Origin of the sequence: Pseudomonas sp. B3(2017), from assembly GCF_002113595.1 — a bacterium.
Classification (GTDB): Bacteria; Pseudomonadota; Gammaproteobacteria; order Pseudomonadales; family Pseudomonadaceae; genus Aquipseudomonas; species Aquipseudomonas ekonensis.
Genome location: NZ_NEIU01000003.1, coordinates 1 through 55268, shown reverse-complemented (window position 1 = coordinate 55268; position 55268 = coordinate 1). Strand labels below are relative to the sequence as shown.

Sequence of the window (55268 nt, the reverse complement as noted above, 5' to 3'; positions counted from 1 at the left end):
GCGTCAGCCAGGGCAAGACCGAATAAGGATCCTGCGATGTTGCTCAGTTATCTGCGGCTGGTGTTGTTTGCGGCGGGCCTGTTGGTCGGTGTCCAGGTGCCGGGGTTCATCAACGACTACGCCAAACGGGTCGAGGCCCACCTGATCGAGGCGCAGACCGGCCTGCGCGGCTTCCAGGGCACCGCCGAGCAGTTCTTCAAGGGTGACCTGCAGGCGCTGGTCGCCCACTACCGCGCCAGCGAAGACCCGGTGTTCCGCAGCGACGCCGACAGCCTGAGCACCTTGCTCAACCGCCAGCTCGCGCTGGACAAGCAGTACCAGGCGATGCAGGGGCCGTGGTACATCCGCTTCCTGCAAGTGGTGCTGGCCGCCGATCCGGACATCCGCAAGGAAACCTGGAACGGCTACAGCTACCAGATCCTGTTGACCCCGGAGGCGATGGTCTGGGGCATGGGCGGGGCGATGCTGCTGTCGTTCGGCCTGGAATGCCTGTTCCGCCTGATCGACTGGGTGGTGCTGGGCGGCAAGCGCCTGCGCCAGAGCCGGCCGATCGAGGAACGCGACCTGCGCGGCCTCTGACCTGACTGCCCCACGCCCAGCGTGGGGCAGTCATTTCGACAGGACGATGTAACCCTCGCCCACCTTGCGCGCATACGCCTCCAGCACCTGCTGGCACAGGGTCACGATGTCCTCGACCCATTCCACCCCGATCCGCCACGACACCACCACCTGCAGGTCCTGCGGCCGCTGCGCGATGTCGAGCAGGGTCAGTTCTCCCCGCGCCAGTTCCTCGGCCACCAGCACCGGCGGCAGGGCGCCGATGCCGAAGCCGTCGCGCAGCAGGCGGGTGATCGCCGACACCGAGTTCACGCAGTTCAGCCGTGGCGCCGGCACGCCCTCGGCCTGCATCAGCGCGAGGATGTCCTGGTGGGGGCGGGAGTTCTTCGAGTAGGTGATGATCCGCTCCTGCGCCAGGTCCGCCAGGCCCGTGTAGTCGCGGTTGTAGATCGATTGGCTGGCGACGATCCAGCCGACCGGATGGCTGGCCAGCGCCAGGCTGCGCACGCTTTCCTGGCGCACCAGGTCGGTCTGCAGGATCAGGTCGAGAAAACCCTTTTGCAGCTGATCGCAGAGGTTCAGCGACGTATCCGCCACCAGCTCGATTTCCACCCGGGGGTACAGGTCGGTCATCTGCGCCACCAACGGGCTGAGCCAGGTGTGGATCACCGTGTCCATCACGCCGATGCGCACCCGGCCGACCTTGCTGGAGCGGGTTTCGATCGACTGCTTCAGCGCCTGCATCGTGTCGAGCATCCGCTCGGCGTATTCCAGCACCTTCAGGCCTTCGGGCGTCAGGCTGACGCCCCGGGAGTCGCGCACGAACAGTTTCACCCCGAGTTCGCCTTCGAGCACCGCGATGCGGCTGGAAATCGAGGCCTGGGTGGTGAACAGCTTGTCGGCGGTCAGGCGAAAGCTCTTCAGGCGGGCGACCCAGACAAAGGTCTCGAGAAACTTCAGGTTCATGGGATCAAATTTTTCTTATGGCTAGGGCGGGTTTTTATTCGTTGGACGCAGCAGGGCGGTGCGCCCAAGAATCGGCGCATGCGGTTCCCACGATAGGCGTCGTCGGGACTACGAACAAGACCAATAAAAGCCTGCGGAGACTTGCCATGAGTGCGCCCGACACCCTCGATCACCCCAAGACGGCGGCCCGCCCCGGCCCCTTCGACTGGTACCGCAACATCAACAAGCAAGAGCGTCGCACCTTCTGGAGCTGCAAGATCGGCTACGGCCTCGACGGCATGGACACCCAGATGCTCAGCTTCGTGGTGCCGACCCTGATCGCGATGTGGGGCATCACCACGGGCCAGGCCGGGCTGATCCACACCAGTACCCTGATCGCGTCGGCCATCGGCGGGTGGGTGGCCGGGATCCTCTCCGACCGCATCGGCCGCGTGCGCACCCTCCAGCTGACGGTGCTGTGGTTCGCGTTCTTCACCTTCCTCTGCGGCTTCGCCCAGAACTACGAGCAACTGCTGATCGCCCGCACCTTGATGGGCTTCGGCTTCGGCGGCGAATGGACCGCCGGCGCCGTGCTGATCGGCGAAGTGATCCGCGCCAAGGACCGCGGCAAGGCGGTGGGCATGGTGCAGTCGGGCTGGGCCTTGGGCTGGGGGCTGACCGCGATCCTGTATGCGCTGCTGTACTCGGTGCTGCCGGCCGAAGACGCCTGGCGGGCGCTGTTCATCCTCGGCATCGTGCCGGCGGTGTTCGTGGTGTTCGTCCGCCGCCTGGTGAAGGATCCGGAGATCTACCGCGAAGCCAAGGCCGCGCAAACCCCGCAGAACCCGTCCAGGTTTTATGAGATCTTCGCACCCGGCATGCTCTTCACCACGCTGCGCGCCTCGCTGCTGACCACCGGTGCGCTCGGCGGCTACTACGCGATCACCTCTTGGCTGCTGACCTTCCTGAAGAACGAGCGCGGCCTGAGCGTGCTCGGCACCGGTGGATACCTGGCGATGGTGATCGTCGGTTCCTATGCCGGCTATGTGATCAGCGCCTATCTGACCGACCTGCTGGGGCGCAAGAAGAACTTCATCCTGTTTGCGGTGGGTTCGTTCACCATCGTGCTGCTCTACACGCAGATGCCGGTCAGCAATGGCGTGATGCTGTGGCTGGGCTTTCCGTTGGGCTTCTTCGCCTCGGGGATCTTCAGCGGCATGGGCGCATTCCTCACCGAGCTGTTCCCGACCCGCATCCGCGGCTCCGGCCAGGGCTTCTGCTACAACGTCGGCCGGGCGCTGGCGGCGCTGTTTCCTTTGCTGATCGGCCTGCTCAGCCAGAAGGTGCCGCTGAGCCTGGGCATCGGCGCCTTCGCGGCGGTGTCCTATGGCGTGGTGATTCTCGCGGCGCTGAGCCTGCCGGAAACCCGCGGCAAGCAACTGGACGCACAGTAACTGATAACCTGCGGGGCGCTGCCTGACGGCAAGCGTCCCACGGCAGAAAAAGATCAAAGCTACAGGAGTGTTCACCGTGAACCGCCTGCTATTGAATTGCGACATCGGCGAGAGTTTCGGCAGCTGGACCATGGGGCTGGACGCCGAAGTGATGCCCTTCATCGACTGCGCCAACATCGCCTGCGGTTTCCACGCCGGCGATCCGGGCATCATGCGCAAGACCGTGAGCCTGGCCCTGAGCCACGGGGTGAAGGTCGGCGCGCACCCGGCCTATCAGGACCTGGTGGGGTTCGGCCGGCGTTCCATGGCCTACAGCGCCCAGGAACTGCAAGACATCCTGCATTACCAGATCGGCGCCCTCGACGGCATCTGCCGCGCCCAGGGCGGGCGGGTGAGCTACGTCAAACCCCATGGCGCGATGTACAACGACATGATGGCCAACCCGGCCCAGCTGCGGGCGGTGATCCAGGCCGTGGCGGCGTACGACCGTGCGCTGCCGCTGATGCTGATGGCCACCCGTGACAACTCGGCGGCGCAGCAGTTGGGTGACGAGTACGGCGTGACGCTCTGGTTCGAAGCCTTCGCCGACCGCGCCTACGACAACGCCGGGCGGCTGGTGTCGCGCCAGTTGCCCGGCGCGGTGCATCACGATCCTGAAACGGTGGTGCGGCAGGCGCTGACCATCGCCCGCGGCGAGTTCCTCGTCGCCAGCGACGGCTCGGATCTGCTCCTGCACGCCGACACCCTGTGCGTGCACGGCGACAACGCCGCTTCCGTGGCCGCCGTGCAGCGCATCCGCCAGGCCTTGGACGAGCAGGGCGCGTCATGAACCCACGGGTGGAAGTGGTGGCGCTGGATTGCCTGATGGTGCGCCTGTTCGATGAGATCGCCGAGGCCAACATGCCGTGGATGCTGGCCGCCGGCGAGCGGTTGCGCGCAGTGTTCGGTGATTGCCTGATTGATCTGGTGCCGTCCTACACGACGCTGATGGTGCATTACGACCTGACGGCCCTGAACCCGGCCCAGGCGCGGGAGCGGATCGCCGAAGCCCTGACCGGGCTGTCGCCGAACACGGGTTCCGCGGGCCGCTGCCATGTGCTGCCGGTCTGGTACGACCTGAGCGTCGGGCCGGAGCTGAGCTTGCTGTCCCGGCGCAGCGGGTTGACGGTGCAGGAGGTGATCCGCCGCCACAGCGCACGGGAATATCAGGTGTTCGCCCTCGGTTTCGCCCCGGGCTTCGCCTTCATGGGGCTGGTGGAAGAGGCGCTGGCGGCGCCGCGGCTGGACACCCCGCGCAAGAAGGTCGCCGCCGGCAGCGTCGGTATCGCCGAGCGCCAGACCGCAGCGTATCCGGCGGTGTCCCCCGGCGGCTGGAACCTGATCGGCCGCACCCCGGCCAGGCTGTTCGACCGCGACCGAGACGGCTACAGCCTGATGCAGCCCGGCGACACCGTGCGGTTCGAGGCGGTGAGCCATGCCGAGTTCATCCGCCTCGGCGGTGACGACACGCCACTGGAGGCCCTGGCATGAGCCGATTGTTGATCGAAGCAAGCACACCGCTGTGCCAGTTGCAGGATGCGGGGCGGTTCGGCGTGCGCCATCTGGGCGTGACCCAGGGCGGCGCGGCGGACTGGCGCTCGATGGCCTGGGCCAACTGGCTGCTGGGCAACGGGCTTGACCGGCCGGTGATCGAGATCACCCTCGGCGGCTTTGCCGTGGTGGCGCAGCACGACTGCGTGCTGGCGCTGGCCGGGGCCGACCTCGGCGCCCGTATCGACGGCGAGCCGCTGCTGCCTTGGCGCAGCTTCACCTTGCGTCGGGGGCAGACGCTGCAGTTCACCCAGCCGCTGAGCGGCGCCCGCGCCTATCTGGCGGCGCCCGGCGGTTTTGCGGCGGCGCAGGTGCTGGGCAGTTGCTCGACGGTGGTGCGCGAAGAACTGGGCGGCCTCGAGGGCAGGGGATTGCCGTTGGCCAAAGGCGCGTTGCTGGACTGTGACGATGCGACTTTGCCGGTGCGTGAAGTGCCGCTTGAGCATCGGCCGGACCTGGCCCTGAAGGCACCGCTGGACCTGGTGCTGGGCGCGCAGATCGGCGAATTCAGCGGGCAGAGCCTGTTCGATGCGTTCAACCGTGCCTGGACGCTCGACAGCCGGGCCGACCGCATGGGCATCCGCCTGCTGGGCACGCCGTTGCAGTACCAGGGCCGGCCGATGATTTCCGAAGGCATTCCCTTGGGCGCGGTGCAGGTGCCGCCGGACGGCCAGCCGATCGTGCTGCTCAATGACCGGCAGACCATCGGCGGTTACCCGCGCCTGGGCGCGTTGACGCCGTTGGCGCTGGCGCGCCTGGCGCAATGCCTGCCGGGGGCGCAGGTACGGTTGCGGCCGGTGGTGCAGGACACCGCGCACCGTGAGCAGGTCGAGTATCTGCGGCGCTTCGTCGAACGCTGAGGGCTTTGTCGGCAGGTGCCGTTGGCGGGCAACTGTCGCGGCGTCATCACCGACGCCATCGCCAGCAGGCTGGCTCCCACAGGTTTCGTGGCGTAAGCAAGGTTTGTGGACGGCCGGGATCACTGTGGGAGCGGCGGTGCGACGATTCGACGTGCCCGCGAAGAGGACGGGACATCCGGCACCGGGGTGTCAGACCGGGCGCCATCGCCAGCCTGCTGGCGATTGCGCCCGTCCGGGCGACGAAGTCATTTGGACAGGAAGCGCATCCCTTCTTCCAGCCCGCGCAACGTCAGCGGATACATCTGATCCTCGATCAGGTCGCGCACGATGTTGGTCGAGGAGGTGTAGCCCCAGGTGTCTTTTGGATAAGGGTTGATCCAGATGAGCTTCTTGTACTTCTCCATGAAGCGCTGCATCCACACGTAGCCCGGCTCTTCGTTCCAGTGCTCGACGCTGCCGCCGGCCTGGGTGATCTCGTAGGGCGCCATGGCGGCGTCGCCGATGAAGATCACCTTGTAGTCGGCGCCGTACTTGTGCAGCAGGTCCATGGTCGAAGTGCGCTCGGAGGTGCGGCGCATGTTGTTCTTCCACACCGACTCATAGATGAAGTTGTGGAAGTAGAAGTACTCCAGGTGCTTGAACTCGGTCTTGCAGGCCGAGAACAGTTCCTCGCAGATCTTCACATGGGCGTCCATCGAGCCGCCGATGTCGAACAGCAGCAACAGCTTGACCGTGTTGCGCCGCTCCGGACGCATCTGGATGTTCAGCAGGCCGGCGTCGCGGGCGGTGTGGTCGATGGTGCCGTCGATGTCCAGCTCTTCCGCCGCGCCCTGGCGGGCGAACTTGCGCAGGCGGCGCAGGGCGACCTTGATGTTGCGGGTGCCCAGCTCCACGGAGTCGTCGAGGTTCTTGTACTCGCGCTGATCCCAGACCTTCACGGCCTTGCCCTGACGCTTGCCGGCGTCGCCGACCCGGATGCCCTCGGGGTTGAAGCCGCCGGAGCCGAACGGGCTGGTGCCGCCTGTGCCGATCCACTTGTTGCCGCCGGCGTGGCGTTCCTTCTGTTCTTCCAGGCGTTTCTTGAACTCTTCGATCAGCTTGTCCAGGCCCCCGAGGGACTGGATCTGCGCGCGCTCCTCGTCGGTCAGCGAGCGTTCGAATTCCTTGCGCAGCCAGTCTTCGGGAATCAGCGCCTGGAGGTGGTCGTCGAGCTTCTCCAGGCCGTTGAAGTAGGCGCCGAACGCGCGGTCGAACTTGTCGAAATGGCGCTCGTCCTTCACCAGGATCGCCCGGGACAGGAAGTAGAACTCGTCCATGTCGGCGAAGGTCACGCGCTGCTTCAGCGCGTTGATCAGGTCCAGCAGCTCGCGCACCGACACCGGCACCTTGGCTGCGCGCATTTCGTTGAACAGGTTGAGCAGCATGGCGTCAGCCTCTTAGCGGGTGCCGCGACGGCTCATGAAAGCCAGTCGCTCAAGCAGTTGCACGTCCTGCTCGTTCTTGACCAGGGCGCCGGCCAGCGGCGGGATGGCCTTGGTCGGATCGCGCTCGCGCAGCACCGCTTCGCCGATGTTGTCGGCCATCAGCAGCTTGAGCCAGTCGACCAGTTCGGAGGTCGAGGGCTTCTTCTTCAGGCCCGGCACCTTGCGTACGTCGAAGAACACGTCCAGCGCTTCGCTGACCAGGTCCTTCTTGATGTCCGGGTAGTGCACGTCGACGATCTTCTGCAGGGTGGTGCGGTCGGGGAAGGCGATGTAGTGGAAGAAGCAGCGGCGCAGGAAGGCGTCCGGCAGCTCTTTCTCGTTGTTGGAGGTAATGATGATGATCGGGCGCTTCTTGGCCTTGATGGTCTCGTCGATCTCGTAGACGTAGAACTCCATCTTGTCGAGTTCCTGCAACAGGTCGTTGGGGAACTCGATGTCGGCCTTGTCGATCTCGTCGATCAGCAGGATCACCCGCTCCTCGGACTCGAAGGCTTCCCACAGCTTGCCTTTCTTCAGGTAGTTGCGCACGTCGTGCACCTTGTCCACGCCCAGCTGCGAGTCGCGCAGGCGGCTGACCGCGTCGTACTCGTACAGGCCCTGGTGGGCCTTGGTGGTGGACTTGATGTGCCAGGTGATCAGCTTGGCGCCGAACGACTCGGCCAGTTGCTCGGCGAGCATGGTCTTGCCGGTGCCCGGTTCGCCCTTGACCAGCAGCGGCCGCTCCAGGGTGATGGCGGCGTTGACCGCCAGCTTCAGGTCATCGGTGGCGACGTAGGCCTGGGTGCCTTCGAACTTCATCTGCAAATCCTCGAACGGTGACGCCGGCCTGAACGGGCAGGGCGGGACGAAAAAACGGATGGCCCGACTATAACGCGCAGCCCGGCCGACTGTGAACGCAGACGGCGTATTCAGTCTCTGAATGGAGCGTCACATGTTGACTCGGTTTCGGCCGATGGATGGCATCGGCGACGGTTGCTTGGCCGGTCTGCCTTTGTGGCGAGGGAGCTTGCTCCCGCTGGGCTGCGCAGCGGCCCCGTCAGTCGCCCGCATCGGGTTTCGGCCGTTCATACCGGGCATTGAACGCCTGGATGAAACCGTTGCGCAGGATCTGCAGAAACGCCTCGAACGCGCTGATGTCCTGGCGGTGGACGCTGCCGTTGAGTTCGACGCGGGTGGCGAACTGATTCTTGCCCTGGTTTTTCAGCACGGTTTCGGTGCCGCCCACCAGCGCTTCCCAGATCGAGCGGAACAGGCCCTTGTTCTTGTCTTCCACGTCCTGCTGCCAATTGAACACATCGACATCGCGCAGCAGCGGCTTGATGTAGCCGCTGAGCCGGGCCTTCTCGGCCCGGGCCTCGATCACCACGTCGCCGTGGCCGGCGTTGAAGTCGAACTTGCCGTAGGCCGAGGCGAAGTCGTTCAGGCGCCTGAGTTCGATGTCCCGGGCGCGAAGGCGGAACTCGAAGTCTTCGAAGTTGCTCAACGGATCGAACGTGGCCAGGGTTTCCAGCGGTGCGTGGCCCAGCAGCAGGGCCTTGCCGTCCAGGCGGGCGTCGCGCTTGCCTTGGGTGTCCGCCACGTTGGTCAGGTTGCGCACGATGGCCTGGACGTGGGTGGCGCTCATGTCGACCGGTGGCTTGGAGTTGAAATTGCGAAAGCGGATGCGTCCGTCGTCGATCTGCACTTCGTCGAGGGTGATCGGCAGCAGCTTGCCCAGTTGGGCGCGCCAGTCGGTGCCCTGGCCGGTCTGGGAATTCTGCTTGTTGGCCCCGCCATCGACGAAGTTCACTTCGGGTTTGACGAATTTGACCCGTGCCACCACCGCATGGTCGTGCCACAGCGAACGCCAGCTGACCGACAGGTCGATCAGCGGCGCGTCGACGAACGGCACCGGCACCTTGCCCGTGACCTTGACGATCTTCAGGCCATTGATCTTGTAGGCGCCGCGCCACAGGGCGAGGTCGACGTCGGTGATCCGGCCGCGGTAGTCGCCCATGTCCGCCAGTTTGTCGTTCAGGTAGTCGCGCACCAGCCAAGGCAGGGCGACGTGCAGGGCGACCAGCAGCGCCACGACGGTGGCGAACGTCCACAGGGGCCAGCGGTAGCGACGTTTCATGACGGCATTTTCCGCAGGGTTTAAAGCGATTGACTGCTGCCCGCCGCAGTCGTTCGACCGGGTCGGGACGGGCTGGACTGGCCGCCGCAACAGGCTTACCTTGGACGGCTGAATCCAACGCTGTCGTAAGGACCCAGCCATGAGCCGCATTTTCGCTGACAACGCCCATTCCATCGGCAACACGCCGCTGGTGCAGATCAACCGGATCGCCCCGCGCGGCGTGACCATCCTGGCCAAGATCGAAGGTCGCAACCCGGGCTACTCGGTCAAGTGCCGGATCGGCGCGAACATGATCTGGGACGCCGAAAGCAGCGGCCGCCTCAAGCCGGGCATGACCATCATCGAGCCGACTTCGGGCAATACGGGCATCGGCTTGGCGTTCGTGGCGGCGGCCCGCGGCTACAAGCTGATGCTGACCATGCCGGCCTCGATGAGCATCGAGCGACGCAAGGTGCTCAAGGCCCTGGGCGCGGAGCTGGTGCTCACCGAGCCGGCCAAGGGCATGAAAGGCGCCATCGAGAAAGCCACCGAAATCGCCGCCAGCGATGCCGGCCGATATTTCATGCCGGCCCAGTTCGACAACCCGGCCAACCCTGCGATCCACGAGAAGACCACCGGTCCGGAAATCTGGAACGACACCGACGGCGCCATCGACGTGCTGGTGGCGGGAGTGGGCACCGGCGGAACCATCACCGGTGTCTCGCGGTATATCAAGAACACCCAGGGCAAACCGATCCTGTCGGTGGCGGTGGAACCGGTGGCGTCCCCGGTCATCACCCAGGCGCTGGCCGGTGAAGAGATCAAGCCCAGCCCCCACAAGATCCAGGGCATCGGCGCCGGTTTCGTGCCCAAGAACCTGGACCTGACGATGGTCGACCGGGTCGAGCAGGTCACCGATGAAGAGTCCAAGGCCATGGCCCTGCGGCTGATGCAGGAAGAGGGCATCTTGTGCGGGATTTCCTGCGGTGCAGCGATGGCGGTGGCGGTGCGGTTGGCCGAGACCCCGGAAATGCAGGGCAAGACCCTCGTCGTGGTGCTGCCGGACTCCGGTGAGCGTTACCTGTCGAGCATGTTGTTCAGCGATCTGTTCACCGATCAGGAGAACCAGCAGTAAGGGCAAGGATTGACTCACGTCAGCCGGGGTTCAGGACACGTGTGTTAAGAAGTGCTTTGTTGCGCAACCCTTAACACTGAATCTTGGCCCGGCGGGTTTTTCCCGGCGCCGGGAGTGTTTATCATGGCCGGCCGCCATGTCGGGCAGATGACATTGCGCAGCGTTGTCTTTTTTCAAGGAGTTGTTGATGACTTTTCCATTGGCCGCCAAGGTGTCGGTGCTGTTGCTGTTCGTGGGCAGCATTCTCTTCGTGCATCTGCGCGGCAAGGCGCGCCTGCCGGTGCTGCGTCAGTTCGTCAACCACTCGGCGCTGTTCGCCCCGTACAACACGCTGATGTACCTGTTCTCGGGCGTGCCGTCCCGGCCGTACCTGGACCGCAGCAAGTTCCCTGAGCTGGACGTGCTGCGCGACAACTGGGAAACCATCCGCGACGAGGCCATGCACCTGTTCGACGAGGGCTACATCCGCGCCGCCGAAAAGAACAACGACGCCGGTTTCGGCTCGTTCTTCAAGAAGGGCTGGAAGCGTTTCTACCTCAAGTGGTACGACAAGCCGCTGCCGTCCGCCGAGGCCCTGTGCCCCAAGACCGTGGCGCTGGTCAGTGCGATCCCCAACGTCAAGGGCGCGATGTTCGCGCTGTTGCCGGGCGGCAGCCACTTGAACCCGCACCGCGATCCGTTCGCCGGCTCCCTGCGCTACCACCTCGGCCTGTCGACGCCCAATTCCGACGATTGCCGGATCTTCGTCGACGGCCAGGTCTACGCCTGGCGCGACGGTGAGGACGTGATGTTCGACGAGACCTACGTGCACTGGGTCAAGAACGAAACCGACAAGACCCGCGTCATCCTGTTCTGCGACATCGAGCGTCCGCTGAGCAACCGCCTGATGACCCGTATCAACCGCTTCATCAGCGCCTGGCTGGGCCGGGCCACGGCCCCCCAGAACCTGGACGACGAACGCGTCGGCGGCATCAACCAGGCCTACGCCTGGAGCAAAAGCTTCAGCGACAGGTTCAGCAGCGCGGTCAAGCAATGGAAACGCCGCCACCCCAAGGCCTACCGCGTGATGCGGCCGGTGCTGGCGGTGGTGGTGCTGACGTTGCTGGGGTATTGGCTGTTTGGGTGATACCCGGCCGCAAACGAAAAAGCCGCTCCCGATGAGCGGCTTTTTCATGCCCGTGAATCCGGGGCGACGTGCGCGGCGTTCGATCGTCGCGCCCAATCGTTGCATTCTGTGTCACCGGCTGGTTATAGTCGGCCCTCGTGAGCTTCAGGCTCACCCCTCCAATCTGCAAAGAAGATCAGTCCAGATGCCTGCATCCCCAGTCAACGCGGTAGTCGATCCGGCGGTCAACGCTGGCGTCGTGCCGTGCGGGAACCGGCAGCCTGTGCAGATCAGTCATTACCCTCCACCACCTGTCAGTGGCACGCCGGTGCGCGCAGTCGCACCGCCACCGGGCGTCGGGGTTTCGGGCTGATCGGCGTTTTCCGCCGTCCCCCGTGCCCGCCCGGAAAAACCTACTGAATTTCAGCTTCGGCTGAGTTGGCTATTTGCCTGACTACAGGTGGCATGCATGTTTGTCCTTTCGAAAAAATCCGCGCTCGCGGCGGCGTCCACGAGCCTGTTCGTCCTGCTGTGGAGCAGCGGGGCGATCTTCTCCAAATGGGGCCTGGCCCACGCGTCGCCCTTTGCCTTTCTCCTGCTGCGTTTTGTGATCGCCCTGTGCGGGCTGGTGCTGCTGGTGCCGTTGCTCAAGCTGAAGCTGCCTGCCGGCGGCAGGCCGATGCTGTATGCGCTGGCCACCGGCGTGGTGTTGCTGGGAGCCTATCAGATCTTCTATCTGCTGGCCCTGGACCGCAAAGTCACGCCGGGGGTGATGGCGACCGTCATGGGCGTGCAGCCGATCCTGACGGTGGCGATCATGGAGCGTCAGCGTTCGGCTTCGCGGCTGTTCGGCCTGGCGCTGGGGCTGGCGGGGCTGGTGATGGTGGTCTACCAGGGCATCGGCCTGGCCGGGATGTCATGGGCCGGCATGCTGTTCGGCCTGCTGGCGTTGGCGAGCATGACGTTCGGCTCGATCATGCAGAAGCGCATCACCGACAACCCGCTCGGCACGCTGCCGGTGCAGTACCTGGCCGGATTGCTGCTGTGCGGGGTGTTCGTGCCGTTCCAGCCGTTCCATTTCGAGCGCACGGCGGGGTTCATCGTGCCGGTGCTGTGGATGGGGCTGGTGGTGTCGGTGCTGGCGACACTGTTGCTGTACCGGCTGATCGCCCGGGGCAATCTGGTTAACGTCACCAGCCTGTTCTATCTGGTGCCGGCGGTCACGGCGGTGATGGATTATCTGATCTTCGGCAATCGCCTGGCGATGCTGAGCGTGCTGGGGATGGCGTTGATCATCGTCGGCCTGGTGTTCGTGTTCCGTAAGGCCTGACGGCGGTCATCGCCGGCGGGTCGGCATTCACAGGAATGCCTTGTGGGAGCCGACCTGGCGGCGATGTCGTCGGTGCCGGCCTCATCGCTTGCAGGCAAGCTCCTACAGGGTTTTGCGGCCTGCCTGCCGGCGATGACTGTTTCAGTGACGCTGCCGGCCTAGCGTGCCGGCGCTTCGGCAGGTTTGGCCACCGCCGGCTTCAGCACCAGCCACAACGCCAGCGCAATCAACACCCCGCCATACAGATGCGCCAACGACAGCGGCTCATCCAGGAACAACGCCCCCCACAGCACGCCGAACGGCGGAATCATGAAGGTCACGGTCATCGACTTGACCGGGCCGATCGAACTCAGCAAACGGAAATAGAGAATGTAGGCGAAGGCGGTGCACGCCAAGCCCAGGCCCAGCAGCGACAGCCACACGTTCCAGCCGCCCCAGCTCGCCGGCGGTTGGGTGAGGGCGCTGTAGCCGAACAGCGGCAGCAGGAACAGCGTGGCGCCGAGCATGCTGCCCAGTGCCGACAGGCGGCTGTCGAGCCCGCCGGCTTGGTCCAGCCAGCGCCGCGCCAGGAACCCGGCAAAGCCGTAGCAGGTGGTGGCCAGCAGGCAGGCGAGGGCGCCCATCAGCAGCGGCAGGTCGAACGCTACCGGGCCTGCGCGGGTGAGCACGCCGACGCCGAGCAGGCCGAGAAACACGCCGCCGAGCTTGGCCGCCGTGAGTCTTTCGCTGAAGAACAGCCCGCCGATCAGCACGCCCATCAGCGGCGTGGTGGCGTTGAAGATCGCCGAGTACCCGGCCGGCAGCACCTGGGCGGCCACCGAGTACAGCGTGGCCGGGATCCCGGAGTTGATCAGGCCCAGCAGCATCACGGTCTTCAGCTTTCCCTTGAAGTCCCAGCTGATGCGCATCAGACCGAGGATCACCAGCAGCCCGACGGCGGCGATCGAGACCCGGAAGAACGCCGTGGGAACCGTGCCGATCACCGGCGCGATGATGCGCATGAACAGAAAGCTGGCGCCCCAGATGGCCGCCAGCGACAGTAACCGGAAAATATCGACGGGGCTCACGGGGCACCTCCTGCTGCAAAGGGACGAGAGTGTTGCCGACGGCCCCGGCGATGGCAACCGCTGTTCGGGCATTTAATTCCTGTCGGCGGCGCGCAGGGCGGACCGTCCGCGGATTTGGCGCAAATTGCGCTTCTCCTGCGCAGGCTTCCGTGGCTAAGCTCAGGCTTTGGAGCACAGATCCTTAATTCCCGCAGAGGTCTCATCTATGCCGCAGCAATGGCCCGCCACCGATATCGCCCGCCTGATCCTCGATGGCTTCGACGATTACCGCGAGCATTTCCGCCGGATCACCGACGGTGCGCGGGAGCGCTTCGAACAGGCGCGCTGGCAGGAGACGCAGACCGCCTCGGCCGCGCGGATCAACCTGTACGAAGAGAAGGTGGGCGAGACCGTGGCGCGCCTGCGCGAGCACTTTCAGGAACCGGTGTTGATGGACGTCAGTTGCTGGCCGCTGGTCAAGAGCGCCTACATCGGCATCATCGACCTGCGCTTCGACGATGAGCTGTCCGAGACCTGGTACAACTCGATCTTCTGCGGGCTGTTCAGCCATGACCTGATCAGCGACGGCTGCATGTTCATCCACACCACCCGGCCGAGCCTGCGCCGTGCCCGGGCCGCGCAGACGCGCATCTACCGGCCCGAGGGGCAACTGTCGGGCATGCTCGCCAGCATCTTCGCCGACTACCGCTTCAGCGAAGACTACGCCGACCTGCCCCGGGACCTGCAGCGCCTCGAAGCGCAACTGCGGGACAACCTGCCGGACTGGGTGTGCAAGGATCCGGAGCTGAGCGTCGAGCTGTTCTCCTCGGTGCTGTACCGCAACAAGGGCGCGTACCTGGTGGGGCGCCTCTACACCAACGACGACCAGTGGCCGCTGGTGATTCCGTTGCTGCACCGCGAAGGGCGGGGGATCCAGATCGACGCGCTGATCACCGATGAGGCGGAAGTGTCGATCATCTTTTCCTTCACCCGTTCGTACTTCATGGTCGATGTGGCGGTGCCGGCGGAATTCATCGGCTTTCTGCGGCGCATCCTGCCGGGCAAGCACATCGCCGAGCTGTACACCTCCATCGGTTTCTACAAGCACGGCAAGTCGGAGTTCTACCGCGCGCTGATCAACCACCTGGCCAACACCGACGACCGCTTCATCATGGCGCCGGGGGTGCGCGGCATGGTCATGAGCGTGTTCACCCTGCCGGGCTTCAATACGGTGTTCAAGATCATCAAGGACCGTTTCTCGCCGTCGAAGAACGTCGATCGCGCCACGGTGATCGAAAAGTACCGGCTGGTGAAAAGCGTCGACCGCGTGGGGCGCATGGCCGATACCCAGGAGTTCGCCGATTTCCGTTTCCCCGTGAGCAAGTTCGACCCGGCGTGCCTTGAGGAACTGCTGGAGGTCGCGCCCTCGACCGTGTCGCTCGAAGGCGAGACCGTGCTGATCCGCCACTGCTGGACCGAGCGCCGGATGACCCCGCTCAACCTCTACCTGGACAACGCCAACGAAGCCCAGGTGCGCGAGGCGCTGGAGGACTACGGCCTGGCGATCAAGCAACTGGCGGCGGCCAACATCTTTCCCGGCGACATGCTGCTGAAGAACTTCGGCGTCACCCGCCATGGCCGGGTGGTGTTCTACGACTACGACGAGATCTGCTTCCTCACCGAGGCCAACTTCCGCCATATCCCGCCGCCGCGCACCCCGGAGGACGAAATGGCCTCCGAGCCGTGGTACTCGATCGGGCCGCTGGACGTGTTCCCCGAGGAATTCCCGCCGTTCCTGTTCGCCGACGCCGGCCAGCGCAAGCTGTTCGACCAGTTGCACGGCGAGCTGTACAACGCCGACTACTGGAAGGGACTGCAGGAAGCGATCCGGGCGGGGAAGGTGATCGATGTGTTCCCGTACCGGCGCAAGGGGCTGGACAACGAGTGAAGGTTGCCGACGCCATCGCGGGCCTGCTCCCACAGGAACTGCACTGCTCCTGAACTGCGGTGCCTGGACTGACGCCATCGCCAGCAGGCTGGCTCCCACAGGTTTTGTCCGCGAAATGGACGCACGCCGCTTTGCGTTGTGCGCCCCTGCCATCATTTATGTCGCCAAATCTGCGACAATCGCCCCCTTGCGCCACCAGACCACCGAATTGCGTACCCGATGACCGACGAATCGCCCTCCATCGACAAACTGCTGAAGAACCTCGACCACGCCATGCTCGCCGACCGCCACCGGTTGCGCCGGCAGTTGCTTGAGCAGCGCAAGAAACCCGACCAAGCCAAGCTGGCCCAGTGGGTCGCGCGCATGCAGGCGTCCTGCGACCAGGTGCTGGCGCGCAAGGCCAGCGTGCCGGCGATCCGCTACGACGACAGCCTGCCCATCGCCGCCAAGCGTGACGAGATCAAGAAGGCGCTGGAGCAGCACCAGGTGCTGATCATCGCCGGCGAGACCGGCTCGGGCAAAACCACCCAGTTGCCGAAGATCTGCCTGGAGATCGGCCGTGGCCGGCACGGCCTGATCGGCCACACCCAGCCCCGCCGGATCGCCGCGCGCAGCGTCGCCAGCCGAGTCGCCGAGGAGCTCGGCACGCCGCTGGGCGCGCTGGTCGGCTATCAGGTTCGGTTCGAGGACCAGAGCGATTCCAGCACCCTGATCAAACTGATGACCGACGGCATCCTGCTGGCGGAGACCCAGAACGACCGTTACCTGGAACGCTACGACACGATCATCGTCGACGAGGCCCACGAACGCAGCCTCAACATCGATTTCCTGCTGGGCTACCTGAAGACCCTGCTGCCGCGCCGTCCGGACCTGAAGGTCATCATCACGTCGGCGACCATCGACCTGGAGCGTTTCTCCAAGCACTTCGACGATGCGCCGATCGTGGAAGTCTCCGGGCGCACGTTCCCGGTGGAGACCTGGTACCGCCCGCTGACCCTGGAGCAGGACGAAGAGGGCAACCGGGTCGAAGACGACTTGACCGTGGATCAGGCGATCCTCGCCACCCTCGACGAAATCGCCGCCTACGAGCGCAGCGAGCGGCGCAGTCCCGGCGATGTGCTGGTGTTCCTGCCGGGCGAGCGGGAGATCCGTGACGCCGCTGAAATGCTGCGCAAGGCCCAGCTCAAGCACACCGAAATCCTGCCCCTTTATGCGCGCCTGTCGCCGGCCGAGCAGCAGCGGATCTTCCAGTCCCATCCGGGCCGGCGTGTGGTGCTGGCGACCAACGTCGCCGAAACCTCGCTGACCGTGCCGGGCATCCGTTACGTGATCGACAGCGGCACCGCGCGCATCAGCCGCTACAGCTACCGCGCCAAAGTGCAGCGCCTGCCCGTCGAAGCGGTCTCCCAGGCCAGCGCCAACCAGCGCAAGGGCCGTTGCGGACGGGTCGAGCCGGGCATTTGCGTGCGTCTGTACAGCGAAGAGGATTTCCTCGGCCGGCCGGAATTCACCGACCCCGAGATCCTGCGCACCAACCTGGCGGCGGTGATTCTGCAGATGCTCCATCTGCGCCTCGGCGACATCACCGCGTTCCCGTTCATCGAGCCGCCGGACGGCAAGGCGATCAGCGACGGCTTCAACCTGCTGCAAGAACTGTCGGCGGTGGACCGCAACAATCAGCTGACCCCCGTCGGCCGCCAGCTGGCGCGCCTGCCGGTGGATCCGCGCATGGGCCGCATGCTGCTGGAAGCGGCGCGCCTGGGCAGCCTTCAGGAAGTGCTGATCGTGGCCAGCGCCATGTCGGTGCAGGATCCGCGCGAACGTCCGCCGGAGCGCCAGCAGGCCGCCGACCAGGCCCACGCGCAGTGGAAGGACGCCGATTCGGACTTCGCCGCGCTGGTCAACCTGTGGCGCGGCTTCGAGGAGCAGCGCCAGGCGCTGACCGCGAGCCCGCTGCGCAACTGGTGCCGCAAGAACTTCCTCAATTACCTGCGCCTGCGCGAATGGCGCGACGCCCATCGGCAACTGAGCCTGATCTGCCGCGACCTCCAGCTGAGCCTGAACAAGGAGCCGGCGGACTTCGCCAAGTTCCACAAAGCGGTGCTGGTGGGCCTGCTCAGCCAGATCGGCCAGAAGACCGAAGAGGGCGATTACCTCGGCGCCCGGCAGCGGCGGTTCTGGATTCACCCGTCGTCCGGGATCGGCAAGAAGCGTCCGCAGTGGGTGATGGCCGCCGAACTGGTGGAGACCACCAAGCTCTACGCGCGCATGGTCGCCAAGATCGACGCCGACTGGATCGAGCCGCTGGCCGGGCACCTGATCAAGAAGAACCACTTCGAACCGCACTGGGAGAAGAAGCGCGGCCAGGTGATCGCGTTCGAGCAGATCACCCTGTTCGGCCTGATCGTGGTCGGCCGCCGCCCGGTGCATTACGGCCCGGTGGATCCGGTGGTCTCGCGGGAGCTGTTCATCCGCGAAGGGCTGGTGCGCGGTGAGATCCAGTCCCGGGCCAAGTGCCTGACGGCGAACAAGCAGTTGCTGGAGCAGCTCGACGAACTGGAGGCCAAGGCCCGGCGCCGCGACATCCTGGCCGACGAAGAGACCCTGTACGCCTTCTACGACGCACGGCTGCCGGCGGAGATTCACCAGACCGCCACGTTCGACAGCTGGTACCGGGTCAACAGCCAGAAGGATCCGCAGCTGCTGATCATGCGCGAAGAGGACGTGCTGGCCCGCGAGGCCAGCGAAGTCACCGCGCGGGACTACCCGGACACCCTGCACATCGGCGACCTGGAACTGGCGCTCAGTTACCACTTCGAACCTAACCATCCCCGCGACGGCGTGACCCTGCGGGTGCCGGCGCCGCTGTTGCCGATGCTGCCGCCGGAGCGTCTGGAATGGCTGGTGCCGGGGCTGATCGAAGCCAAGTGCATCGCGCTGGTGCGCAACCTGCCCAAGGCCCTGCGCAAGAACTTCGTGCCGGTGCCGGACTTCGTCAGGGCGGCGTTGCAGCGCATGACGTTCGCCGAGGGTTCGTTGCCCCAGGCCCTGGGCCGCGAACTGCTGCGCATGACCGGTGCGCGGGTCAGCGACGAAGCCTGGGCCGAAGCCGAGCAGCAGGTCGAAGGGCATCTGCGGATGAACCTGGAAATCGTCGACGGGCAGGGCAAGTTCCTCGGCGAAGGACGCGACCTGGCCGAGCTCACCGCGCGTTTCGCCGAAGCCAGCCAGGCGGCGCTCGCCGTGCCGCAGAGTGCCAAGAGCCAGCAGCCGGTGGAGGCCAAGGTCTTTGCGCCGGTGGCGGAAAAGACCCAGCAGAAGATCGCCGGGCTGTCGATGACGGTGTATCCGGCGCTGGTGGAAGAGGGCGGCACGGTCAAGGAAGGGCGTTTCTCGACGCCGGCCGAAGCCGAGTTCCAGCACCGCCGCGCGTTGCAGCGGCTGTTGCTGCAACAGTTGGCCGAGCCGGCCAAGTTCCTGCGCGGCAAGTTGCCGGGGCTGACCGAACTGGGCCTGCTGTACCGCGAACTGGGGCGGGTGGAGGCGCTGGTCGAAGACATTCTGTTGGCCAGCCTCGACAGCTGCATCCTCGACGGCGAAGACCCGCTGCCCCGGGACGGCGCCGGTCTGGCGGCGCTGGCCGAGCGCAAGCGCGGCGCCTGGACCGAGCATGCCGAACGGGTGGCACGCCTGGTGCTGGAGATCCTCAAGCTGTGGCACGGCCTGCAGAAACGCTTCAAGGGCAAGATCGACCTGGCCCAGGCCGTGGCGCTGAACGACATCAAGCAGCAGCTCAGCCAGTTGGTGTACCCGGGCTTCGTGCGGGAAACGCCGATGCTGTGGCTCAAGGAGCTGCCGCGCTACCTCAAGGCGGTCGAACAGCGGTTCGAGAAGCTCGGCGCCCAGGTGCAGAAAGACCGGGTGTGGAGCGGCGAGCTGGCCGGCCTCTGGACGCAGTACCAGACCCGCGCCGCCAAGCACGCCCAGGAAGGCAAGCGCGATCCGCAGCTTGAGCTGTACCGCTGGTGGCTGGAGGAATACCGGGTTTCGCTGTTCGCCCAGCAGTTGGGGACGAAGGTGCCGGTCTCAGACAAGCGCCTGAACAAACAGTGGACGCAGGTCGAGGCCTAGCCTTCGGGCGCACGGCTACTGTGCAGGAGCGAGCCTGCTCGGGATGGCGGAGCATCAGGCAACGGATTGATCGATTGTCTGACAGTCCTTCAGCGCGGGCAGGCTCGCTTCCGCAGTCAATCGTCTGTTGTGTGTGGGACAGAGGTCAAAACCTTGGGTTTATGGCACACTTCGCGACCATAAACGCCGGTTTCACGGCCTAGAGCCTCCGGCGCAGGATGCGCTGCGCAATAAAGCGTCACCCGGTTATTGCGTCTACCGGACGGGAATAGACCCTTTGCGTGTTGGCACGTCGGTGCCAGCACTTTCTGCCTGAACAGATCAGAGAAACGACCATGCATAACGTCGTCATCAGCGGCACCGGCCTGTACACCCCGGCCAACAGCATCTCCAACGAAGAACTGGTGAACTCGTTCAACACCTACGTTGCGCAGTTCAACGCCGACAACGCCGATGCCATCGCCCGCGGCGAGATCCAGGCCCTGACCGAATCCAGCGCCGCGTTCATCGAGAAAGCCTCCGGCATCAAGAGCCGCTTCGTCATGGACAAGGAGGGCATCCTCGACCCTGCGCGCATGACGCCGCGCCTGCCGGAGCGTTCCAACGACGAATGGTCGGTGCTCTGCCAGATGGCCACCGCCGCCGCCGAACAGGCCCTGCAGCGCGCCGGCAAGACCGCCGCCGACATCGACGGCGTGATCGTCGCCTGCTCCAACCTGCAGCGCGCCTATCCGGCCATCGCCATCGAAGTCCAGGAAGCGCTGGGCATCCAGGGCTTCGGCTTCGACATGAACGTGGCCTGCTCGTCCGCCACCTTCGGCATCCAGGCCGCCGCCAACAGCGTGCAGCTGGGCCAGGCCCGGGCGATCCTGATGGTCAACCCGGAAGTCTGCACCGGCCACCTGAACTTCCGTGACCGCGACAGCCACTTCATCTTCGGCGACGCCGCCACCGCCGTGGTCATCGAGCGCGCCGACCTTGCGACCTCCAAGCACCAGTTCGACGTGGTCAGCACCAAACTGCTGACCAAGTTCTCCAACAACATCCGCAACAACTTCGGCTTCCTCAACCGCGCGGCGGAAGAGGGCGTCGGCGCCCGCGACAAGCTGTTCGTGCAGGAAGGCCGCAAGGTGTTCAAGGACGTCTGCCCGATGGTGGCCGAGCTGATCGGCGAGCACCTGGAAGAGAACAAGCTCAACGTCGGCGACGTGAAGCGCTTCTGGCTGCACCAGGCCAACCTGAGCATGAACCACCTGATCGTGCGCAAGCTGCTGGGCCGCGAAGCCACCGAAGAAGAGGCGCCGGTGATCCTCGACACCTACGCCAACACCAGCTCCGCCGGTTCCGTGATCGCGTTCCACAAGCACCAGGACGACCTGGCGGCCGGTTCGCTGGCGGTACTGAGTTCGTTCGGTGCCGGCTACTCGATCGGCAGCGTGATTCTGCGCAAGCGTTAAGGGACGCTTCATTTCCTCTTAATCGCGCTGACGTTTCCTACATCCGGATCAGCGCGAGCGCTGTAATTTTCGAAAGTGGCGGCAGGAGAGATCCTGCCGCCATCATTTTCGGAACCGGGACAAGGGGATTGATGGATGGCGGTTGACGACACCCAATTGCTGGCGCGTTTGCTGGCCGGTGAGCAAAAGGCTTTCAAGGAACTGGTCACGACCTACCAGAGCGCCATGCGCGCCGTGGCCTATGCCATCGTCGGCCAGCGTCATGTCGAGGAAGTGGTGCAGGACGCCTGGCTGTCGGTGGTGCGCCATATTGGCAGTTTCGAAGGCCGCTCCAGCCTCAAGACCTGGCTGCTGACCATCACCGCCAATTCGGCCAAGGGCCGCTACAAGCGCAATCGCCGCGAGGTGCTGCTGGACGACCTGCCGGCGCCGCACGGCACCCTCGATGACGACCGCTTCTCACCGGGCGACGGCCATTGGCGGGTGGCGCCGTTCGCCTGGCACCACGACACCCCCGAGGCCTTGCTGACCGAGAGCGAGCTGCGCGACTGCCTGGAACACACCCTGCAAAGCCTTTCGCAGCTGCAGGGCAGCGTGTTGACGTTGCGCGAGCAGCAGGGACTGGAGCTGGAGGAGATCTGTAATCTTCTGGACATCTCGCTCTCCAATGTCCGCGTGCTGCTGCATCGGGCACGTTTGAAGGTCTTTGCGACCGTGGAACATTTTGAGGAGACCGGAGAATGCTGACCTGCAAGGAGCAAGTGGCGCGATCCAGCGATTATCTCGATGGCCGGCTGAGCTTTCGCGAGAAACTGATGGTGCGTCATCACTTGATGTTCTGCCGCAATTGCCGGCGGTTCATCCGCCAGATGCGGCTGATGCAGGCGACGCTGCGGGCCATGCCGCACAAGCCTGAAGAGGACGTGGACGCGTTGGCCGAGCGCCTGGCGGCGCAACGCCGAAAGGATCGTTCCTGACAAAAAACTGTGGCGAGGGAGTTTGCTCCCTCGCCACAGATAAGTTGAACGGCGACAGTCCGGCGCGGGCGCTGCGAACGGATGATGGGGGATCGCCCCGTCCGCGCCGGACTGAAGTCGGTCAGCCGTCTTAGAACTTCGCTTCCGCGTCCAGCTGCAGGGTGTTGGTGTCTGCGTCGCGCTGGGTGCGGCTGGAGAAGTCAGCCTTGGTCAGGAAGTACGTGGCGCCGATGGCGAAGTTCTTGTCGATGTCGTAGCCGACCTTGAACTTGTGGCCGCGGGAGCCGGTGGTGCCGTTGGCGAAGTCCGAGTCGGTGAAGGCGCCGACCACGGCGTCGCGCTGCACGTCGCGGTAGTTGTAGTCCAGGTTCAGGCCGAAGACCTTCGACTTGGCGCCCACCAGCCATGCGGTGTCCGCATCGGTCACCGCATCGTTGTTCTTCACGTACTGGCCGTAGAACGACAGCGGCATCGGCAGGCCGCCGATGTCGATCTGGCTGAAGCCTTCGTACAGGCGGAACTGGTTGTTGGCCGAGTTGCCGTTGACCGACAGGGCGCACGGGGTGGAGGTGCCGGTGCAGCGGCTGTCTTCGTCGTTCTGATAGGCGTACACGCTGCCGCCCAGGGTCAGTTTCAGGTTGTCGGTGATGGCGAAGCGGCTGCCCAGTTGGCCGGCGGTCAGGCGCAGGTCGTGGCGGAACTGCACGCCTTCGCCGTCGACGTTGTCCTTGAGGGTGTAGTTGCCCAGGCTGCCGAACAGTTCGGCGCTGCTGCCCAGCGGGTATTTGTAGGTGACGGCCAGGCCTTCGGGGTTGATGTCGCTGTCCCAGATCACATCGCCCATGCTGACCCACGGCTGCAGCATCTTGCCGCCGATCACGTGCAGGTTCTTGATGGCGTCCGGGTGGTAGTCGATGTAGCCCAGGTCCAGCCAGATCTGCTTCTTGTCGAAGTAGTTGTCCATGTCCTGGTTGGTGGAGCGGGCGTCGTCGCCGCCGCCGGTGGCGATGCGGATGCCGGTGTCCACTTGCGGGTTGATTTCGCTGTAGGCGCCCAGGCGGGCACGGATGCGCTGACGGTCCTTGTCGCGGCCGCCGTTGTTCGACTCGCCGTCGATCTTCACGGTTTCCTGGCGGATGCGCACGTCACCCTTGAACTGGGTCTTGGCGGCCCAGGCCAGCTTCTGGTCGAAGGCGCTCTGTTCGTTGGCCTTCTTCGCGACGGCGGCCACTTGTTCGTTGGTCTCTTGCTGCGCCTGCTGGGCGATCTGCTGGGCCTTCTGATCCTTGGCCAGCTCGGTCTGCAGTTCGATGTACTGCGCCTGGGTGATCGAACCGTTGGCCTTGAGCATGTCGAGCAGTTTGGCGTCGACCGCGGCACTGGCCGGAACACTCATGGCCAGCAGCAGGCCACCGCACAGGGCCGCCGCAGTTTTCGTGGAAGCAAGACGCATAGCAATCTCCGAAGATGAGAGGGGATGGCGAAGCCATCCTGGGCACAACCGACGGTTTGACGGTCGGAAAACAGTGTCCGGGTAGAACCCGGCGCTCTAAAAACAGGCGCCAGTATCGCGACGGTTTATGACAGAGCAGTGGCACGGTGATGGCAGGTTCGTGACGATACAAAACCGCCCTGAACTATCGGTCTAGAGCGCTGTCGCCGATTCGGGCGTGTGCAACGGCAGGCCGATCGGCGATACTCGGCAGGCTGTCATGCCCCGAACCGGAGAGGAAAATGCCGCTGCAACGCCTGCACGAACTGTCGCAAATCGCATCCGCCGACTGGGATGCGCTGGTGCCGGAAAACCAGCCGTTCCTGCGCCACGGTTTCCTCGCTGCGCTGGAGGACAGCGGCAGCGTCGGCGCGCACACGGGCTGGCAGGCGGAGCATCTGTTGCACGTCGAAGGCGACCGGCTGATCGCGGCGCTGCCTGCCTACCGCAAGTGGCATTCCTACGGCGAATACGTGTTCGACCACGGCTGGGCCGATGCCTGCGCCCGGGCCGGCATCGACTACTACCCCAAGCTGCTGGTGGCCGTGCCGTTCAGCCCGGTCAGCGGCCCGCGGCTGTTGGCGACGTCGGTCGAGGATGGCTTCGAACTGCTCAAGAGCCTGCCGGGCTACCTGGAGATCGAAGGCCTCTCCAGCGCCCACATCAATTTCACCGACCCGTTCACCGACGCGGCCATGGCCGAACAGCCGGGCTGGCTGCAGCGCATCGGCTGCCAGTACCACTGGCAGAACCGCGGCTACCGGGATTTCCAGGACTTTCTCGACGGGCTCAGTTCGCGCAAGCGCAAGCAGATGCGCAAGGAGCGCGAGCAGGTGGCGGGGCAGGGCTTCAGCTTCCAATGGCTGGACGGGCACGAACTGGACGAGGCGCAATGGGATTTCGTCTACGCCTGCTACGCCAACACCTACGCCGTGCGGCGGCAAACGCCGTACCTGACCCGGGCGTTCTTCAGCCTGTTGGCCGAACGCATGCCCGAGGCCATCCGCGTGGTGCTGGCCAAACAGGGTTCAAGGCCGGTGGCGATGGCCTTCAGCCTGGTCGGGGGCGACAGCTTCTATGGCCGTTACTGGGGTTGCCTGGCGGAGTTCGACCGCCTGCATTTCGAAACGTGTTTCTACCAGGGCATGGACTACGCCATCGCCGAGGGCTTTCAGCGCTTCGACGCCGGCGCCCAGGGCGAGCACAAGCTGATCCGCGGATTCGAACCGGTGATCACCCGCTCCTGGCACTACCTGCGCCACCCCGGCCTGAAGGCGGCCGTGAAGGACTTCCTGCACCAGGAGCGCGCCGGGGTGTTGGCCTATGCCGAAGAGGCGCGGGCCGCCTTGCCCTACCGCCAGGCCTAGCTCCCACAGTACTGAACGAAAGGCATCACTGTGGGAGCCAGCCTGCTGGCGATGGCGTCAGCCAAGGCAGCAGGGCAGAGGCTATGTGTCTTCGCTGCCCAGCCAACGGTAGAGCCCGCCGCCGACCACCGCCCCCAGCAGCGGCGCCACCCAGAACATCCACAGCTGCGCGATGGCCCAGCCGCCCACCATCAGCGCCGGCCCCGTGCTGCGGGCCGGGTTCACCGAAGTGTTGGTGACCGGAATCGAGATCAGGTGGATCAGGGTCAGGGCCAGGCCGATGGCGATCGGCGCCAGGCCCGCCGGGGCACGCCGGTCGGTGGCGCCGAGGATGACCACCACGAACAGGGCGGTCATCACCAGTTCGGTGACGAACCCGGCGGCCATCGAGTACTTGCCGGGAGAATGCTCGCCGTAGCCGTTGGAGGCCAGGCCGCCGGCGATGTCGAAGCCTTCCTTGCCGCTGGCGATCCAGGCGATCAGGGCTGCCGCGATGATGGCGCCGATCACCTGGGCGACGATGTAGGCGGGCAGTTCCTTGGCCGGGAACCGGCCGCCGACGGTCAGGCCCACCGACACGGCCGGGTTGAGATGGCAGCCACTGATGTGGCCGATGGCGAACGCCATGGTCAGCACCGTCAGGCCGAAGGCCAGGGCCACCCCCAGCACGCCGATGCCCGTGGGCGAGGACGCGGCGATCACCGCGCTGCCGCAACCGCCCAGAACCAGCCAGAACGTACCTAACAACTCCGTGACCGAACGTTTGAACAGAGACATGGGAATGTCCTTGATAGACGTGCTATCGAAACTGAAACGGGTTGTGAGTCCTTGCAGATTTACGACAGGTTCCACGCCGGAGCCTTGGCTGAGTACAGCAGGGTTTGCGCGGATTTCCAGCGGGCGTGAAAAAACCGGCAGGCCCCGTGGTTGGCGGGCTCTGCCGGTTTTTGGCGGGGCGGAATCAAGCGATTCCCTGTGGGGGCGAGCCTGCTCGCGATGGCGGTGTGTCTGACAGCAATGAGGGTGACTGACACACCCTCATCGCGAGCAGGCTTCCTCCCACGGAACCGCAGGGCTGGCGCGGTCAGTCGATGCCGACGAACCCGCCGGTCTGATGGCGCCACAGCCGCGCATACAGGCCGCCATGGGCCAGCAGTTCGGCATGGCTGCCGCTTTCGGCGATCCTGCCGTTCTCCAGCACCACCAGCCGGTCCATCCGGGCGATGGTCGAGAGGCGGTGGGCGATGGCGATCACGGTCTTGCCCTGCATCAGGGTCTCCAGGCTTTCCTGGATCGCCGCCTCGACTTCCGAATCCAGCGCCGAGGTCGCTTCGTCCATGATCAGGATCGGCGCGTCCTTGAGCAGGACGCGGGCGATCGCGATGCGCTGGCGCTGGCCGCCGGAGAGCTTGACGCCGCGCTCGCCGACATGGGCGTCGAACCCGGTGCGTCCCTCGGCGTCGGACAGCAGCGGAATGAACTCGTCGGCCCGGGCCTTGTGCACGGCTTCCCAGAGCTCTTCGTCAGTGGCGTCGGGCTTGCCGTAGAGCAGGTTGTCGCGGATCGAGCGGTGCAGCAGCGACGTGTCCTGGGTGATCATGCCGATCCGTGCGCGCAGGCTTTCCTGGCCGACTTCGGCGATGTTCTGGCCGTCGATCAGGATGCGCCCGGCCTCGACGTCGTACAGGCGCAGCAGCAGGTTGACCAGCGTCGACTTGCCCGCGCCGGACGGCCCGATCAGGCCGATCTTCTCGCCGGGCCGGATGGTCAGGTTGAGGTCGCCGATGATGCTTTTCTTCTTGCCGTAGTGGAAATCCACATGCTCGAAGCGCACTTCGCCACGGGCCACGTCCAGCGGCTTGGCCTGGGCCTGGTCGGTGACGCTGACCGGCTGCGCGATGGTCTGCAGGCCGTCCTGCACCATGCCGATGTTTTCGAAGATGCCGGTGACCACCCACATGATCCACCCGGACATGTTGACGATGCGGATCACAAGGCCGGTGGCCAGGGCGATCGCGCCGACCGTGATCAGCGACTGCGTCCACAGCCACAGGGCCAGCGCCGTGGTGCCGACGATCAGCAGGCCGTTCATGGTGGTGATGGCCACGTCCATGCTGGTGACCACGCGGCCGGCCAGCTGGGCTTTTTCGGTCTGCTCCTGGATGGCTTCGCGGGCGTAGTGCTGCTCGAAGTTGGTGTGGGCGAACAGCTTGAGGGTGGCGATGTTGGTGTAGCCGTCGACGATCCGTCCCATCAGCTTGGAGCGCGCGTCGGAGGCCGCCACCGCGCGATCCTTGACCCTTGGCACGAAGTAGTAGAGCGCGCCGATGTAGGCGGCGATCCACGTCAGCAGCGGGATCATCAGGCGCCAGTCGGCCTCGGCGAACAGCACCAGCGAACTGATCGCGTAGATCACCACGTGCCACAGCGCGTCCACCGCCTGCACGGCGGAGTCGCGCAGCGAGTTGCCGGTCTGCATGATGCGCTGGGCGATGCGGCCGGCGAAGTCGTTCTGGAAGAAGTTCAGGCTCTGCTTGAGCACGTAGCTGTGGTTCTGCCAGCGGATCAGGCTGGTCATGCTCGGGCTCAGGGTCTGGTGCACCAGCATGTCGTGCAGGGCCAGGAACAGCGGGCGCAGGAGCAGCGCCACCACGGCCATCCAGGCCAGCTCAGCGCCGTGGATCTTGAAGAAGTCGACGTTCGGCGTGCCTTGGGCAAGGTCGATGATGCGGCTCAGGTAACTGAACAGCGCCACTTCGATGAGTGCGCCGAACAGGCCGATGATCAGCAGGGCGGCGAAGCTCGGCCAGACCTGCTTCAGGTAATAGGTGTAGAAGGGCAGGACGCGGTTCGGCGGGGCCGCCGTGGGGGCGTCGCGGAAGATGTCGATCAGTTGTTCGAAACGGCGATAGAGCATTGGATAACTCGCCCGGCGTGCGGGCTCTCCTTTTATCGGTGTGAGCGGCGCGCCGTCGGTGGCGGCCGCTCGTCATGCCCTGTACAGCTTAGTCGATGCGCTTGGCCGACTTGATGATCACAGGGTCGACCGGCACGTTCTGCATGCCTTGTTTGGTGGTGGTGCGGGAGTTGACGATGATGTCGACCACCTCCATGCCCTTGACCACTTTGGCGAACACGGCATAGCCGGCGTCGCGGCCCGGATCGAGGAAGGCGTTGTCGGCCACGTTGATGAAGAACTGGCTGGTGGCCGAGTTCGGGTCGGAGGTGCGCGCCATCGACAGGGTGCCGCGCACGTTGTGCAGGCCGTTGCTCGCCTCGTTCTTGATCGGGGCCTTGGTGTCCTTCTGCTGCATCTGCGGGGTGAAGCCGCCGCCCTGGGCCATGAAGCCCGGGATCACGCGGTGGAAGATGGTGTTGGTGTAGAAGCCGCTGTCGACGTACTCAAGGAAGTTCTTGGTGGTGACCGGCGCCTTGACCGGATCCAGCTCGATCTCGATCTGGCCGTTGGAGGTGTCCAGCAGCACGTGCGGCGCCTTGGCCGGGGTGGCCGCCATCAGGTTGGCGGCGAACAGCACGGAGCCGGCGGCGAGGGCGATTTTTTTCAGCATGGGTCAGAGGTCCTGAGGGTGGTTGTCGGCTGCGGCGAGGAACGCCAGCAGCGTTTGATTGAAGCGTTCGGGCTGATCGAGCGGGGTGGCGTGGCGCGAATCGGCGATCACGGCCAGCTGCGCGTCGGGCAGCAGTTTCACATAGGATTCTTTCAGCGAGACGGGGGTGTAGTCCCGGTCGGCGCTGACGACGAGGGTTGGACAGGTGACCTTCGACAGTCGTTCCTGAACGCCCCAGCCGACGATGGCATCGAAGCTGGCGAGATAAGCACGTTTGTCGTTCCTTGCCCAGCGTTCGGCCATCTTCTGTCGCAATTGCGCCTGCTCAGGCTTGGGGAACAGTTTGGCGCCCAGGGCCTTGCCGATGGTGGCCAGGCTCAGCACGCGCATCAGGCTCCAGCGCTTGAACCACTGCCAATAGTCGTTGCGGCTGCGCAGTTTGACCTGCGGGGCGCTGTTGACGATGGTCAGGCTTTTGAGCCGTTGCGGCTGGTCGACGGCGAACTGGAAGCCGATCATCCCGCCCATGGACAGGCCGACGTAGTGCACCGTCTCCAGGTTCAGGTGCTCGATGAGCGCCAGCAGGTCGGCGCTGAAGCCGGCGATGCTGTAGCGCTCCCGGGGTTTGTCCGAGCGGCCGTGGCCGCGCACGTCCGGGACGATCACCCGGTAGTGCGCCGACAGCACCGGGATCTGCATTTCCCAGTCCAGGGTGCTGGAACCGAGCCCGTGAACCAGCAGCAACGGCGTGCCGTGGCCGTATTCCTCGTAGTGCAGGTTGCAGCCTTCATGCTCGAAATAGGCCATCGGGGGACTCCGTGTCAGGCTTGTTCGGGAGCGGCGAACGGCGCGTCCAGCGGCAACGTGTCGAAGGTGCGCAGCAGTTCGACGAGAATCTGCGAAGCCGGGCCCAGCGGCTTTTCCTTGTTCGAATACAGATAGAAGCTCGGATTGCGGCTGCCGCCCTTGTCCAACGGTAGCAGCTTGAGCACGCCTTCCTTCAGTTCCCGTTCGATCATGTGCCGCGGCAGCCAGGCGAAGCCCAGCCCGCTGCCGACGAACGTCGCGGCGGTGGCCAGGCTGCCGACGGTCCAGCGCTGTTCGGCGCCGAGCCAGCCGACGTCCCGTGGCTGCTGGCGGCCGGAGTCGCGGATCACCACCTGCATCTGGCTTTCCAGGTCCTGGAAACTCAGTTCACGGTTGAGGCGGTGCAGCGCATGTTCCGGGTGCGCGACGGCGACGAACTCGACGTCGCTCAATTCCGTGCCCAGGTAGCCGGGAATGCTGAAGCCGGTGATGGCCAGGTCGGCCACGCCTTCGAGCAGCACTTCTTCCACGCCCGACAGCACCTCCTCGCGCAGGCGCACACGGCAGCCGCGGCTTTGCGGCATGAACGCCGTCAGTGCGCGGACCAGGCGGGCGGTGGGGTAGGCGGCGTCCACCACCAGGCGCACTTCTGCCTCCCAGCCTTGCTCCATGTGATGGGCGAGGTCTTCCAGTTGGCTGGCCTGCTTGACCAGTTGCCGCGAACGGCGCAGCAGCACGCCGCCGGCCTCGGTGAGCACGGCCTTGCGCCCGTCGATGCGCAGCAGCGGCACGCCGAGCTGGTCCTGCATGCGCGCGACGGTGTAGCTCACCGACGACTGCGAACGGTGCAGGGCCTCGGCGGCCTGGGCGAATCCGCCGTGGTCGACCACGGCCTGCAACGTGCGCCATTGATCAAGGGTCACGCGGGGCGCTTTCATCGATAGCTCCTCTTGTCCTAAGCTGGCCGTCCCCATTGGAGACTGCCGAATGAAAAAATTCTGTTGTGTGTTGCTGGCGCTGCTGCCGCTGACGGCGTTTGCGTACCCGATCGAGGTGGAAAAGAACCTCAACGGCCTGAAGATCGACTACAACACCTTCGACACCGACAACGACATCGGCTCCATTCAGGTGAACAACTACGGCGACGTCGACGCGGCCTGCAAGGTGCGCTTTATCAACGGCCCGGAAGCGCCGCGCACCCGCAACATCGACGTGGCCGCCGGCAAGCACAAGAACGCCACGGCCAAGTTCAACCGCACCATCATCAAGCTGCGCATCAATTTGAGCTGCACCCCGAAGTAACGCCGGTTCTTCTTTGCGGGAGCTTCCCTGAAGGAAGTTCCCCTGAGAAAGCTCCCCCTTGCGGGAGCTTATAAACGAATTTATCGATGCATTACAGCAGATATTTGCGCTTTTTCATCGATGCGGCACTGCTTAAGCTTCACTCCATCGACTTACAACATTCTCGGATGGAGGCTACACACCATGTCCCGCGTTCTGATCATCGAAAGCAGTGCCCGCCAGCAAGACTCGGTTTCCCGTCAACTGACCCAGACCTTCATCAACCAGTGGAAATCCGCGCACCCCAACGATCAGATCACCGTGCGCGACCTCGCCGTGAACCCGGTGCCGCACCTGGACAGCAACCTGCTGGGCGGCTGGATGAAACCCGCCGATCAGCGCAGTGACAGCGAACAGGCTTCGCTGGAGCGCTCGAACGCGCTGACCGACGAACTGCTGGCCGCCGACGTGCTGGTGATGGCTGCGCCGATGTACAACTTCGCGATCCCGAGCACCCTCAAGGCTTGGCTCGACCACGTGCTGCGCGCCGGCGTGACCTTCAAATACACCGAAACCGGCCCCCAAGGCCTGCTCAGCGGCAAGCGCGCCTTCGTCCTGACCGCCCGCGGCGGCGTCTACGCCGGCGGCCCTGCCGACCACCAGGAACCGTACCTGCGTCAGGTGATGGGCTTTATCGGCATCCACGACGTGACCTTCATCCACGCCGAAGGCATGAACCTGGGCGGCGACTTCCAGGAGAAGGGCCTGAACCAGGCCAACGCCAAACTGGCCCAGGTCGCCTGAGCCGTTAATCGCCGGATAATCCCCGGATGGTCTATTGATCCGGCGCAACCCTTCAAGGCTCCACGCGCATCGAACCTCCCTTTGCACTTGTGCTCCTGAGTGCTGTAGCCCGATTGAACGCTTTAGCGAGATCGGGCTTTTTTTTGCCTGCGGTTTTTGCGCTGCGCGGGCAGACGCCATCGCCAGCAGGCTGGCTCCTACCGGGAATCTCTGCTGAATGCAGCCTCTGTTTTCACCACAGAAACCTGTGGGTGCTTACCTGCAAGCGATGAGGCCGGCACAGTCGACATCCCTGCTGCCTGACCCACCGCCATCGCTGGCAAGCCAGCTCCCACAGGTATCGCCGGTGTCCGCAAGATCCCGGAACACCACAAACCTGTGGGAGATTGCCTGCAAGCGATGAGGCCGGAGCAGACGCCATCATCAGCAGGTTCCCACAAGGTTTTGTGCGGATTCGGGATTCGCGGCCCGGGGCAAAAACCGCTATCGTCGCCGCCATCCGAAATCGAGGCGAGCATGGGCTATCTACTTTTTGTCACGCTGATCCAGGCGTTTTCCTTCAATCTGATCGGCGAATACCTGGCCGGTCATGTCGACAGCTACTTCGCAGTGCTGGTGCGGGTGCTGCTGGCCGGGCTGGTGTTCATCCCGCTGACCCGCTGGCGTTCGGTGGCGCCGGCGTTCATGCGCGGCATGCTGCTGATCGGCGCGCTGCAGTTCGGCATCACCTACGTGTGCCTGTACCTGAGCTTTCGCGTGCTGACGGTGCCGGAGGTGCTGCTGTTCACCATCCTCACGCCGCTGCACGTGACCCTGATCGAAGACGCCCTGAACCGGCGCTTCAACCCTTGGGCGCTGATCGCGGCGCTGGTGGCGGTGGCCGGTGCGGCGGTGATCCGCTTCGACCGGATCAACCCGGACTTCTTCATGGGCTTTTTGCTGCTGCAACTGGCCAACTTCACCTATGCCGCCGGCCAGGTGCTGTACAAGCACCTGGTGGCGAAACACCCCAGCGACCTGCCGCACTATCGGCGCTTCGGCTTCTTCTACTTAGGCGCGCTGGCGGTGGTGTTGCCGGCGTTCCTGCTGTTCGGCAAAGCCGACTTCCTGCCCGAAGCGCCGCTGCAATGGGGCGTGCTGGTGTTCCTGGGCCTGGTCGCGACCGCGCTGGGGCTGTACTGGTGGAACAAGGGCGCCTGCCTGGTCAACGGCGGCACCCTGGCGGTGATGAACAACCTGCATGTGCCGGTGGGGTTGCTGCTGAACCTGCTGATCTGGAACCGGCACGAGGACCTGGGCCGCCTGTTCTTCGGTGGCGCGGTGATCCTGGGGGCGGTGTGGATCAGCCGGTTGGGCGTGCGCAGGCCGCTGGTCGCGCACTGACGTTTCCTGTGGGAGCGAGCCTGCTCGCGATGGCGGACGGTCAGGCGATGAGGGGCTGACCGACAGGCTGCAATCGCGAGCAGGCTCGCTCCCGCCCGTGTAAGGGGTCACATCACGTGCTTGTCGGCCTCGGGAAGGCTGGCCGAACCCAGCACCGCCGGCAGCAACCCCGCCCGCAGATCCCCGCCGCTCGGCTGCTGGTACAGGCTCAACCCGAACTCCGGCATCACCGCCAGCAGGTAATCGAAAATGTCCCCCTGGATCCGCTCGTAGTCGGCCCACACGGTGGTGCGGGTGAAGCAGTAGATCTCCAGCGGAATGCCGTGGGCGGTGGTCTGCATCTGGCGCACCATGCAGGTCATGTTCGGCTGCACCTCGGCATGGCTCTTTAGGTAGGCCAGCGCGTAGGCGCGGAAGGTGCCGATGTTGGTCATGCGCCGGCGGTTGGCCGACATCGCGACGTTGCCCTGGGCTTCGTTCCAGGCCTTGAGCTCGGCCTTCTTGCGGGTCATGTAGTCGGTCAGCAGGTGCACCTGGGCCAGCTTCGCCTCTTTGTCGTCACGGATGAAGCGCACGCCGCTGGCGTCGATGAACAGGCTGCGCTTGATCCGCCGTCCGCCGGACTGCTGCATGCCGCGCCAGTTGCGGAACGATTCGGACATCAACCTCCAGGTCGGGATCGAGACGATGGTCTTGTCGAAGTTCTGCACCTTGACCGTGTGCAGGGTGATGTCCACCACATCGCCGTCGGCGCCGACCTGGGGCATTTCGATCCAGTCGCCGACCCGCAGCATGTCGTTGCTGGTCAGTTGCACGCTGGCCACGAACGACAGCAGGGTGTCCTTGTAGACCAACAGGATCACCGCCGACATCGCACCCAGACCGGACAGCAGCAACAGCGGCGAACGGTCGATCAGGGTGGCGACGATGATGATCGCGCCGAACACGTACAAGACCATTTTCGCCAGTTGCACATAGCCCTTGATCGAGCGGGTGCGGGCGTGTTCGGTGCGCGCGTAGATGTCCAGCAGCGCGTTGAGCAGGGCGCTGACCGCCAGCATCAGGAACAGGATGGTGAACGCCAGGGCGACGTTGCCCAGGAACACCGTCGCGGCCTTGCTCAGTTCCGGTACCAGGTGCAGGCCGAACTGGATCACCAGCGACGGTGTCATCTGGGCCAGGCGCTGGAACACCTTGTTGTGGCGGAAATCGTTGATCCAGTGCAGCGCCGGCTGGCGCCCGAGCATGCGGCTGGCGTGCAGGATCAGGTAGCGCGCCACCCGGCCTAGCACCAGAGCGATCACCAGCAGCAGCACCAGGGCCAGGCCGGCGTGCAGGATCGGGTGCTGTTCGAGGGTGCCGAAGAGGTCTTGGGCGTTGAGCCAGAGCTGTTTGAAATCCATGGGTGGGGCGATTCTTCTGTGGGACGCGAGGGACGATTAGAGCATTCAAGACGCTGTGTATTACCGTTGGAGACAAATCAGGCAACAAAAAAGCCACTGTTTGCCACCGTTTGTACAAAGAAACTCGGCCTGAGCGCTCGAAACCGGTAACCTATGCAGCTGTTTTTTGCCCATCTTCGAGGTCGCCCCCGTGTTTTCCCAATTCGCCCTGCACGAACGTTTGCTCAAAGCCGTGGACGAGCTGAAATTTGTCGAGCCAACGCCTGTGCAAGCCGCGGCCATTCCGCTGGCGCTCCAGGGGCGTGACCTGCGGGTGACGGCGCAGACCGGCAGCGGCAAGACCGCCGCGTTCGTCCTGCCGATCCTCAACCGCCTGATCGGCCCGGCCAAGATCCGTGTCAGCATCAAGACCGTGATCCTGCTGCCGACCCGCGAACTGGCCCAGCAGACGCTGAAGGAAGTCGAGCGCTTCTCGCAGTTCACCTTCATCAAGTCCGGCCTGATCACCGGCGGCGAAGACTTCAAGGTGCAGGCCGCGATGCTGCGCAAGGTGCCGGACATCCTGATCGGCACCCCGGGTCGCCTGATCGAGCACCTGAACGCCGGCAACCTGGACCTCAAGGAAATCGAAGTGCTGGTGCTGGACGAGGCCGACCGCATGCTCGACATGGGCTTTGCCGACGACGTGCAGCGCCTGGTCAACGAATGCCCCGAGCAGCGCCAGACCCTGCTGTTCTCCGCCACCACCGGCGGTTCGGGCCTGCGCGAGATGGTCGCCAAGGTGCTGAAGAACCCTGAGCACCTGCAGCTCAACGCGGTCAGCCAACTGAACGAAACCACCCGTCAGCAGATCATCACCGCCGACCACAACCAGCACAAAGAGCAGATCGTCAACTGGCTGCTGGCCAACGAGACCTACGCCAAGGCCATCATCTTCACCAACACCCGGGTCATGGCTGACCGCATCTACGGCCGCCTCGTCGCCCAAGACTACAAAGCGTTCGTGCTGCACGGCGAGAAGGACCAGAAGGACCGCAAACTGGCGATCGACCGCCTCAAGCAGGGCAGCGTCAAGATCCTGGTGGCCACCGACGTGGCGGCCCGTGGCCTGGACGTCGACGGCCTGGACCTGGTGATCAACTTCGACATGCCGCGCAGCGGCGACGAATACGTGCACCGCATCGGCCGCACCGGCCGCGCCGGCGCCGAAGGCCTGGCGATCTCGCTGATCTGCCACGGCGACTGGAACCTGATGTCGAGCATCGAGCGCTACCTCAAGCAGAGCTTCGAGCGCCGCACCATCAAGGAAGTCAAAGGCACCTACGCAGGTCCGAAAAAGGTCAAGGCGTCGGGCAAGGCCGCCGGCACCAAGAAGAAAAAGACCGACGGCAAGGGCGACAAGAAAAAAGCCGCCGCCAAGGCGCCGAACAAGCGCAAGACCGTCAACCGGCCGAAGTCGGATTCGCTGGTGAGCAGCGACGGTCTGGCCCCGCTCAAGCGCCGCAAGCCAGCGCCTGCGGCTGAGTGAGCCACCGCGCATAGCCAATGAAAAACCCGGACAGCGTCCGGGTTTTTTTATGCCCGCCGCGGGTCAGCCTCCCAACAGCCCGGTGGTGTCCGCATCATAGTGCTGCCGCGCCTGATCGGCCGCGGGCTTGAGCCGCGCCAGCAGGGCGGCGGCGTCGTACACCTGGGCGGTCGCCAGGGTTTTGGGCGTCGGCGCGATCGGGATCAGCACGTCCTCCCCGCTGCCGTGCAGCCAGATCGCCACAACGCTCAGGGCCGACACGAACAGCACCCGCAGTTCGACGGTCTTGCCCTGCAACTGCGCGGACTGCTCCGCCAGTTTCAACGCATCGACCGTGGCGGCCGCCAGGTTGCCGTGGTTCAGCGACGCGAACTCGACATGGCCGCGCACGTCGGCCAACTGCGCATCGGCAATCGATACGCCGTCGGCGAACACCAGGTAATGCCAGTTGCCGAGCCTGGCGTCCTTCAGTCCCTTGCCTTGGCTCAGATCCTCCAGGCTCAGCGAGTAGCCGCGATAGGCCTCGCTGAGGCTGATCTGGCCCGCCGAGGCATTGGCGAACTGGCGGTTGACGCCGAAACCCTGGGTCTGCAACGCGGCCTGCAAGGCCGGGCGCAGGGTCTGCACGCCGTTGGAAGGCGCTTTCGGATAAGTCAGTTGCATGTCGAGGCCCTCCTAGTTTTTGGCCGTGAAGTAAGTGTGGGTCCAGTTGCCGCCGCCGTTGTAGGAACCGGGGAACGTGTTCAGCGCGCGGGTCGAGTAGCCGTAGATGGAATCCGCGACCAGCACATAGTTGCCGTTGGTGCCGTAGATCGTCAGGAAATGCGCACCGCCGCCGTACCAGGCGCAGCGCAGGCACACGGGACGGCCCATGTTGATCTGGTTCTGGATGGCCGCCATCTGCAGCGAGCCCTGGTTCATGCCGTTGTAGCTGCGGGTGATCCGCAGCGCCGTGTCCAGGTAGCCGTAGATGTTGCACGGCCCCGGCTGGTTGCAGCAGTTGCGGTCCAGCGCGGTGCTGGCCACGGCGCACTGGGTCCAGGAACCGGTGCCGTAGTAGTTGCCGACCGACGCGGACGCGGCGGCCCAGCACCAGTTGGTCTGGGTCTGCTGCTGCACGGTGAAGTTCAGGCTGGCGGCGAGCGGTGCCGCGAGGGCCGCCGCTTCGACCTCCTCCAGCTGCGGGTCGAGCAGACGGCCGGCCAGGCACCTTGGCAGTGCGTCGGCGTGGCGTGATGGGGTTTCTGTGTTCAACATCGTTCAATCCTCCATGAGTGAAGACAAGCCTCCGGCTTGCGTAGGCGTTGCGTTGTCGCAGAGCCCTCCGGCGCACGAGAGGTGCCATGTCTGATGGCAGGTTCCGGTGACGGGCTCAACGTAACCATAGGATGGATATGCGTTAATGCAAGAAAATAATTGCATTAATGCAAATTCGAGGGCTGCGGACGACGACCGGCTGCCGTGTCCGAAGGGGCGCGAGGTGTTTGCAGGCGACGACGGCGGGTCAGCCCTCAGCCTTTTTCTCGGCGGTGTTCAGTTCCTTCAGGCGTTGATCGATCAACTGGCACTTGTCCGGCAGGTCGGCGCTGGCGGTGCCCAGGTCCATCTTCTGCAACTCGTCGTTGATTTCCTTGGCCTTGGCCGGGTTCTGTTCGGTGAGCCGGGTGACTTGGCGGGCCAGCTCTTCGCGTTTGGCGGTGGCTTCTTCAGGGGTGCAGGCCCAGGCGGGCAGGGCGCAGGCGAGGGTGGCGGCGAGGGTCAGTTTGAGCAGGGTTTTCATCGGTCAGGCCTCACGTGGCGGTCAAGGCGGGTTAACCGGTTGAGGCGCCGTCGATGCTGAAAGTTCATTCGCATCGGCCGCCGATTGACCGTCATCGGGGCTTCACCTAGCATGCGCCACTATTTTGATATCTTTCGCGATCCAAAGGACTGCACATGCTGCATAGAGTCGTCACGGCAGGGCTGCTGCTGGCGCTGACCGGTTGCACCAACATCAAGGTCGAGCCGGTCGCGCCTCAATACAAGATCACGAAACTGTGCATCGAAGAGAACCCGCAAGTGGTGGTGGGCGATTTCGTCGCCGGGATGCAGAACCTGCTGCGCCGCCATTCGATCGACAGTCAGCTCTACGCCGCGCCCGTTCCGGCCAGTTGCGAATACCGCATGAGCTACACCGCGATCCGTTCGTGGGACTTGTCCATGTACCTGTCAGATGCCAGCGTCCGGCTCTACAAGGGCGACCAACAGATCGGCTTCGCCCATTACTACCTGACCAATCAAGGTGGTTTCGACCTGTCGAAACTCGCTACCGTGGAAGAAAAGATGGGGCCGGTGCTCAATCAACTGCTGGGGCAAAACCAATGAACGGCTTCATCAAAGGTCTTTCGGCACTGCTGCTGATGACGGTGTTGACCGCTTGCGGCCACAACAAACCTTCAAAGCCTTATTTCGACCCGCCCCCGCCGCCCCAAGGCAAGGCGCTGGTCTACATGATGCGCACCCAGGTCCTGCAAGGCAGCCTGTACGACAGCGTGTTCAGCATCAACGACAGCGCCGTCGTCGCCCTCAACGACCGCAACTACTCCTGGGTATACGTGAGCCCGGGCCTGCACAAGGTTTCTGCCGGCCAGCAACCGAACCCACGCAATGTGCGCCTGACCTTGCCGGTCGAAGCGGGCAAGGAGTACTTCGTCGAATACACGCAAGAGCGCTCGATGGAATTCATCCGGGTGCGCAAGGCTGAAGAAGGCAAAGCCATGGTGCGTGGTTATGGGTATTTGCCGGTCGAGTGATGCGGCGGCTTAGTGGAGCAGTGGTCAAGTGATTGCTCTACCGCCCCCCAAACCGAAGAGCTTCATGGGCACAACGGGGAAGCCCTCTCCCCGTTCGCGCTCCTGTTCATTCACCGTGGCAGCACGCCGATTTCGCCCCACCCTCATAGCGGTCATGATGCCGCACCCAGTCCATGATCTCGTCCTCATTCCTGCCCTTGGGCGTGAGGTCGTGAAAGTTGTAGGCGCCCACCAGCAGGTCCAAGCCCCGAGCGTACGTGGAATAGGTATGGAAGACCGCGCCGGCCTCATCCCGGTAGAACACGCTCAGCCCCGGCATCTCTTCCTCGGCGCTGTCGGTCTTTTCGTAGTTATAGGTGGCCTTGCCGGCGGCGGCGTCTTCGCTCCGGGCGCAAACGCCGAAGTCGTAGTTGAAGTCGGAACCGTCTGACGACACCCAATCGAATCTCCAGCCCATCCGCCGCTTGAAGGCCTGGAACTCGGCGAACGGTGCGTGGGACACCGCCACCAGGGCGATGTCGTGATGGGCCAGGTGCAGGTCGGCGCCGTCGAAGTGGTCGGCCAGGAACGAGCAGCCCTGGCAGCCTTCTTCCCAGCCCTTGGCGAACATGAAGTGGTAGACGATCAGTTGGCTGTGCTCACCGAACAGATCGGCCAGCCTCAGTTCGCCGTCGGGGCCGTGGAAGCGGTAGTCCTTGTCGACCTTCACCCAGGGCAGGGCGCGGCGTTGGGCGCTGAGGCGGTCGCGTTCGCGGGTGAAGGCCTTTTCGTCGGCCAGGTGTCGTTGGCGGGCGGCGAGCCATTCTTCGCGCGACACCACCGGATGATTCTGCACGTTCATGATGATTTCTCCTGCGGGGTTGAAACCGTCTGTCTCAGACTAGTCGTTCACTCAGGGGGGAATTCGACAGACCGCCGGTCGGTCGGCGCCGTGAATCCGGCTGAACGGCACCGGACGCCTCCGGTCACACCTTTTGAGAGCGTTTTCACTGACGCACACCGGAGGTTGAATCGGATGACGACTTACAACTGGGATTTGATCGAGCGCTTGCTGCACGAAGCGCAGAACAGCGCCGGCCACAGCTTCACGCCACGGCCCTACGCCGAGCAGCACGCGGCGGAGAAGGCCGCCGCCGGTGAGCCGATAGACAACCTGGATCACCTGAAGACCCTGGCCTGCGAGTACGAAAAACTGCTGCTGTTGCGCGGCTACATCGAGCCCCGGCCGGAAGAGGAAGGCGGCACCGGGGAGAACTTCATCCTGACCCCGCGCGGCTCGAGCCTGCTGAGCCTGATCGACAGCAGCATCCCCGGCAACGACCACCCTCGGCAGGTGCTGGACGAGCAGGAGGATGCGCTGGACGAACTGACGTTCGACGGGGTGGCCTCCAAGGCGCAGATTGCCTGAGCCATTCGCCAGCGTATTGCGGTGGCCTCACTGACGCCATCGCCAGCAGGCTGGCTCCCACAGGGGATCCCCGGTGTCCGCAGGATCCCTGTACACCACAGAAACCTGTGAGAGCTGGCTTGCCAGCGATTGGGCATCACAGCCGACCTCTCCGGTGGCTGACAGGCCGCTATCGCTAGCAAGCTAGCTCCCACAGGTATTGCGGGTGTACTCAGGATCGGCCGCCACCCCAAATTACTGTGGGAGCTGGCTTGCCAGCGATGAGGCCAACACTGCCGACATCCCTGTTGCCTGACCCACCGCCATCGCCAGCAGGCTGGCTCCCACAGGGGATCCTCGGTGGGAGCAGGATCCCTGTACACCACAGAAACCTGTGGGAGCTGGCTTGCCAGCGATTGGGCCATCACAGCCGACCTCTCCGGTGGCTGACAGGCCGCCATCGCCAGCAGGCTGGCTCCCACAGGTCTCGCGGATGGACTCAGGACCGGCGGCCACCCCAAACCACTGTGGGAGCCAGCCTGCTGGCGATGGCGCCCGCCCAGGCACCGCTGGCCTAGCTGCTTTGGGCAGCTTTCAGGCATTTGAGGTCGTTGAAGTCCTTGCGCACGCCCTCGATCTTCTTCAACAGCCGCTGACGCTGCTGCGGTGTGCTCTCGGCCATCAGGTCGACGATCAGCGAACGGGCCTGGGCCTCGGTGTTGGCGTAGGCCGTGCGGTAGTCCCGCGTCCATAAGCTCTCGCGGTTGACCAGAAGCGTCTCGATCCTTTGTGGGAACCCGGGGCTCTGCCGCTGCGCCAACGCCGCGCTGAACTGCTTTTGCCAGTGGGCACGGTTGGCGATCCACTGGGTGTTCTGGTCGCCCAGCGCCGTAGACCAGGCCATTACCCGTCGTTCTTGCGTCACGCTCAGGGGCCCGAGCCAGTCGTTCAGGCGCTTGTCCATGCGGGCGCCGCGTTCGGCGATCTGTTGGTTGAGCGGCGGCTTGAGGTATTCCTGCTCGCGTTTGCGCAGATCCTTGGCGAACGCGTCGTTCATCTCGGCGACCTGCCGGTCGTCCAGCCCTTGCAGCAGTTCGACGGCCGACGGGGTGATCTGCCGGGCGGTCTCGGCGATGGCCTGCTTGGCTTCCGCCGTGCGGGCCTGAAGGGCGTCGTCGGTGACCTGGTTGCGCTCGACCATCGTTTGCAGGCGGTCCAGCCAGTCGAGGTAACCCGGCAACTGCGTGGTGCAGTGCCAGCTCAGGTGCGCCTTGAGGCGCTCGTTGAACCAGCCTTTCTGCTCGCCGTTCATGTCCAGGTAGTCGCTGAGCGTCCACGGAATGATCACGTCGAGGTTGCGGTAGGCCAGGCCGATGCGGCTGCAGGCGCCGAGGGCGAGGATGAAGGCCAACAGGACAAAGAGGTGCTTGAACCGGCGAGACATGGGCGAATCCTTGCGAAAGCCAGTCTGATGTTCATGTGAACGCAGCATGGCCCCGCCGGTTCAGCCGATCAATAGAACGCGCGCTCGGCCTTTAGCGTGACCAGCCCGTCGCATTGGCTGTTGTGGCCGGAGTAGGCTGAGCAGTCGCTGCCGCCGAGGCTGGAGTTGCTGTAGATCAGGTTCAGGTCGATGCCCATGAACGGGCGGGAGAACTTCAGCGACCAGTCGCTGAAGGCGCTGACATAACCGCCGTCCACCGACACCGGCGTGTTCAGCCGGTGGCGGGTGTACTTCATGCTGATGCCGATGCCGAACGGCTGGTTGCCGCCGAAGTCGGCGAACAGAGTGTTGTTGCGCTTGTCCGGATCGTCACTGAAGGCCAGGCCGAAACGGCTGCCGAGCAGGGTCAGGCCGCCGAACAGTTCCTGGCTGTCGGGCGTGTCGACGCGGGGATAGCTGTAGCGGATCGTGCCGACTTCGTAGCCCAGGGTCTGGTCGAAGGGTTGCTTGAAGCCCAGGTAAGAATCGACTTCCAGGTCTTTGCCCGGCGTGATGCCCATGCTGGGCGACCATTGGCCGAAGTAGAAGCCGCTGTCGTGGCTCAGGTCGAGGCCGCCGTGGAAGGCGCCGACCGCCGAAGGCTTGACCAGGCCTTGGGCCATGCTGCGGCTGGGGCTGGTGCCGAGCTTGAGGTCGAAGTCGCCGAGTTCGCGCTGGAAGATCTGCGCAACGGCGCCGGGGCAGGCCAGCAGGCCGACAAGCAATAAACAGAAGGGTTTGAACATGCGTCACTCCTTGAACAGCGAGGGCAGGGCGGTAGGGCCTGCTGAAACGCTTTATCCAGACGCGTGCAAGGATACCGGCGAATGATCGGCGCCGGGGGCCGTTCGTCGATTGTCGGTGAGGGATTAAACGCGAGAGAGGTGCAGCGAGGGGCCGGTCCAGACGCTTCGAAGCTCAAAGCGCCTGTGGACGGAGGGGTTACTTCTTGCCCAGGCTGATCTGCCGGGAAGGGGCGTAGGTCTGGCCGCTGACGCCTTTGGCGATCTGCTGGATCTCGCCGCCGGACTTGAGGAACGCGGCGATCTGGTCGTTCAGCGATTCGCTGGTTTCAACGGCTGGAGCGGGCTTGGCTTTGCTGGCGGAGGCTTTGACACGCATGGCGGGCATTGACCTGTAAAAGTGGCTCGGCCGGCCAGACTACCGTAATTCCCCGACAAAATCTGGGTGAATGTCCAGGGCAAAGACCAACCTGAAAAGTCGGATATTGTCGCCCGTAGGTTGAAACGACCCGCTAACCTCCTGTTTTGAATCAGAACGCAGGCGGGCACGAAGGCAAGCTCAGCATGCAGCAGGCCCTTTCGACAATCGGACGAACGGCACCGTTGAAAGGAAGCCCAAGCCATGGGCGAATCTGCCTCGCCGGCCGTTCGTGCCGTCAACGCACCGGACAAAACCGGGTAGAATGCCGCCCACGCAAGTGAGGGTATTGGAAATGGCTTTAGTCGGGCGTTACAACAGTTTGCAAGTGGTCAAGCACACCAGCTTCGGCCTGTACCTGGACGGCGGCGCCGACGGCGAGATTCTCTTGCCCAACCGCTACGTCCCCAAGGATGTGCCCAGCGAAGATGAAGACTGGCTCAACGTGTTCGTCTATCTGGACAGCGAAGACAAACTGCTCGCCACCACCGAGAAACCGAAAATTCAGGTCGGCGAGTTCGCCAGCCTCAAGGTGGTCGAGATCAACAGCATCGGCGTGTTCCTCGATTGGGGCCTGCCCAAGGATCTGCTGCTGCCGTACTCCGAGGAAAAGCGCCAGTTGAGCGCCGGCGACTACTGCGTGGTGCATGCGTACCTCGACAAGCGCACCCGCCGCATCACCGCCACCGCGCGGCTGGACCGCTACCTGGACAAGACCCCGGCCACCTACGCGCCTGGGCAAGAGGTCGATCTGCTGGTCGTCGAGTCCACCGACATGGGCTACAAGGCGATCATCAACAACAAGCATTGGGGCCTGATCCACAAGAACGAGATCTTCAAGTACATGCGCTCGGGCATGCGCGAGAAGGGCTTCATCAAGGAAATGCGTGCCGACGGCAAGATCAGCCTCAGCCTGCAACCGGTCGGCCAGGAAGCGGCGGGCAGCCTGAACGCGAAGATCCTCGCCAAGCTGCGCGAAAGCAACGGCACCCTGGCGGTGAGCGACAAGAGCGATCCGGCGCTGATCAGCAGCCTGTTCGGCGTCAGCAAGGGCAACTTCAAGAAGGCCATCGGGGCGTTGTACAAGAACGGCCAGATCGTCATCCATGCCGACCGCATCGAGCTGACCTGAGTTTTACCGCTGTCTGTGCTGCCCGAACCGGCCTCGTTCCCTGTGGGAGCGAGCCTGCTCGCGATGGACGGCGCAGCCGTCATCCATTTGCCCCGGATCCGTCCGGGGCTTTATTTTCAGCGTTGGGGAAATCTGCCATGACCTGTGTGTTCGAGGTGTCGCGATGAGCGCCGAGCGGCGCAACGCCGACGGTTTCGCCCTGCAAGTGATGATCGGCCTGTGCCTGGTCTGGGGCGTGCAGCAGGTGATGATCAAGTGGGCGGCGGCCGACATCGCGCCGGTGATGCAGGCGGCCGGTCGGTCGGGGATCTCGGCGTTGCTGGTGGGCCTGCTGATCTGCGTCAAGGGCGGCTGGGACCAGGTGGGCGCGACCTGGCGCGGCGGCCTGCTGGCCGGTGCCTTGTTCGGCCTCGAGTTCTTCTTCATCGCCGAGGGGCTGCAACTGACCACGGCGGCGCACATGTCGGTGTTCCTCTACACCGCGCCGATCTTCACGGCGCTGGGCGTGCATTTCCTGCTGCCCGGCGAGCGTCTGCGCGCGGTGCAGTGGTTGGGCATCTGCCTGGCGTTCGTCGGCATCGCCATCGCCTTCGCCGGCGGGGTGTCGTGGGACAACCTCGACCGGCGCATGCTGTTGGGCGATGCCCTGGGCGTGCTGGCCGGCGCCTGCTGGGGCGCGACCACGGTGGTGGTGCGCGCCTCGCGCCTGTCCGAGGCGCCGGTGACGCTGACCCTGTTCTATCAGCTGATCGTCGGTTTCCTCGGCCTGCTGGCGATTGCGCTGTTCAGCGGCCAGATCACCCACGTCAGCCTCACCGGCGTGGCGGTGGCCAGCGTGCTGTTCCAGGGCGTGGTGGTGTCGTTCTTCAGCTACCTGATCTGGTTCTGGCTGCTGCGGCGCTACCTGGCGGCCAACCTGGCGGTGTTTTCGTTCATGACGCCGCTGTTCGGCGTCACGTTCGGCGTGTTGCTGCTGGGCGAGAAGCTGAGCCTGAACTTCATCGCCGGCGCGGTGCTGGTGCTGCTCGGCATCACCTTCGTCAGCGCCGAGCAGTGGGTGCGCCGGCGCCTGCGCAAAGCTCTGGGTCAGCCCTGAGCGGTTGCAGGGCCAGGCCGCCGGCAACCAGCAGGCCGCTGCCGGCGAGCACCAGCGCCGGTTGCAGGCCGCCGCCGAAATGGCTGCTCAGCGCCGCCAGCAACGGGCCGCTGAGCTGACCGACCGCGAAGCACGCGGTCAGCAGCCCGGCGTTGCGCTGGGTGGCGTGGGGCGCCAGCTCCCGCGAGCGCTGCATCACCAGTTGCATGCAGGCCAGGAACGGCGTGCCGCACAGGATCACCCCCAGCGCCAGCCCGGCGCCGCTGCCCAACAGACAGGCGAACACCCCGGCCGCCTGCAGCCACAGGGTGGCCAGCAGCCAATGGCGGGTGGTGCCCCCATCGGGCTTGCGCAGGCTCACCAGCACGACGCCGAGGGCCGACGCCAGGCCGAAGCAGGGCCAGAACAGATCCGCCTGCCATTGCCCGTGGAACTGCGCGTTGGCCATCTGCGACAGGAACGTGGCCGGAATGATGTAACCCACCCCGTACAGTGCGTACACCGCGGCCAGCCGGGCGATGCCGCGGGTCGGCGCGCCGCTGGCCTCGGGGGCTGCGGCCGCCGGAACGGCCGGTTGCGGCAGGATCCGCACGATGCCCAGCAGCATCGCCAGCGCCACGGCGGCGTAGATCAGCCACAAGGTGGCGGACGTCTGGTTCAACAGGTGTGAGGCCAGCGCCAGCAGGCCTGTCAGAAAAATCCCCAATCCCGGCCCGGCAAACACCACCGCGCCCAGCCGTGGGCGACCGGCGGCCAACGCCAGCGGCTGGCTCAAGGCCGTGATCATCACCAGCACCCAGGCGCTGGCCACGCCGGTGCCGAAGCGCAGGATCAGGTGCGACCAGAACCCGTCGGCCCAGAACGAGGCCAGGGTCAGCAGCACGCACAGCCACAGGCCGCCGTGCAAGCGGCCGCGCACCTGCTCCGGCCGACGGGAAAACATCGCATCCACCGCGCCCAGCAGGTAGCCGAGGTAATTGGCGGCGGCGATCAGGCCGGCGGCGGTCAGGTCGACCTGGCCTTCGCTGAGCAGGTGCGGCATTTGCGGGGTGAGGGCGAAGCGCCCGATGCCCATGGCCATCATCAGGGCGACAAAACTGGCGAGAAGGCGAATCAGCGGTGACATGGTCGCAGTTCCAGGAAGGTTCGATGACCGTCAGGCTAGGACTGATTGACTTTCTTTAAAATTGAATAATAGTGAGTAACTTGTTCTGTTACGGAGAATACTCGTGGAATTCAGCCAACTGCGGATCTTTCAGGCGGTGGCCGAGGAAGGTTCGATCACCCGCGCCGCCGAACGCCTGCACCGGGTGCCGTCCAACCTGTCGACCCGGCTTAAACAGCTGGAGGAGCAGTTGGGCGTCGAACTGTTCGTCCGCGAGCGTCAGCGTTTACAGCTGTCGCCTGCGGGAAAAGTCCTGCTGGACTACGCCGGCAAGCTGTTCGCCCTGCGTGACCAGGCCAGCGCGGCGGTGATGGGCGGGCAGCCGGCGGGGGACTTCGTGCTGGGCACGCTGTACAGCACGGCGGCGATCCATCTGCCGGCGCTGCTGGCCCGCTATCACAAGCGCTATCCGGCGGTGAACCTGCAAGTGCAGTCCGGGCCCAGCGGCGAGCTGCTCGAAGGACTGCTCACCGGCCGGCTCGACGCGGCGCTGGTGGACGGCCCGCCGCAGCTGGCCGGCATCGACGGCGTGCCGCTGTGCAACGAGCGGCTGGTGCTGATCAGCGAGGCCGAGCACCCGCCGGTGCGCAGCGCCAAGGATGTCGAGGGGCGCGCGGTGTTCACCTTCCGCCATGGCTGCGCCTACCGTGCGCGGCTGGAATCCTGGTTTGCCCACTACCACGCGGCCATGGGCCGGGCGATGGAGATCGAGTCGTATCAGGGCATGCTGGCCTGCGTGATCGCCGGCAGCGGGGTGGCGCTGATGTCCGAGTCGATGCTCGCCAGCCTGCCGGGGCGCGAAGGCGTGGCGGTGCACCCGCTGGCCGAGCCGTTCGCCAGTGCGACGACGTGGCTGATGTGGCGCAGAGGGATGGTCGGCGCCAACCTCAATGCCTGGATCGAACAGCAGCGGGCGCTCTATCCCGTGGCCGGTGAAGACACGCGGGAAACGGCTTGAGCGAACGGTCAGGGATTTCGTCCGATTCAGTAACAGATCATTGCGGATTTCACTGCGCATTGCGTAGGACTTCAGACTATTATCAGTGCGAAGCGGCCTCAGAATTCCGGCCGCTCGGCACCACCCTGAAGGGGGCATGACGATGAAAGAGAAAATTCAGAACTGGCTGCACGATTTGGGTGTTGCCCTCGGCTTGATCGAACCGCCTCTGCAACCCGTACCGATCCGCACCGACGACGAACAGCGCCGGCGTCAGCCGCGTCGCCGGTAACCAAGGCGCAATCCTGTGGCGAGGGCGCCTGCTCCCGCCTACGGCTCAGCCGCCACCCATCACAGGGCCGCTTGGCGGCCCGGCGGGAGCAAGCGCCCTCGCCACACAGACCTGCTCTTCGACTCAGCCGGTCTCGTCCTCAAGCACGTATCAGACAACCGTTCTCAATGCCGGCTGATTTCCATCAGGAACCGACTCAAGTCATTCGCCGTTTTCGCGCGCCTGAGCATTCGGTCTTCCTCCGCGGTGAACGCCGTCAGTCCGAATTCATCTTCCAGATGAAAGATCAGATCTTCGATGTCCGCTTTCTCCAGCCCCAATTGCGCCAGGCTGGTGTTGTCGTCGAATTCGCGGTTCTCCAGCAGGCGAAAGATGAATCGGTGCACGGCGGCGCGCACGGCGGCTCTGTTCATGGCAGTCATTCGAAGGTGTCGACCTGATGGAGTACAGCAGGCTTCACCCGTGCCGGCGCAGCCACTGGTCAATCATTCCCCGCAGATGCTCCCCGGAGAAGCTGCCGAAGTGCCCGCCATGCACCGTGCGCACCGGCAGGCCGTGCAGGCGCCGCAGGCTGGCGGCGTAGTCGTCGAGGTCGGAGTGGTAGGCGTCTTCGATCAGCGGGCCGTCGTAGATGATGTCGCCGCTGAACAGGGTTTGGGTCGCCGCTTCGTACAGGCTGATCCCGCCCGGCGAATGCCCCGGCGTGTGCAGCACCTGCAGCGTGCGGTCGCCCAGGTCGAGCACGTCGCCGTCCTCGACGAAGCCGGTGGCCGGCGCTGCCTTGACCCGGTACTCGGCATAGCACAGCGGGCAGTCCGGGTGGGCCTCGAACATGTCGTCGCCGACGAAGGCGCGGCTCAGGTCGTTGTCGCCGTCCGGCGCCGCCAGAATGTCGGCCTCGGCCGGATGCACCAGCCGCTCGGCGAATTCGTGGTGGCCGGCGATGTGGTCGAAGTGGCAATGGCTGGCCACCGCCACCAGCGGCCGCTCGGTGAGCCAGGGCAGTTGTTCGCGCAGGCTGACCAGCCCCGAGCCGCTGTCGAGCAGCAGGTCCTTGTCGTGGCCTTGGATGTGCCACAGGTTGCAGCGGTAGAACGGCCGGATGTACGGCTCGTGGATCAGGCGGATGCCGTCGCCCAGGGACTGGACTTCGAACCACCGGTCGCGGCTGACGATCTTCATCAATCATTTTCTCCAGACGAAAAAAACGGGTGTGGCAACCGACGCCACACCCGCCGAAGAAAGCATCGAGTCGTTATGTGAAGCTTAGATCGCGCTGGCCACCGGGGCAGGGCGACGGGACATCAGGCTCACCACCACGAAGCTCACCAGGCCCACGGCCAGGCTGTAGTAGATCGGGGTGTTGGCGTCCAGACCGTCCTTGACCATGAACAGCAGCGCCGTGGCGAAGCCCATGCCCATGCTGGCGATGGCGCCGGCGGTGGTCGCGCGCTTCCAGAAGATCGCGCCGATCAGCGGGATCAGCATGCCGCCCACCAACAGGTTGTAGGCCAGGGTCAGGGCGCTGATCACGTCGTTCACCACCAGGGCGATGGCCAGCACCACGGCGCCGGTCAGCAGGGTGAACAGGCGGTTGATGCCCAGGCTCGACGGCTTGCCGCCGCGCAGCTTGGGCAGCAGATCTTCGGTCAGGGTGGTGGACGCAGCCAGCAGGCCGGCGCTGGCGGTGGACATCATCGCGGCCAGCGCGGCGGCGATCACCAGGCCGCGGATGCCGTCCGGCAGCGACAGTTTGACGATGGCGGCGAAGGCGTTGTTGACGTTGTCCAGGTCCGGGATCAGCACGTGGGCCGCCATGCCGATCAGGGCGCAGGCCAGGCCGTAGAGGATGCAGTAGACCCCGGCGAAGCTGCCGGCGTACTGGGCCACTTTCTCGTTCTTGACGGTGAACACCCGTTGCCAGATGTCCTGACCGATCAGGATGCCGAAGAAGTAGATCATGAAGTAGGTGATGATCGTGTCCCAGCCGATGGTGGTGAAGTTGAACGCCGCCGCCGGCAGCTTCATCACCAGGTCGTCCCAGCCGCCGACGCGGTACAGGCAGATCGGCAACAGGATGAACATCAGGCCCACGGTCTTGATGATGAACTGGACGATGTCGGTCAGGGTCAGCGACCACATGCCGCCGATGGCCGAGTAGACCACCACCACGCCGCCGCCCAGCAGCACCGAGATCCAGAACGGCAGGCCGAACAGCACCTGCAGCACGGTGCCGATGGCCAGGATCGAGGTCACGCCGATCATCAGCGCGTAGGCCAGCATGATCGCCGCGCTCGCCGAGCGGGCCATCGGGTTGTAGCGCTTCTCCAGCACCTGGGTGACGGTGTAGATCTTCAGTTTCAGCAGCGGCTTGGCCAGGAACAGGTTCAGCGCGACGATGCCGCAGCCCAGGGCCGCGCACAGCCAGAAGCCGGAGATCCCGTGCACGTAGCCCAGGCGCACGGTGCCGACGGTGGACGCACCGCCCAGCACGGTCGCGGCCATGGTACCCATGTACAGGCTCGGGCCCAGGTTGCGCCCGGCGACCAGGAAGTCTTCGTTGGTTTTGGCCTTGCGCATGCCGAAGTAGCCGAGCAAGAGCATGCCGGCCGCGTAGATGAGGACGACGAATAAATCCAAAGCCATGATGGCGTGTCTCCGATTGTCTTTTTTATGTTGAGGCCGAGTTCGATTCCCTGTGGGAGCGGGCTTGCCCGCGAAAGCGGTGCATCCGTCGCATCATTGCCGGATGTGCCGCCGTCATCGCGGGCAAGCCCGCTCCCACAGGGGTACAGCGTTTGGTCAGGCGGCTTGGCGCATGGCCGTCTTGCTCTGTGCATCTGTCTGTCGGCTCCGGGCATCCTGCGGGCCGTACACCAGCGCCGGCTCCGGGAACAGGCTCAGCAGCATCAGGTACAGCACCGAGGCCAGGCCCAGGGTCACCAGCAGGCTGATGTCGATGCCGCCGGCCAGTTCGCCCAGCGGGCCGACGAACTGCCCCGGCAGGTTGACGAAGCACAGGCCGACCGCCGCGCTGGGGATCCAGGCGCCCATGCCGCGCCAGTTCCAGCCGTGGTGGAACCAGTAGCGGCCGCCTCGCTCGCCGCGGGTGAACACTTGCAGGTCGTCCGGGCAGTAGAAGCCGCGGCGCACCACCAGGCCGATGATCATGATCACCATCCACGGGGTGGTGCAGGTGATGATCAGCACGGCGAAGGTCGACACGCTCTGCACCAGGTTGGCCGCGAAGCGCCCGATGAAGATGAAGGCGATCGACAGCACGCCGATCAGCAGCGTCGCCTTGACCCGCGACAGCACCCGCGGGAACACGCTGGACATGTCAAGGCCGGTGCCGTACAGCGACGTGGTGCCGGTGGACATGCCGCCGATCACCGCAATCAGGCACACCGGCAGGAAGAACCAGCCCGGCGACACCGCCAGCAGGCCGCCGACGTAGTTGTTGGCCGCGATGTAGTCCGGCGCCTGGATCGCCACGATAGTGGCGGTGGTCAGGCCGAACAGGAACGGGATGAAGGTGGCGATCTGCGAAAGGATCACCGCCGTCATGATCCGCTGCCGGGAGGTGTCGCGCGGGATGTAGCGGGCCCAGTCGCCGAGGAACGCGCCGAAGGAGATCGGGTTGCTCATGGCCACCAGCGCCGCACCGATGAACGCCGCCCAGAAGCCCGGCTGGCCGAGGCTGACAGTGCCGGCGTACTGTGCATCGAAGGGGCCGGCGAAGGCGAACGCACCCAGCAGGAACAGCAGGCTGGCGCTCCACACCGCGATCTTGTTGACCCACAGCAGGAAGCGGAAGCCGTAGATGCACACGGTCAGCACCAGCACCGCGAACAGGCCGTAGGCCAGGCCCAGGGTCAGGTCGGTTTCCGGCAGGCCGATCAGGCGCTTGGCGCCGCCGATCAGCGCATCCCCCGAACTCCACACCGAGAGCGAGAAGAAGGCGATGGCGGTCAGCAGCGACAGGAACGAGCCGACGATCCGTCCGTGCACGCCGAAGTGCGCACCGGACGACACGGCGTTGTTGGTGCCGTTGAGCGGGCCGAACAGGCCCATCGGCGCAAGGATCAGCGAACCCAGCAGCACGCCCGAGACAATCGCCCAGACACCGGCCTGGAAAGACAGGCCGAACAGCACCGGGAAACTGCCGAGCACGGCGGTGGCGAAGGTGTTGGCGCCGCCGAAGATCATGCGGAACAAGTCCACGGGACCTGCGGTGCGTTCGTGGTCCGGGATCTGTTCGACCCCGTGGGTTTCAATCTGCGTAAGGCTTTGGTCGTTGTTCTTGTTATTCATGATCTGCTCCGATCATCAAGGCGCGCCCATCGTGCGTGGTCGTCGCCTGTTTGGCTAAGGGGGTGGCAGCCCTTCCGGCATTGCGGACAAATGTTCATGGCAGGCCAGCCATAGGCCTTGTTGTTCTAGGCTCGACGCGTGTTTCCTGAACACAATCGTCTCGCGCTCCTGGCTGAAGTGTTGCTCCCCTTGCATGCGCAGCTCGGTGGCCACGTCATGGATGAACACCGCCACGTCACCTTGCAGGCTGACGTAGGCGTTGCTTGAGGTGCACGAGAGCACCTCGAAGCCATCCTCGGCGCGCCAGCTGTCCCACAGCGCCTGATAGGCGTCGCGCGACAGCAGGGGCTGTTCGAGGGTGTGGAACACGAAGCTGGCGTCGGCGCTGAAGGCACCGAAGTAGGCTTCGCGGTCGTTGCGGGCGAAGGCGGACACAAGGTCGGCGGCCGCCTGCAGAACCTGATCACGTTCGTTCATGGCGAACCCTCAGCGGTGGACCACGCCAGGCAGTACGCAGAGCATTTCGTACAGCAGGTTGGCGGCCAGCAGCGAGGTGTTGCCGGTGGTGTCGTAGGCGGGCGAGACTTCTACCAGATCGCAGCCGATCAGGTCGAGGCCCTGGCAGCCGCGCACGATCTCGATCGCCTGGATGGTGGTCAGGCCGCCGATTTCCGGGGTGCCGGTGCCGGGCGCCCAGGCCGGGTCGATGCCGTCGATGTCGAAGCTCAGGTACACCGGGCCGCCGCCGACCTTCTCGCGCACTTCGGCCATCAACGGCTCCAGCGACTTGTGCCAGCACTCTTCGGCCTGCACCACGCGGAAACCCTGGTCGCGGCTCCAGTTGAAGTCGTCGGCGGTGTAGCCCTGGGCCCGCAGACCAATCTGCACCACGCGGTCGCAATCCAGAAGGCCTTCTTCGACGGCGCGACGGAAGGTCGTGCCGTGGGCGATCTTCTCGCCGAACATGTGATCGTTCACATCGGCGTGAGCGTCGATGTGCACCAGGCCGACCTTGCCGTGCTTTTTATGGATGGCGCGCAGGATCGGCAGGGTGATGGTGTGGTCGCCGCCCAGGGTCAGCGGGATCACGTTGTGCTCGAGGATGTTGTCGTAGGCTTCTTCGATGATGCGCACGGCGTCGAGCAGGTTGAAGGTGTTGATCGCCACGTCGCCGATGTCGGCCACCGACAGCGAGTCGAACGGGGCGGCGCCGGTGGCCATGTTGTACGGGCGGATCATCACCGATTCGGTGCGGATGTCGCGCGGCCCGAAACGGGTGCCAGGGCGCAGGGAGGTGCCGATGTCCAGCGGCACGCCGACGAAGGCGGCGTCGAGGCCGGCGGCGGTGTCGAGGTGGGGGAGTCGGAGCATGGTGGCGATGCCGCCGAAGCGCGGCATTTCGTTGCCGCCCAGTGGTTGGTGAAGAATCTTGTCCACGGGTAGGGCCTCATCGTCTTTGTTTTAGTTGTTCGGGTGCGCCGCTTACGCAAGGTTCGGGCACCGTTGTGGGCGGATTCTGCGAAATGCCGCAGGTCGGAAGAATCGCTGCGGGCAAATACTTAGTTCAGATTTTTCTGAACTAATGGCGAGGCGCGAGATAGACTTCTCGGCCATCCCCAATTGGGATGACGAATACAAAACCCGTGGGAGCGAGCCTGCTCGCGATGACGGACTGGCGGCCAGCATCAACATTGACTGAGCCACCGCCATCGCCAGCAGGCTCGCTCCTGCAGGGTTTTCCGTTGTGTTGAGTTGAGCGCTTTACCCGAGTCCGGAGCATTTGTATGGCCAACGCTTTACCCGACCTGAAACTTTTGCGCATCTTCGTCAGCGTGGTGCGCCATCAGGGATTCGCCAACGCCCAGCAGGAGCTCAACCTGTCGACCTCGGCGATCAGCACCTACATGAGCCAGCTGGAGGCCGCCCTCGGCCTGGTGCTGTGCCACCGCGGGCGCGGCGGGTTCAGCCTGACCAGCAAGGGCGAGCTGTTCCATCAGGAGACCCTGCGCCTGTTGGCCGAGCTCGAAGGCTTCGAGCAGTACGCCGCCGCGCTCAAGGGCGAGCTGCGCGGCACGCTCAACCTCGGGGTGATCGACTCCACCGTCAGCGACAAGGCCCTGCCGTTCGCCGAGGCCATCGGCGCCTACAGTCAGGAGCACCCGGCGGTGCACCTGCACCTGTCGGTGATGAGCCCCTACGAATTGCAGCTGGGCGTGCAGGACAACCGCCTCGACCTGGCCATCGGCGCGTTCTCCACGCGCATGAGCGGCCTGGTGTACATGCCGCTGTACCGCGAGCAGCACTGGCTGTACTGCAGCAACCGTCATCCGCTGTTCACCGAGCGGCGGATCCCCGAGCAGGTCATCACCCAGCAGCGCATGGTCGGGCGCGGCTACTGGAGCCAGGCGGAACTGGCCCGCCACGGCTTCAAGCACAGCGCCGCGACGGTGGAAAGCATGGAGGCGCAGCTGATCCTGGTGCTGTCCGGCGCCTACATCGGTTACCTGCCGGAGCATTACGCCCAGGCCTGGGCCGACAAGGGCGACCTGCGCGTGCTGCTGCCGGCGACCTTCGGCTACCAGGCGCCGTTCTCGATGATCATGCGCCGTGGCCGCAGCCGCGAGCCGCTGATCCAGACCTTCCGCGATTTGCTCAAAGCCCAGCTCAATCAGGCCTGAAAATGTCCAGACCCCAATGCCCGCGCTGTCTGCGCCCCCGAACCCATTGCCTGTGCGCGCTGATCCCCCGCCTCGACAGCCGCACGCGCGTGTTGCTGCTGCAGCACCCGAGCGAAGTCAACCATGCGCTCAACACGGCGCGGCTGGCGGCGCTGGGGCTGACCAACGCCGAGCTGATCGTCGGTGAGGTGTTCGAGGGTCTGCCGGCGCTGCTGAACCGGCCGGGGTATCAGGCGCGCTTGCTGTTTCCGGCGGACGATGCGCAGCCGCTGCAGGCCTACGGCGCGTCCGACGAACCGCTGCTGCTGGTGGTGCCCGACGGCACCTGGCGCAAGGCGCGCAAGCTGCTGCACCTCAACCCGTTGCTGGCGGCGCTGCCGCGGGTGACGCTGGCCGACGGCGGGGTGTCCCGCTACCGCTTGCGCAAGGCGCCCGGGCCCGGGGCGTTGTCCACGGTCGAGGCGATCGTCCAGGCCTTGCAGACGCTGGAGGCGCCGGCGTCGTTCGAGCCGCTGCTCAAGCCGTTCGAGGCGTTGATCGAGGGGCAGATCGCGGCGATGGGGGAGGAGACCTTCCAGCGCAATCATGCAGAAAAATGACCGGTGCCCTTGCTGACCCCATCGCTGGCAAGCCAGCTCCCACAGGTATCACCGGTGCCTGCAAAATCCAGGCACACCGCAAACACTTGTGGGAGCTGCGGTGCGACGACTCGACTTGCCAGCGATGAGGCCGGCACTGCCGGCATTTCTGCTGCCTGACCCACCGCCATCGCCAGCAGGCTGGCTCCCACAAAGGATCCCGGCTGTCCGCAGAATCCCGGTACACCGCACAACCTGTAGGAGCTTGCCTGCAAGCGATGAGGCCAGTTCAGCCGACATCTCTGTTGCCTGGCCTACCGCTATCGCTGGCAAGCCAGCTCCCACAGTGTCCCTGTCGAACACAAAGTCCGAGCCCGGCGCTGAACCTGTGGGAGCTGGCTTGCCAGCGATGAGGCCATGCCTATCAGCACAAATTCCGGATAATCACTAGCGTTCGCGCATCGCCTCGGTCCGGGCTTTGAGCACTGGCTTGAGCAGGTAGTC

At 64.8% G+C, this 55268-nt stretch carries 54 protein-coding genes (1 of these 54 running past the window's edge); 28 read left to right on the top strand and 26 right to left on the bottom strand.

From position 1 onward, the window contains the following. Positions 1 to 26, top strand: partial view of a class II glutamine amidotransferase gene (locus tag CAG33_RS04995; protein ID WP_085585059.1) — the 3' portion only. 751 nt of this gene lie to the left of the window's left edge; the window shows 26 of its 777 coding nt (coding positions 752-777); the start codon falls outside the window, past its left edge; it ends in the stop codon at positions 24 to 26. Positions 27 to 36: 10 nt separating this feature from the next. Continuing rightward, positions 37 to 579 carry a DUF2937 family protein gene (locus CAG33_RS04990; protein WP_085585057.1) on the top strand — a complete coding sequence of 181 codons (543 nt, stop codon included), beginning with the start codon at positions 37 to 39 and terminating at the stop codon, positions 577 to 579. Between the two features lie 30 nt (positions 580 to 609). On the opposite strand, the gene CAG33_RS04985 is transcribed toward CAG33_RS04990, so the two are convergent. After that, the gene (locus CAG33_RS04985; protein WP_085585055.1) at positions 610 to 1524 is read right to left on the bottom strand and encodes a LysR family transcriptional regulator; all 915 of its coding nucleotides are present in this window, start codon (positions 1522 to 1524) and stop codon (positions 610 to 612) included. Between the two features lie 146 nt (positions 1525 to 1670). On the opposite strand from CAG33_RS04985, the gene CAG33_RS04980 reads away from it, so the two are divergent. The 4 genes from CAG33_RS04980 (at position 1671) to CAG33_RS04965 (ending at position 5407) form a co-directional block, all read left to right on the top strand. After that, positions 1671 to 2957 (top strand): MFS transporter, encoded by a 1287-nt coding sequence (locus CAG33_RS04980; RefSeq protein WP_085637182.1) that lies wholly within the window; start codon positions 1671 to 1673, stop codon positions 2955 to 2957. 76 nt (positions 2958 to 3033) lie between these two features. Next, positions 3034 to 3786: a 5-oxoprolinase subunit PxpA gene (locus tag CAG33_RS04975; protein ID WP_085633096.1), complete on the top strand. Its 753-nt coding sequence runs from the start codon at positions 3034 to 3036 to the stop codon at positions 3784 to 3786. Beyond that, a complete protein-coding gene (locus CAG33_RS04970) occupies positions 3783 to 4487 on the top strand; it encodes an allophanate hydrolase subunit 1 (protein ID WP_085585049.1) in 705 nt (234 codons plus the stop codon). Before CAG33_RS04975 ends, CAG33_RS04970 begins: the two co-directional genes overlap by 4 nt. Beyond that, a complete protein-coding gene (locus CAG33_RS04965) occupies positions 4484 to 5407 on the top strand; it encodes a biotin-dependent carboxyltransferase family protein (protein WP_085637179.1) in 924 nt (307 codons plus the stop codon). Before CAG33_RS04970 ends, CAG33_RS04965 begins: the two co-directional genes overlap by 4 nt. A 245-nt stretch (positions 5408 to 5652) precedes the next feature. On the opposite strand, the gene CAG33_RS04960 is transcribed toward CAG33_RS04965, so the two are convergent. The 3 genes from CAG33_RS04960 to CAG33_RS04950 all read right to left on the bottom strand — a co-directional run bounded on the left by CAG33_RS04960 (position 5653) and on the right by CAG33_RS04950 (position 9007). After that, a complete protein-coding gene (locus CAG33_RS04960; RefSeq protein ID WP_085585044.1) occupies positions 5653 to 6831 on the bottom strand; it encodes a VWA domain-containing protein in 1179 nt (392 codons plus the stop codon). 12 nt (positions 6832 to 6843) lie between these two features. Further along, entirely contained in the window at positions 6844 to 7689 is an 846-nt protein-coding gene (locus tag CAG33_RS04955; RefSeq protein ID WP_085585042.1) for a MoxR family ATPase, read from the bottom strand. 238 nt (positions 7690 to 7927) lie between these two features. Then, positions 7928 to 9007 carry a DUF748 domain-containing protein gene (locus tag CAG33_RS04950; protein ID WP_085585040.1) on the bottom strand — a complete coding sequence of 360 codons (1080 nt, stop codon included), beginning with the start codon at positions 9005 to 9007 and terminating at the stop codon, positions 7928 to 7930. Positions 9008 to 9146: 139 nt separating this feature from the next. On the opposite strand from CAG33_RS04950, the gene cysK reads away from it, so the two are divergent. From cysK to CAG33_RS04935, 3 genes are all read left to right on the top strand, one after another. Next, positions 9147 to 10121 carry a cysteine synthase A gene (gene cysK, locus CAG33_RS04945; RefSeq protein ID WP_085585038.1) on the top strand — a complete coding sequence of 325 codons (975 nt, stop codon included), beginning with the start codon at positions 9147 to 9149 and terminating at the stop codon, positions 10119 to 10121. A gap of 187 nt (positions 10122 to 10308) precedes the next feature. Next, entirely contained in the window at positions 10309 to 11247 is a 939-nt protein-coding gene (locus CAG33_RS04940; RefSeq protein WP_085633046.1) for an aspartyl/asparaginyl beta-hydroxylase domain-containing protein, read from the top strand. Positions 11248 to 11695: 448 nt separating this feature from the next. Next, complete coding sequence (locus CAG33_RS04935; RefSeq protein ID WP_085585034.1) at positions 11696 to 12556, top strand: DMT family transporter; 861 nt, start codon at positions 11696 to 11698, stop codon at positions 12554 to 12556. A 158-nt stretch (positions 12557 to 12714) separates the two neighbouring features. Here the strand turns inward: CAG33_RS04935 and CAG33_RS04930 are convergent, their stop codons facing one another. Next, on the bottom strand, positions 12715 to 13623 hold the full coding sequence (locus CAG33_RS04930) for a DMT family transporter (protein ID WP_085585032.1): 909 nt from the start codon (positions 13621 to 13623) through the stop codon (positions 12715 to 12717). A gap of 205 nt (positions 13624 to 13828) precedes the next feature. Between CAG33_RS04930 and aceK the strand changes: the two genes are divergently transcribed. The 5 genes from aceK to CAG33_RS04905 all read left to right on the top strand — a co-directional run bounded on the left by aceK (position 13829) and on the right by CAG33_RS04905 (position 22115). Beyond that, on the top strand, positions 13829 to 15550 hold the full coding sequence (aceK, locus tag CAG33_RS04925; RefSeq protein WP_085585030.1) for a bifunctional isocitrate dehydrogenase kinase/phosphatase: 1722 nt from the start codon (positions 13829 to 13831) through the stop codon (positions 15548 to 15550). A 219-nt stretch (positions 15551 to 15769) separates the two neighbouring features. Then, positions 15770 to 19681 carry an ATP-dependent RNA helicase HrpA gene (hrpA, locus tag CAG33_RS04920; RefSeq protein WP_085585028.1) on the top strand — a complete coding sequence of 1304 codons (3912 nt, stop codon included), beginning with the start codon at positions 15770 to 15772 and terminating at the stop codon, positions 19679 to 19681. A gap of 335 nt (positions 19682 to 20016) precedes the next feature. After that, complete coding sequence (locus CAG33_RS04915; RefSeq protein WP_085585026.1) at positions 20017 to 21138, top strand: beta-ketoacyl-ACP synthase III; 1122 nt, start codon at positions 20017 to 20019, stop codon at positions 21136 to 21138. A 135-nt stretch (positions 21139 to 21273) separates the two neighbouring features. Continuing rightward, the gene (locus CAG33_RS04910) at positions 21274 to 21885 is read left to right on the top strand and encodes an RNA polymerase sigma factor (RefSeq protein WP_085637176.1); all 612 of its coding nucleotides are present in this window, start codon (positions 21274 to 21276) and stop codon (positions 21883 to 21885) included. Further along, positions 21879 to 22115, top strand: coding sequence for an anti-sigma factor (locus CAG33_RS04905; RefSeq protein WP_085585021.1), 237 nt, complete (start codon positions 21879 to 21881; stop codon positions 22113 to 22115). The genes CAG33_RS04910 and CAG33_RS04905 overlap by 7 nt, the downstream gene beginning before the upstream one ends. 130 nt (positions 22116 to 22245) lie before the next feature. Here the strand turns inward: CAG33_RS04905 and CAG33_RS04900 are convergent, their stop codons facing one another. Further along, complete coding sequence (locus CAG33_RS04900; RefSeq protein WP_085585019.1) at positions 22246 to 23568, bottom strand: putative porin; 1323 nt, start codon at positions 23566 to 23568, stop codon at positions 22246 to 22248. Between the two features lie 281 nt (positions 23569 to 23849). Here CAG33_RS04900 and CAG33_RS04895 point away from each other — a divergent pair, with 281 nt between their 5' ends. Next, entirely contained in the window at positions 23850 to 24974 is a 1125-nt protein-coding gene (locus tag CAG33_RS04895; RefSeq protein WP_085637173.1) for a GNAT family N-acetyltransferase, read from the top strand. Between the two features lie 81 nt (positions 24975 to 25055). On the opposite strand, the gene aqpZ is transcribed toward CAG33_RS04895, so the two are convergent. The 5 genes from aqpZ to CAG33_RS04870 form a co-directional block, all read right to left on the bottom strand. Further along, positions 25056 to 25751 carry an aquaporin Z gene (aqpZ, locus tag CAG33_RS04890; protein ID WP_085585015.1) on the bottom strand — a complete coding sequence of 232 codons (696 nt, stop codon included), beginning with the start codon at positions 25749 to 25751 and terminating at the stop codon, positions 25056 to 25058. A gap of 307 nt (positions 25752 to 26058) precedes the next feature. Continuing rightward, positions 26059 to 27891: an ABC transporter ATP-binding protein gene (locus tag CAG33_RS04885; RefSeq protein ID WP_085585013.1), complete on the bottom strand. Its 1833-nt coding sequence runs from the start codon at positions 27889 to 27891 to the stop codon at positions 26059 to 26061. Between the two features lie 88 nt (positions 27892 to 27979). Then, positions 27980 to 28543: a peptidylprolyl isomerase gene (locus tag CAG33_RS04880; protein WP_085637170.1), complete on the bottom strand. Its 564-nt coding sequence runs from the start codon at positions 28541 to 28543 to the stop codon at positions 27980 to 27982. A gap of 3 nt (positions 28544 to 28546) precedes the next feature. Further along, complete coding sequence (locus tag CAG33_RS04875) at positions 28547 to 29350, bottom strand: alpha/beta fold hydrolase (protein WP_085585008.1); 804 nt, start codon at positions 29348 to 29350, stop codon at positions 28547 to 28549. A gap of 14 nt (positions 29351 to 29364) precedes the next feature. Next, positions 29365 to 30288, bottom strand: coding sequence for a LysR family transcriptional regulator (locus tag CAG33_RS04870; RefSeq protein ID WP_085585006.1), 924 nt, complete (start codon positions 30286 to 30288; stop codon positions 29365 to 29367). A gap of 49 nt (positions 30289 to 30337) precedes the next feature. Between CAG33_RS04870 and CAG33_RS04865 the strand changes: the two genes are divergently transcribed. From CAG33_RS04865 to CAG33_RS04855, 3 genes are all read left to right on the top strand, one after another. Beyond that, positions 30338 to 30652 carry a 3-phosphoglycerate kinase gene (locus CAG33_RS04865; RefSeq protein WP_085585004.1) on the top strand — a complete coding sequence of 105 codons (315 nt, stop codon included), beginning with the start codon at positions 30338 to 30340 and terminating at the stop codon, positions 30650 to 30652. Between the two features lie 183 nt (positions 30653 to 30835). After that, entirely contained in the window at positions 30836 to 31435 is a 600-nt protein-coding gene (locus tag CAG33_RS04860) for an FMN-dependent NADH-azoreductase (protein ID WP_085585002.1), read from the top strand. A 516-nt stretch (positions 31436 to 31951) separates the two neighbouring features. Further along, positions 31952 to 32818, top strand: a complete 867-nt coding sequence (locus CAG33_RS04855) for a carboxylate/amino acid/amine transporter (protein WP_085585000.1) — start codon at positions 31952 to 31954, stop codon at positions 32816 to 32818. Between the two features lie 107 nt (positions 32819 to 32925). Here CAG33_RS04855 and CAG33_RS04850 read toward each other — a convergent pair whose 3' ends face one another. Then, positions 32926 to 34221: a mechanosensitive ion channel family protein gene (locus tag CAG33_RS04850; RefSeq protein WP_085637167.1), complete on the bottom strand. Its 1296-nt coding sequence runs from the start codon at positions 34219 to 34221 to the stop codon at positions 32926 to 32928. 190 nt (positions 34222 to 34411) lie between these two features. Here CAG33_RS04850 and CAG33_RS04845 point away from each other — a divergent pair, with 190 nt between their 5' ends. Then, the gene (locus CAG33_RS04845; protein ID WP_085633098.1) at positions 34412 to 35749 is read left to right on the top strand and encodes a DEAD/DEAH box helicase; all 1338 of its coding nucleotides are present in this window, start codon (positions 34412 to 34414) and stop codon (positions 35747 to 35749) included. Positions 35750 to 35812: 63 nt separating this feature from the next. Here the strand turns inward: CAG33_RS04845 and CAG33_RS04840 are convergent, their stop codons facing one another. The 3 genes from CAG33_RS04840 to CAG33_RS04830 all read right to left on the bottom strand — a co-directional run bounded on the left by CAG33_RS04840 (position 35813) and on the right by CAG33_RS04830 (position 37529). Next, a complete protein-coding gene (locus CAG33_RS04840) occupies positions 35813 to 36412 on the bottom strand; it encodes a hypothetical protein (RefSeq protein ID WP_085637164.1) in 600 nt (199 codons plus the stop codon). 12 nt (positions 36413 to 36424) lie between these two features. Continuing rightward, positions 36425 to 37006, bottom strand: a complete 582-nt coding sequence (locus CAG33_RS04835) for a C39 family peptidase (RefSeq protein ID WP_085584993.1) — start codon at positions 37004 to 37006, stop codon at positions 36425 to 36427. 247 nt (positions 37007 to 37253) lie between these two features. Next, positions 37254 to 37529, bottom strand: coding sequence for a hypothetical protein (locus CAG33_RS04830; protein ID WP_085584991.1), 276 nt, complete (start codon positions 37527 to 37529; stop codon positions 37254 to 37256). A gap of 155 nt (positions 37530 to 37684) precedes the next feature. On the opposite strand from CAG33_RS04830, the gene CAG33_RS04825 reads away from it, so the two are divergent. Both CAG33_RS04825 and CAG33_RS04820 read left to right on the top strand, forming a co-directional pair. Further along, positions 37685 to 38113 carry an Sbal_3080 family lipoprotein gene (locus tag CAG33_RS04825; protein ID WP_085637161.1) on the top strand — a complete coding sequence of 143 codons (429 nt, stop codon included), beginning with the start codon at positions 37685 to 37687 and terminating at the stop codon, positions 38111 to 38113. Beyond that, positions 38110 to 38541 (top strand): DUF2846 domain-containing protein, encoded by a 432-nt coding sequence (locus CAG33_RS04820; RefSeq protein WP_256576716.1) that lies wholly within the window; start codon positions 38110 to 38112, stop codon positions 38539 to 38541. Before CAG33_RS04825 ends, CAG33_RS04820 begins: the two co-directional genes overlap by 4 nt. Before the next feature lie 106 nt (positions 38542 to 38647). On the opposite strand, the gene CAG33_RS04815 is transcribed toward CAG33_RS04820, so the two are convergent. After that, entirely contained in the window at positions 38648 to 39382 is a 735-nt protein-coding gene (locus CAG33_RS04815) for a thioredoxin family protein (RefSeq protein ID WP_085637159.1), read from the bottom strand. Positions 39383 to 39556: 174 nt separating this feature from the next. On the opposite strand from CAG33_RS04815, the gene CAG33_RS04810 reads away from it, so the two are divergent. Further along, a complete protein-coding gene (locus tag CAG33_RS04810) occupies positions 39557 to 39949 on the top strand; it encodes a transcriptional regulator (RefSeq protein WP_085637156.1) in 393 nt (130 codons plus the stop codon). A 553-nt stretch (positions 39950 to 40502) separates the two neighbouring features. Here the strand turns inward: CAG33_RS04810 and CAG33_RS04805 are convergent. The 3 genes from CAG33_RS04805 to CAG33_RS04795 all read right to left on the bottom strand — a co-directional run bounded on the left by CAG33_RS04805 (position 40503) and on the right by CAG33_RS04795 (position 42542). Further along, the gene (locus CAG33_RS04805) at positions 40503 to 41372 is read right to left on the bottom strand and encodes a DUF6279 family lipoprotein (protein WP_085637153.1); all 870 of its coding nucleotides are present in this window, start codon (positions 41370 to 41372) and stop codon (positions 40503 to 40505) included. 68 nt (positions 41373 to 41440) lie between these two features. Further along, entirely contained in the window at positions 41441 to 42157 is a 717-nt protein-coding gene (locus CAG33_RS04800; protein ID WP_085584981.1) for a TorF family putative porin, read from the bottom strand. 196 nt (positions 42158 to 42353) lie between these two features. After that, positions 42354 to 42542 carry a hypothetical protein gene (locus CAG33_RS04795; protein ID WP_170929956.1) on the bottom strand — a complete coding sequence of 63 codons (189 nt, stop codon included), beginning with the start codon at positions 42540 to 42542 and terminating at the stop codon, positions 42354 to 42356. A 325-nt stretch (positions 42543 to 42867) separates the two neighbouring features. Between CAG33_RS04795 and CAG33_RS04790 the strand changes: the two genes are divergently transcribed. Both CAG33_RS04790 and CAG33_RS04785 read left to right on the top strand, forming a co-directional pair. Further along, the gene (locus tag CAG33_RS04790) at positions 42868 to 43704 is read left to right on the top strand and encodes a S1 RNA-binding domain-containing protein (protein ID WP_085633078.1); all 837 of its coding nucleotides are present in this window, start codon (positions 42868 to 42870) and stop codon (positions 43702 to 43704) included. A 163-nt stretch (positions 43705 to 43867) separates the two neighbouring features. Beyond that, positions 43868 to 44800 carry a DMT family transporter gene (locus CAG33_RS04785; RefSeq protein ID WP_085584975.1) on the top strand — a complete coding sequence of 311 codons (933 nt, stop codon included), beginning with the start codon at positions 43868 to 43870 and terminating at the stop codon, positions 44798 to 44800. Here the strand turns inward: CAG33_RS04785 and CAG33_RS04780 are convergent. Beyond that, on the bottom strand, positions 44745 to 45926 hold the full coding sequence (locus CAG33_RS04780; protein ID WP_085584973.1) for an MFS transporter: 1182 nt from the start codon (positions 45924 to 45926) through the stop codon (positions 44745 to 44747). The two genes, CAG33_RS04785 and CAG33_RS04780, sit on opposite strands and share 56 nt — an antisense overlap. A gap of 103 nt (positions 45927 to 46029) precedes the next feature. Here CAG33_RS04780 and CAG33_RS04775 point away from each other — a divergent pair, with 103 nt between their 5' ends. Together CAG33_RS04775 and CAG33_RS28725 are read left to right on the top strand one after the other, a co-directional pair. Next, the gene (locus CAG33_RS04775) at positions 46030 to 46923 is read left to right on the top strand and encodes a LysR family transcriptional regulator (protein WP_085584971.1); all 894 of its coding nucleotides are present in this window, start codon (positions 46030 to 46032) and stop codon (positions 46921 to 46923) included. A gap of 142 nt (positions 46924 to 47065) precedes the next feature. After that, entirely contained in the window at positions 47066 to 47194 is a 129-nt protein-coding gene (locus tag CAG33_RS28725) for a PA1414 family protein (protein WP_003184145.1), read from the top strand. 164 nt (positions 47195 to 47358) lie between these two features. Here CAG33_RS28725 and CAG33_RS04770 read toward each other — a convergent pair whose 3' ends face one another. The 6 genes from CAG33_RS04770 to speB all read right to left on the bottom strand — a co-directional run bounded on the left by CAG33_RS04770 (position 47359) and on the right by speB (position 52945). Then, the gene (locus CAG33_RS04770; protein WP_085584969.1) at positions 47359 to 47607 is read right to left on the bottom strand and encodes a phosphopantetheine-containing protein; all 249 of its coding nucleotides are present in this window, start codon (positions 47605 to 47607) and stop codon (positions 47359 to 47361) included. Between the two features lie 43 nt (positions 47608 to 47650). Next, positions 47651 to 48376, bottom strand: coding sequence for an MBL fold metallo-hydrolase (locus tag CAG33_RS04765; protein ID WP_085637150.1), 726 nt, complete (start codon positions 48374 to 48376; stop codon positions 47651 to 47653). An 84-nt stretch (positions 48377 to 48460) separates the two neighbouring features. Beyond that, the gene (locus CAG33_RS04760; protein ID WP_085584965.1) at positions 48461 to 49840 is read right to left on the bottom strand and encodes a sodium:solute symporter; all 1380 of its coding nucleotides are present in this window, start codon (positions 49838 to 49840) and stop codon (positions 48461 to 48463) included. 156 nt (positions 49841 to 49996) lie between these two features. After that, on the bottom strand, positions 49997 to 51508 hold the full coding sequence (locus tag CAG33_RS04755; protein WP_085584963.1) for a cytosine permease: 1512 nt from the start codon (positions 51506 to 51508) through the stop codon (positions 49997 to 49999). 54 nt (positions 51509 to 51562) lie between these two features. After that, positions 51563 to 51985, bottom strand: a complete 423-nt coding sequence (locus CAG33_RS04750; protein WP_085584961.1) for a nuclear transport factor 2 family protein — start codon at positions 51983 to 51985, stop codon at positions 51563 to 51565. Positions 51986 to 51994: 9 nt separating this feature from the next. Then, positions 51995 to 52945 carry an agmatinase gene (speB, locus tag CAG33_RS04745; RefSeq protein ID WP_085584959.1) on the bottom strand — a complete coding sequence of 317 codons (951 nt, stop codon included), beginning with the start codon at positions 52943 to 52945 and terminating at the stop codon, positions 51995 to 51997. A gap of 347 nt (positions 52946 to 53292) precedes the next feature. On the opposite strand from speB, the gene CAG33_RS04740 reads away from it, so the two are divergent. Together CAG33_RS04740 and CAG33_RS04735 are read left to right on the top strand one after the other, a co-directional pair. Beyond that, complete coding sequence (locus tag CAG33_RS04740; protein ID WP_085584957.1) at positions 53293 to 54186, top strand: LysR family transcriptional regulator; 894 nt, start codon at positions 53293 to 53295, stop codon at positions 54184 to 54186. A 2-nt stretch (positions 54187 to 54188) separates the two neighbouring features. Continuing rightward, positions 54189 to 54785 carry a tRNA-uridine aminocarboxypropyltransferase gene (locus tag CAG33_RS04735; RefSeq protein ID WP_085633082.1) on the top strand — a complete coding sequence of 199 codons (597 nt, stop codon included), beginning with the start codon at positions 54189 to 54191 and terminating at the stop codon, positions 54783 to 54785. Positions 54786 to 55268: the final 483 nt, after the last annotated feature.

Excerpts from the sequence above, each read along its gene's own strand:
- CAG33_RS04990 (WP_085585057.1), top strand. The coding sequence starts at position 37 with ATGTTGCTCAGTTATCTGCGGCTGGTGTTGTTTGCGGCGGGCCTGTTG.
- CAG33_RS04985 (WP_085585055.1), bottom strand. The coding sequence starts at position 1,524 with ATGAACCTGAAGTTTCTCGAGACCTTTGTCTGGGTCGCCCGCCTGAAG.
- CAG33_RS04980 (WP_085637182.1), top strand. The coding sequence starts at position 1,671 with ATGAGTGCGCCCGACACCCTCGATCACCCCAAGACGGCGGCCCGCCCC.
- CAG33_RS04970 (WP_085585049.1), top strand. The coding sequence starts at position 3,783 with ATGAACCCACGGGTGGAAGTGGTGGCGCTGGATTGCCTGATGGTGCGC.
- CAG33_RS04965 (WP_085637179.1), top strand. The coding sequence starts at position 4,484 with ATGAGCCGATTGTTGATCGAAGCAAGCACACCGCTGTGCCAGTTGCAG.
- CAG33_RS04960 (WP_085585044.1), bottom strand. The coding sequence starts at position 6,831 with ATGCTGCTCAACCTGTTCAACGAAATGCGCGCAGCCAAGGTGCCGGTG.
- CAG33_RS04955 (WP_085585042.1), bottom strand. The coding sequence starts at position 7,689 with ATGAAGTTCGAAGGCACCCAGGCCTACGTCGCCACCGATGACCTGAAG.
- CAG33_RS04950 (WP_085585040.1), bottom strand. The coding sequence starts at position 9,007 with ATGAAACGTCGCTACCGCTGGCCCCTGTGGACGTTCGCCACCGTCGTG.
- cysK (WP_085585038.1), top strand. The coding sequence starts at position 9,147 with ATGAGCCGCATTTTCGCTGACAACGCCCATTCCATCGGCAACACGCCG.
- CAG33_RS04940 (WP_085633046.1), top strand. The coding sequence starts at position 10,309 with ATGACTTTTCCATTGGCCGCCAAGGTGTCGGTGCTGTTGCTGTTCGTG.
- CAG33_RS04935 (WP_085585034.1), top strand. The coding sequence starts at position 11,696 with ATGTTTGTCCTTTCGAAAAAATCCGCGCTCGCGGCGGCGTCCACGAGC.
- aceK (WP_085585030.1), top strand. The coding sequence starts at position 13,829 with ATGCCGCAGCAATGGCCCGCCACCGATATCGCCCGCCTGATCCTCGAT.
- hrpA (WP_085585028.1), top strand. The coding sequence starts at position 15,770 with ATGACCGACGAATCGCCCTCCATCGACAAACTGCTGAAGAACCTCGAC.
- CAG33_RS04915 (WP_085585026.1), top strand. The coding sequence starts at position 20,017 with ATGCATAACGTCGTCATCAGCGGCACCGGCCTGTACACCCCGGCCAAC.
- CAG33_RS04910 (WP_085637176.1), top strand. The coding sequence starts at position 21,274 with ATGGCGGTTGACGACACCCAATTGCTGGCGCGTTTGCTGGCCGGTGAG.
- CAG33_RS04905 (WP_085585021.1), top strand. The coding sequence starts at position 21,879 with ATGCTGACCTGCAAGGAGCAAGTGGCGCGATCCAGCGATTATCTCGAT.
- CAG33_RS04900 (WP_085585019.1), bottom strand. The coding sequence starts at position 23,568 with ATGCGTCTTGCTTCCACGAAAACTGCGGCGGCCCTGTGCGGTGGCCTG.
- CAG33_RS04895 (WP_085637173.1), top strand. The coding sequence starts at position 23,850 with ATGCCGCTGCAACGCCTGCACGAACTGTCGCAAATCGCATCCGCCGAC.
- aqpZ (WP_085585015.1), bottom strand. The coding sequence starts at position 25,751 with ATGTCTCTGTTCAAACGTTCGGTCACGGAGTTGTTAGGTACGTTCTGG.
- CAG33_RS04885 (WP_085585013.1), bottom strand. The coding sequence starts at position 27,891 with ATGCTCTATCGCCGTTTCGAACAACTGATCGACATCTTCCGCGACGCC.
- CAG33_RS04880 (WP_085637170.1), bottom strand. The coding sequence starts at position 28,543 with ATGCTGAAAAAAATCGCCCTCGCCGCCGGCTCCGTGCTGTTCGCCGCC.
- CAG33_RS04875 (WP_085585008.1), bottom strand. The coding sequence starts at position 29,350 with ATGGCCTATTTCGAGCATGAAGGCTGCAACCTGCACTACGAGGAATAC.
- CAG33_RS04870 (WP_085585006.1), bottom strand. The coding sequence starts at position 30,288 with ATGAAAGCGCCCCGCGTGACCCTTGATCAATGGCGCACGTTGCAGGCC.
- CAG33_RS04865 (WP_085585004.1), top strand. The coding sequence starts at position 30,338 with ATGAAAAAATTCTGTTGTGTGTTGCTGGCGCTGCTGCCGCTGACGGCG.
- CAG33_RS04860 (WP_085585002.1), top strand. The coding sequence starts at position 30,836 with ATGTCCCGCGTTCTGATCATCGAAAGCAGTGCCCGCCAGCAAGACTCG.
- CAG33_RS04855 (WP_085585000.1), top strand. The coding sequence starts at position 31,952 with ATGGGCTATCTACTTTTTGTCACGCTGATCCAGGCGTTTTCCTTCAAT.
- CAG33_RS04850 (WP_085637167.1), bottom strand. The coding sequence starts at position 34,221 with ATGGATTTCAAACAGCTCTGGCTCAACGCCCAAGACCTCTTCGGCACC.
- CAG33_RS04840 (WP_085637164.1), bottom strand. The coding sequence starts at position 36,412 with ATGCAACTGACTTATCCGAAAGCGCCTTCCAACGGCGTGCAGACCCTG.
- CAG33_RS04835 (WP_085584993.1), bottom strand. The coding sequence starts at position 37,006 with ATGTTGAACACAGAAACCCCATCACGCCACGCCGACGCACTGCCAAGG.
- CAG33_RS04830 (WP_085584991.1), bottom strand. The coding sequence starts at position 37,529 with ATGAAAACCCTGCTCAAACTGACCCTCGCCGCCACCCTCGCCTGCGCC.
- CAG33_RS04825 (WP_085637161.1), top strand. The coding sequence starts at position 37,685 with ATGCTGCATAGAGTCGTCACGGCAGGGCTGCTGCTGGCGCTGACCGGT.
- CAG33_RS04820 (WP_256576716.1), top strand. The coding sequence starts at position 38,110 with ATGAACGGCTTCATCAAAGGTCTTTCGGCACTGCTGCTGATGACGGTG.
- CAG33_RS04815 (WP_085637159.1), bottom strand. The coding sequence starts at position 39,382 with ATGAACGTGCAGAATCATCCGGTGGTGTCGCGCGAAGAATGGCTCGCC.
- CAG33_RS04810 (WP_085637156.1), top strand. The coding sequence starts at position 39,557 with ATGACGACTTACAACTGGGATTTGATCGAGCGCTTGCTGCACGAAGCG.
- CAG33_RS04805 (WP_085637153.1), bottom strand. The coding sequence starts at position 41,372 with ATGTCTCGCCGGTTCAAGCACCTCTTTGTCCTGTTGGCCTTCATCCTC.
- CAG33_RS04800 (WP_085584981.1), bottom strand. The coding sequence starts at position 42,157 with ATGTTCAAACCCTTCTGTTTATTGCTTGTCGGCCTGCTGGCCTGCCCC.
- CAG33_RS04795 (WP_170929956.1), bottom strand. The coding sequence starts at position 42,542 with ATGCCCGCCATGCGTGTCAAAGCCTCCGCCAGCAAAGCCAAGCCCGCT.
- CAG33_RS04790 (WP_085633078.1), top strand. The coding sequence starts at position 42,868 with ATGGCTTTAGTCGGGCGTTACAACAGTTTGCAAGTGGTCAAGCACACC.
- CAG33_RS04785 (WP_085584975.1), top strand. The coding sequence starts at position 43,868 with ATGAGCGCCGAGCGGCGCAACGCCGACGGTTTCGCCCTGCAAGTGATG.
- CAG33_RS04780 (WP_085584973.1), bottom strand. The coding sequence starts at position 45,926 with ATGTCACCGCTGATTCGCCTTCTCGCCAGTTTTGTCGCCCTGATGATG.
- CAG33_RS28725 (WP_003184145.1), top strand. The coding sequence starts at position 47,066 with ATGAAAGAGAAAATTCAGAACTGGCTGCACGATTTGGGTGTTGCCCTC.
- CAG33_RS04770 (WP_085584969.1), bottom strand. The coding sequence starts at position 47,607 with ATGAACAGAGCCGCCGTGCGCGCCGCCGTGCACCGATTCATCTTTCGC.
- CAG33_RS04765 (WP_085637150.1), bottom strand. The coding sequence starts at position 48,376 with ATGAAGATCGTCAGCCGCGACCGGTGGTTCGAAGTCCAGTCCCTGGGC.
- CAG33_RS04760 (WP_085584965.1), bottom strand. The coding sequence starts at position 49,840 with ATGGCTTTGGATTTATTCGTCGTCCTCATCTACGCGGCCGGCATGCTC.
- CAG33_RS04755 (WP_085584963.1), bottom strand. The coding sequence starts at position 51,508 with ATGAATAACAAGAACAACGACCAAAGCCTTACGCAGATTGAAACCCAC.
- CAG33_RS04750 (WP_085584961.1), bottom strand. The coding sequence starts at position 51,985 with ATGAACGAACGTGATCAGGTTCTGCAGGCGGCCGCCGACCTTGTGTCC.
- CAG33_RS04740 (WP_085584957.1), top strand. The coding sequence starts at position 53,293 with ATGGCCAACGCTTTACCCGACCTGAAACTTTTGCGCATCTTCGTCAGC.
- CAG33_RS04735 (WP_085633082.1), top strand. The coding sequence starts at position 54,189 with ATGTCCAGACCCCAATGCCCGCGCTGTCTGCGCCCCCGAACCCATTGC.